At 62.0% G+C, this 55,947-nt stretch carries 59 protein-coding genes and 1 pseudogene (1 of these 60 only partly in view); 42 read left to right on the forward strand and 18 right to left on the reverse strand.

Annotated features, from left to right (window positions below; translation table 11 throughout):
* Window positions 1-90 precede the first annotated feature (90 nt).
* The 18 genes from AC1Q6C_RS21995 to AC1Q6C_RS22080 all read left to right on the forward strand — a co-directional run bounded on the left by AC1Q6C_RS21995 (window position 91) and on the right by AC1Q6C_RS22080 (window position 13,865).
* Window positions 91-429 (forward strand): hypothetical protein, encoded by a 339-nt coding sequence (locus AC1Q6C_RS21995; RefSeq protein ID WP_228232581.1) that lies wholly within the window; start codon window positions 91-93, stop codon window positions 427-429.
* A gap of 10 nt (window positions 430-439) precedes the next feature.
* Window positions 440-832, forward strand: a complete 393-nt coding sequence (locus AC1Q6C_RS22000) for a DUF3307 domain-containing protein (RefSeq protein WP_492666800.1) — start codon at window positions 440-442, stop codon at window positions 830-832.
* A 4-nt stretch (window positions 833-836) separates the two neighbouring features.
* On the forward strand, window positions 837-1,160 hold the full coding sequence (locus tag AC1Q6C_RS22005) for a hypothetical protein (RefSeq protein ID WP_492666801.1): 324 nt from the start codon (window positions 837-839) through the stop codon (window positions 1,158-1,160).
* Entirely contained in the window at window positions 1,157-1,609 is a 453-nt protein-coding gene (locus AC1Q6C_RS22010) for a phage tail terminator protein (protein WP_492666802.1), read from the forward strand. The genes AC1Q6C_RS22005 and AC1Q6C_RS22010 overlap by 4 nt, the downstream gene beginning before the upstream one ends.
* Window positions 1,606-2,352, forward strand: a complete 747-nt coding sequence (locus AC1Q6C_RS22015) for a phage tail tube protein (RefSeq protein ID WP_492666803.1) — start codon at window positions 1,606-1,608, stop codon at window positions 2,350-2,352. The genes AC1Q6C_RS22010 and AC1Q6C_RS22015 overlap by 4 nt, the downstream gene beginning before the upstream one ends.
* Before the next feature lie 30 nt (window positions 2,353-2,382).
* The gene (locus AC1Q6C_RS22020; protein WP_492666804.1) at window positions 2,383-2,811 is read left to right on the forward strand and encodes a DUF7426 family protein; all 429 of its coding nucleotides are present in this window, start codon (window positions 2,383-2,385) and stop codon (window positions 2,809-2,811) included.
* Between the two features lie 110 nt (window positions 2,812-2,921).
* Window positions 2,922-3,059 carry a hypothetical protein gene (locus AC1Q6C_RS22025; RefSeq protein WP_452624025.1) on the forward strand — a complete coding sequence of 46 codons (138 nt, stop codon included), beginning with the start codon at window positions 2,922-2,924 and terminating at the stop codon, window positions 3,057-3,059.
* On the forward strand, window positions 3,059-3,463 hold the full coding sequence (locus AC1Q6C_RS22030; RefSeq protein ID WP_492666805.1) for a DUF7426 family protein: 405 nt from the start codon (window positions 3,059-3,061) through the stop codon (window positions 3,461-3,463). Before AC1Q6C_RS22025 ends, AC1Q6C_RS22030 begins: the two co-directional genes overlap by 1 nt.
* 57 nt (window positions 3,464-3,520) lie before the next feature.
* Window positions 3,521-8,005, forward strand: coding sequence for a phage tail tape measure protein (locus AC1Q6C_RS22035; RefSeq protein WP_492666806.1), 4,485 nt, complete (start codon window positions 3,521-3,523; stop codon window positions 8,003-8,005).
* Window positions 8,006-8,175: 170 nt separating this feature from the next.
* Window positions 8,176-8,820 (forward strand): hypothetical protein, encoded by a 645-nt coding sequence (locus tag AC1Q6C_RS22040; protein WP_492666807.1) that lies wholly within the window; start codon window positions 8,176-8,178, stop codon window positions 8,818-8,820.
* Window positions 8,821-10,401, forward strand: a complete 1,581-nt coding sequence (locus AC1Q6C_RS22045) for a Gp37-like protein (protein WP_492666808.1) — start codon at window positions 8,821-8,823, stop codon at window positions 10,399-10,401.
* A gap of 9 nt (window positions 10,402-10,410) precedes the next feature.
* Window positions 10,411-11,121 carry a M15 family metallopeptidase gene (locus tag AC1Q6C_RS22050; protein ID WP_492666809.1) on the forward strand — a complete coding sequence of 237 codons (711 nt, stop codon included), beginning with the start codon at window positions 10,411-10,413 and terminating at the stop codon, window positions 11,119-11,121.
* Window positions 11,121-11,402: a hypothetical protein gene (locus tag AC1Q6C_RS22055; protein WP_058226363.1), complete on the forward strand. Its 282-nt coding sequence runs from the start codon at window positions 11,121-11,123 to the stop codon at window positions 11,400-11,402. The genes AC1Q6C_RS22050 and AC1Q6C_RS22055 overlap by 1 nt, the downstream gene beginning before the upstream one ends.
* Window positions 11,402-11,689, forward strand: coding sequence for a hypothetical protein (locus AC1Q6C_RS22060; protein WP_161121292.1), 288 nt, complete (start codon window positions 11,402-11,404; stop codon window positions 11,687-11,689). The genes AC1Q6C_RS22055 and AC1Q6C_RS22060 overlap by 1 nt, the downstream gene beginning before the upstream one ends.
* A 193-nt stretch (window positions 11,690-11,882) precedes the next feature.
* Window positions 11,883-12,200 carry a putative phage holin gene (locus tag AC1Q6C_RS22065; RefSeq protein WP_492666819.1) on the forward strand — a complete coding sequence of 106 codons (318 nt, stop codon included), beginning with the start codon at window positions 11,883-11,885 and terminating at the stop codon, window positions 12,198-12,200.
* Window positions 12,200-12,967, forward strand: a complete 768-nt coding sequence (locus AC1Q6C_RS22070) for a hypothetical protein (protein WP_492666810.1) — start codon at window positions 12,200-12,202, stop codon at window positions 12,965-12,967. Before AC1Q6C_RS22065 ends, AC1Q6C_RS22070 begins: the two co-directional genes overlap by 1 nt.
* 12 nt (window positions 12,968-12,979) lie before the next feature.
* Window positions 12,980-13,417 (forward strand): phage upper tail fiber protein, encoded by a 438-nt coding sequence (locus tag AC1Q6C_RS22075; protein ID WP_492666811.1) that lies wholly within the window; start codon window positions 12,980-12,982, stop codon window positions 13,415-13,417.
* Between the two features lie 10 nt (window positions 13,418-13,427).
* A complete protein-coding gene (locus tag AC1Q6C_RS22080; protein ID WP_264614283.1) occupies window positions 13,428-13,865 on the forward strand; it encodes a hypothetical protein in 438 nt (145 codons plus the stop codon).
* A 450-nt stretch (window positions 13,866-14,315) separates the two neighbouring features.
* Here the strand turns inward: AC1Q6C_RS22080 and AC1Q6C_RS22085 are convergent, their stop codons facing one another.
* Window positions 14,316-14,609 (reverse strand): hypothetical protein, encoded by a 294-nt coding sequence (locus AC1Q6C_RS22085; RefSeq protein WP_492666812.1) that lies wholly within the window; start codon window positions 14,607-14,609, stop codon window positions 14,316-14,318.
* Between AC1Q6C_RS22085 and AC1Q6C_RS22090 the strand changes: the two genes are divergently transcribed.
* Window positions 14,608-14,991, forward strand: coding sequence for a hypothetical protein (locus AC1Q6C_RS22090; RefSeq protein ID WP_492666813.1), 384 nt, complete (start codon window positions 14,608-14,610; stop codon window positions 14,989-14,991). The two genes, AC1Q6C_RS22085 and AC1Q6C_RS22090, sit on opposite strands and share 2 nt — an antisense overlap.
* Here AC1Q6C_RS22090 and AC1Q6C_RS22095 read toward each other — a convergent pair.
* The gene (locus AC1Q6C_RS22095; protein WP_492666814.1) at window positions 14,984-15,790 is read right to left on the reverse strand and encodes a glycosyltransferase family 2 protein; all 807 of its coding nucleotides are present in this window, start codon (window positions 15,788-15,790) and stop codon (window positions 14,984-14,986) included. The genes AC1Q6C_RS22090 and AC1Q6C_RS22095 overlap by 8 nt on opposite strands.
* 893 nt (window positions 15,791-16,683) lie before the next feature.
* Here AC1Q6C_RS22095 and AC1Q6C_RS22100 point away from each other — a divergent pair.
* Entirely contained in the window at window positions 16,684-17,799 is a 1,116-nt protein-coding gene (locus AC1Q6C_RS22100) for an NAD(P)/FAD-dependent oxidoreductase (RefSeq protein WP_230359739.1), read from the forward strand.
* A 10-nt stretch (window positions 17,800-17,809) separates the two neighbouring features.
* On the opposite strand, the gene AC1Q6C_RS22105 is transcribed toward AC1Q6C_RS22100, so the two are convergent.
* Window positions 17,810-20,344, reverse strand: coding sequence for an AMP-binding protein (locus AC1Q6C_RS22105; protein ID WP_230359740.1), 2,535 nt, complete (start codon window positions 20,342-20,344; stop codon window positions 17,810-17,812).
* 178 nt (window positions 20,345-20,522) lie between these two features.
* On the opposite strand from AC1Q6C_RS22105, the gene AC1Q6C_RS22110 reads away from it, so the two are divergent.
* The 3 genes from AC1Q6C_RS22110 (at window position 20,523) to bluB (ending at window position 22,885) form a co-directional block, all read left to right on the forward strand.
* Window positions 20,523-21,125: a lipocalin family protein gene (locus tag AC1Q6C_RS22110; protein ID WP_492666815.1), complete on the forward strand. Its 603-nt coding sequence runs from the start codon at window positions 20,523-20,525 to the stop codon at window positions 21,123-21,125.
* Window positions 21,126-21,206: 81 nt separating this feature from the next.
* Complete coding sequence (locus AC1Q6C_RS22115; protein ID WP_007731308.1) at window positions 21,207-22,259, forward strand: CobW family GTP-binding protein; 1,053 nt, start codon at window positions 21,207-21,209, stop codon at window positions 22,257-22,259.
* Window positions 22,256-22,885 carry a 5,6-dimethylbenzimidazole synthase gene (bluB, locus tag AC1Q6C_RS22120; protein WP_007731309.1) on the forward strand — a complete coding sequence of 210 codons (630 nt, stop codon included), beginning with the start codon at window positions 22,256-22,258 and terminating at the stop codon, window positions 22,883-22,885. Before AC1Q6C_RS22115 ends, bluB begins: the two co-directional genes overlap by 4 nt.
* A 14-nt stretch (window positions 22,886-22,899) precedes the next feature.
* Here the strand turns inward: bluB and AC1Q6C_RS22125 are convergent, their stop codons facing one another.
* The 4 genes from AC1Q6C_RS22125 to AC1Q6C_RS22140 all read right to left on the reverse strand — a co-directional run bounded on the left by AC1Q6C_RS22125 (window position 22,900) and on the right by AC1Q6C_RS22140 (window position 27,191).
* Window positions 22,900-24,339: a DEAD/DEAH box helicase gene (locus AC1Q6C_RS22125; RefSeq protein ID WP_230359741.1), complete on the reverse strand. Its 1,440-nt coding sequence runs from the start codon at window positions 24,337-24,339 to the stop codon at window positions 22,900-22,902.
* A 228-nt stretch (window positions 24,340-24,567) separates the two neighbouring features.
* Window positions 24,568-24,981 (reverse strand): molybdenum cofactor biosynthesis protein MoaE, encoded by a 414-nt coding sequence (locus AC1Q6C_RS22130; RefSeq protein WP_007731311.1) that lies wholly within the window; start codon window positions 24,979-24,981, stop codon window positions 24,568-24,570.
* Window positions 24,974-25,960 (reverse strand): bifunctional molybdenum cofactor biosynthesis protein MoaC/MoaB, encoded by a 987-nt coding sequence (moaCB, locus tag AC1Q6C_RS22135; RefSeq protein WP_054187785.1) that lies wholly within the window; start codon window positions 25,958-25,960, stop codon window positions 24,974-24,976. Before moaCB ends, AC1Q6C_RS22130 begins: the two co-directional genes overlap by 8 nt.
* Before the next feature lie 28 nt (window positions 25,961-25,988).
* Window positions 25,989-27,191 (reverse strand): molybdopterin molybdotransferase MoeA, encoded by a 1,203-nt coding sequence (locus AC1Q6C_RS22140; protein ID WP_003944714.1) that lies wholly within the window; start codon window positions 27,189-27,191, stop codon window positions 25,989-25,991.
* A gap of 111 nt (window positions 27,192-27,302) precedes the next feature.
* Here AC1Q6C_RS22140 and moaA point away from each other — a divergent pair, with 111 nt between their 5' ends.
* From moaA to AC1Q6C_RS22155, 3 genes are all read left to right on the forward strand, one after another.
* Complete coding sequence (moaA, locus tag AC1Q6C_RS22145) at window positions 27,303-28,361, forward strand: GTP 3',8-cyclase MoaA (protein WP_230359742.1); 1,059 nt, start codon at window positions 27,303-27,305, stop codon at window positions 28,359-28,361.
* Complete coding sequence (locus AC1Q6C_RS22150) at window positions 28,354-28,611, forward strand: MoaD/ThiS family protein (RefSeq protein ID WP_003944706.1); 258 nt, start codon at window positions 28,354-28,356, stop codon at window positions 28,609-28,611. Before moaA ends, AC1Q6C_RS22150 begins: the two co-directional genes overlap by 8 nt.
* 314 nt (window positions 28,612-28,925) lie before the next feature.
* Complete coding sequence (locus tag AC1Q6C_RS22155; protein WP_063316602.1) at window positions 28,926-29,681, forward strand: hypothetical protein; 756 nt, start codon at window positions 28,926-28,928, stop codon at window positions 29,679-29,681.
* A gap of 25 nt (window positions 29,682-29,706) precedes the next feature.
* Here the strand turns inward: AC1Q6C_RS22155 and nadE are convergent, their stop codons facing one another.
* Window positions 29,707-30,531, reverse strand: a complete 825-nt coding sequence (gene nadE, locus AC1Q6C_RS22160; protein WP_003944695.1) for an NAD(+) synthase — start codon at window positions 30,529-30,531, stop codon at window positions 29,707-29,709.
* 68 nt (window positions 30,532-30,599) lie between these two features.
* On the opposite strand from nadE, the gene AC1Q6C_RS22165 reads away from it, so the two are divergent.
* Complete coding sequence (locus AC1Q6C_RS22165) at window positions 30,600-31,154, forward strand: nucleosidase (protein ID WP_210378320.1); 555 nt, start codon at window positions 30,600-30,602, stop codon at window positions 31,152-31,154.
* A gap of 19 nt (window positions 31,155-31,173) precedes the next feature.
* On the opposite strand, the gene AC1Q6C_RS22170 is transcribed toward AC1Q6C_RS22165, so the two are convergent.
* Window positions 31,174-31,953 (reverse strand): META domain-containing protein, encoded by a 780-nt coding sequence (locus tag AC1Q6C_RS22170; RefSeq protein WP_007736061.1) that lies wholly within the window; start codon window positions 31,951-31,953, stop codon window positions 31,174-31,176.
* 35 nt (window positions 31,954-31,988) lie between these two features.
* A complete protein-coding gene (locus tag AC1Q6C_RS22175; RefSeq protein WP_003944690.1) occupies window positions 31,989-32,588 on the reverse strand; it encodes a TetR/AcrR family transcriptional regulator in 600 nt (199 codons plus the stop codon).
* A gap of 106 nt (window positions 32,589-32,694) precedes the next feature.
* Here AC1Q6C_RS22175 and AC1Q6C_RS22180 point away from each other — a divergent pair, with 106 nt between their 5' ends.
* Entirely contained in the window at window positions 32,695-33,261 is a 567-nt protein-coding gene (locus AC1Q6C_RS22180) for an NAD(P)H-dependent oxidoreductase (protein WP_030534957.1), read from the forward strand.
* A gap of 55 nt (window positions 33,262-33,316) precedes the next feature.
* On the opposite strand, the gene AC1Q6C_RS22185 is transcribed toward AC1Q6C_RS22180, so the two are convergent.
* Window positions 33,317-34,144 (reverse strand): siderophore-interacting protein, encoded by an 828-nt coding sequence (locus AC1Q6C_RS22185; protein ID WP_230359743.1) that lies wholly within the window; start codon window positions 34,142-34,144, stop codon window positions 33,317-33,319.
* Between the two features lie 291 nt (window positions 34,145-34,435).
* On the opposite strand from AC1Q6C_RS22185, the gene nrdH reads away from it, so the two are divergent.
* From nrdH to nrdE, 3 genes are all read left to right on the forward strand, one after another.
* Window positions 34,436-34,666, forward strand: coding sequence for a glutaredoxin-like protein NrdH (gene nrdH, locus AC1Q6C_RS22190; RefSeq protein WP_003944717.1), 231 nt, complete (start codon window positions 34,436-34,438; stop codon window positions 34,664-34,666).
* Between the two features lie 82 nt (window positions 34,667-34,748).
* Window positions 34,749-35,228 (forward strand): class Ib ribonucleoside-diphosphate reductase assembly flavoprotein NrdI, encoded by a 480-nt coding sequence (gene nrdI / locus AC1Q6C_RS22195; RefSeq protein ID WP_003944767.1) that lies wholly within the window; start codon window positions 34,749-34,751, stop codon window positions 35,226-35,228.
* A complete protein-coding gene (gene nrdE, locus AC1Q6C_RS22200; RefSeq protein ID WP_003944756.1) occupies window positions 35,186-37,369 on the forward strand; it encodes a class 1b ribonucleoside-diphosphate reductase subunit alpha in 2,184 nt (727 codons plus the stop codon). Before nrdI ends, nrdE begins: the two co-directional genes overlap by 43 nt.
* A 61-nt stretch (window positions 37,370-37,430) precedes the next feature.
* On the opposite strand, the gene AC1Q6C_RS22205 is transcribed toward nrdE, so the two are convergent.
* A complete protein-coding gene (locus tag AC1Q6C_RS22205; RefSeq protein ID WP_161121278.1) occupies window positions 37,431-37,643 on the reverse strand; it encodes a type II toxin-antitoxin system antitoxin in 213 nt (70 codons plus the stop codon).
* 12 nt (window positions 37,644-37,655) lie between these two features.
* Complete coding sequence (locus AC1Q6C_RS22210) at window positions 37,656-38,573, reverse strand: SPFH domain-containing protein (RefSeq protein WP_202427213.1); 918 nt, start codon at window positions 38,571-38,573, stop codon at window positions 37,656-37,658.
* Between the two features lie 170 nt (window positions 38,574-38,743).
* Between AC1Q6C_RS22210 and nrdF the strand changes: the two genes are divergently transcribed.
* The gene (nrdF, locus tag AC1Q6C_RS22215) at window positions 38,744-39,709 is read left to right on the forward strand and encodes a class 1b ribonucleoside-diphosphate reductase subunit beta (protein ID WP_003944744.1); all 966 of its coding nucleotides are present in this window, start codon (window positions 38,744-38,746) and stop codon (window positions 39,707-39,709) included.
* A gap of 94 nt (window positions 39,710-39,803) precedes the next feature.
* On the opposite strand, the gene AC1Q6C_RS22220 is transcribed toward nrdF, so the two are convergent.
* The 3 genes from AC1Q6C_RS22220 to AC1Q6C_RS22230 all read right to left on the reverse strand — a co-directional run bounded on the left by AC1Q6C_RS22220 (window position 39,804) and on the right by AC1Q6C_RS22230 (window position 42,483).
* Window positions 39,804-40,277, reverse strand: coding sequence for an NUDIX hydrolase (locus tag AC1Q6C_RS22220; RefSeq protein WP_007736052.1), 474 nt, complete (start codon window positions 40,275-40,277; stop codon window positions 39,804-39,806).
* 66 nt (window positions 40,278-40,343) lie between these two features.
* Window positions 40,344-41,438 (reverse strand): iron-siderophore ABC transporter substrate-binding protein, encoded by a 1,095-nt coding sequence (locus AC1Q6C_RS22225; RefSeq protein ID WP_228402160.1) that lies wholly within the window; start codon window positions 41,436-41,438, stop codon window positions 40,344-40,346.
* Between the two features lie 49 nt (window positions 41,439-41,487).
* On the reverse strand, window positions 41,488-42,483 hold the full coding sequence (locus tag AC1Q6C_RS22230) for an ABC transporter substrate-binding protein (protein ID WP_054187778.1): 996 nt from the start codon (window positions 42,481-42,483) through the stop codon (window positions 41,488-41,490).
* 350 nt (window positions 42,484-42,833) lie between these two features.
* Here AC1Q6C_RS22230 and ctaD point away from each other — a divergent pair, with 350 nt between their 5' ends.
* From ctaD to yczE, 4 genes are all read left to right on the forward strand, one after another.
* Window positions 42,834-44,624: an aa3-type cytochrome oxidase subunit I gene (ctaD, locus tag AC1Q6C_RS22235; RefSeq protein WP_020907234.1), complete on the forward strand. Its 1,791-nt coding sequence runs from the start codon at window positions 42,834-42,836 to the stop codon at window positions 44,622-44,624.
* 116 nt (window positions 44,625-44,740) lie between these two features.
* Window positions 44,741-45,961, forward strand: coding sequence for a phosphoserine phosphatase SerB (gene serB / locus AC1Q6C_RS22240; RefSeq protein ID WP_003944761.1), 1,221 nt, complete (start codon window positions 44,741-44,743; stop codon window positions 45,959-45,961).
* On the forward strand, window positions 45,958-46,743 hold the full coding sequence (locus AC1Q6C_RS22245) for a peptidyl-tRNA hydrolase (RefSeq protein ID WP_063836273.1): 786 nt from the start codon (window positions 45,958-45,960) through the stop codon (window positions 46,741-46,743). The genes serB and AC1Q6C_RS22245 overlap by 4 nt, the downstream gene beginning before the upstream one ends.
* A 37-nt stretch (window positions 46,744-46,780) precedes the next feature.
* Complete coding sequence (gene yczE, locus AC1Q6C_RS22250; RefSeq protein WP_251014174.1) at window positions 46,781-47,575, forward strand: membrane protein YczE; 795 nt, start codon at window positions 46,781-46,783, stop codon at window positions 47,573-47,575.
* Here yczE and glgX read toward each other — a convergent pair.
* Window positions 47,488-49,530 (reverse strand): annotated as a pseudogene (gene glgX, locus AC1Q6C_RS22255) (glycogen debranching protein GlgX); the annotation flags it as partial. The gene yczE and the pseudogene glgX sit on opposite strands and share 88 nt — an antisense overlap.
* Before the next feature lie 51 nt (window positions 49,531-49,581).
* Between glgX and AC1Q6C_RS22260 the strand changes: the two are divergent.
* Genes AC1Q6C_RS22260 through AC1Q6C_RS22280 form a run of 5 tightly spaced genes read left to right on the forward strand, consistent with a single transcriptional unit; the run spans window position 49,582 to window position 54,297 of the window.
* Complete coding sequence (locus tag AC1Q6C_RS22260; protein ID WP_003944728.1) at window positions 49,582-50,403, forward strand: ABC transporter ATP-binding protein; 822 nt, start codon at window positions 49,582-49,584, stop codon at window positions 50,401-50,403.
* A 56-nt stretch (window positions 50,404-50,459) separates the two neighbouring features.
* On the forward strand, window positions 50,460-51,278 hold the full coding sequence (locus AC1Q6C_RS22265) for an NUDIX hydrolase (protein WP_065352360.1): 819 nt from the start codon (window positions 50,460-50,462) through the stop codon (window positions 51,276-51,278).
* Between the two features lie 10 nt (window positions 51,279-51,288).
* Complete coding sequence (locus AC1Q6C_RS22270) at window positions 51,289-52,068, forward strand: enoyl-CoA hydratase/isomerase family protein (RefSeq protein WP_003944701.1); 780 nt, start codon at window positions 51,289-51,291, stop codon at window positions 52,066-52,068.
* Between the two features lie 53 nt (window positions 52,069-52,121).
* Window positions 52,122-53,138, forward strand: coding sequence for a class I SAM-dependent methyltransferase (locus tag AC1Q6C_RS22275; protein WP_003944733.1), 1,017 nt, complete (start codon window positions 52,122-52,124; stop codon window positions 53,136-53,138).
* Between the two features lies 1 nt (window position 53,139).
* Window positions 53,140-54,297 (forward strand): THUMP-like domain-containing protein, encoded by a 1,158-nt coding sequence (locus AC1Q6C_RS22280; protein ID WP_058226345.1) that lies wholly within the window; start codon window positions 53,140-53,142, stop codon window positions 54,295-54,297.
* 1 nt (window position 54,298) lies between these two features.
* Here AC1Q6C_RS22280 and AC1Q6C_RS22285 read toward each other — a convergent pair whose 3' ends face one another.
* A complete protein-coding gene (locus AC1Q6C_RS22285) occupies window positions 54,299-55,606 on the reverse strand; it encodes an outer membrane protein assembly factor BamB family protein (protein WP_210378326.1) in 1,308 nt (435 codons plus the stop codon).
* A gap of 137 nt (window positions 55,607-55,743) precedes the next feature.
* Between AC1Q6C_RS22285 and AC1Q6C_RS22290 the strand changes: the two genes are divergently transcribed.
* Window positions 55,744-55,947: the 5' portion of an acyltransferase gene (locus AC1Q6C_RS22290; protein WP_054187773.1), read on the forward strand. The gene runs 561 nt beyond the window's last position; the window shows 204 of its 765 coding nt (coding positions 1-204); the start codon lies at window positions 55,744-55,746; the stop codon falls past the right edge of the window.

Here is a 55,947-nt window from a genome sequence, read left to right on the forward strand (position 1 = left end):
GGTTGAGCTGGATCATGATTTGACTGAGTCTCGCGGGTATCGGCGTGGTCTTGCGTACGCGCATTTCCTGATTCGTGAGGCGGTGGGGTCGTGAATGCGGCTGACGCGATCGCAGCGGCGTGGTTTGTGTGGCCGGTTTCGGTGCAGCGGCATGCGGGCGAAGGTCCGTACGAGCCGGCGTTCGATCCGGCGGTGACTGTGCTCGGGAAGATCACCACGAAACGCAAGTTGGTGCGTGCCGCTGATGGTTCGGAGGTCATCTCCGAGGCGCGGGTGAGTATGCATGTCAACACTGCACTTATTCCTGTCGGCTCGCTGGTGACTTTTCCGCCCGAGTTTGGTGGACGCACGGCTGTGGTGTTGGCGGAGCAACGCCATGACGACGGCAACGGTTTGACCCCCAACTTCTACAGCATCGACCTCACCTAGGAGCGTGCTCGTGATCATCGCCAACGTCATCGCGTTGACTCTCGTCGCTCACCTCGTGGGCGACTACGTCTTCCAATCGCATTGGATGGCAACGGAGAAGACGAAGCATTGGTGGCCCGCGATAGTTCACGCAGTCACTTACGGTCTTCCATTCCTGTTGATCACGCAGTCCCTAGCGGCTCTGGCTGTCATTGTCGGAACTCACGCGGTGATCGACCGATACAGGTTGGCGCGCCACCTCGTATGGCTGAAGAACCAGGTCGGCCCAAAAGCGTTCAGGCCTGGTCACACCGCGACTGGATATCCAGAGGAGACCCCGACATGGTTGGCATTCTGGCTTTTGATCATCTTCGACAACGCATTGCATATGGGCATCAACGTCGCCGCTGTGGTTTGGCTGTGATCGCATGAGTACTGCTCTGAACTTTCCGATCCAGCCGATCCGCTCCGCGATTACCGATGGCTTGCATGACGCGGCCGAAGTGATCAAGCAGGAGTCAATCGAGCGCACCCCGAAAGAAACCGGCGAACTCCGAAACGACTGCACAACAGCCGCAGAAGGATTCGAAGCAGTCGTCTACTACTCGAAGCCGTACGCCGCGAAGCAGCACGAGGAACTCGGATATCACCATCAGGATGGTGAGGCGAAGTTCCTGGAGAACGCGTGCATCGCGAAAGCCCCGATCGTCGGGCAGATCCTCGCTGAGGCGATACGGAGGCAACTCGGATGACACTCGTTCGGGCACCGGACACAGTTGAACTCCTCGAAGCCCTCGCCCAACACCTCACCAACCTCGGACTCGCACGCTACGCACCGAACTACGTCGGTGAAGGCCTCCCCGCGATCTTCTTCGGGCAACTCCCCGACAAACCAGACACGGCGATCCTCCTCAACAGCTACAACGACGACCGGACACGGGACGCAGCGACACCCGACTACTACGTCCAACTCCGATTCAGGGCAGCTGGCCGTGACCCTCGCACCGTCAACAGGTTGGCAGACAGCGTGTTCCGCGCCCTCGACGACAGGCTGCATGAGCGCAGCAACACCGTGTGGGCGGGCGTCAACATCCTGTCCTGCATCCGGCACATCACAGGCCCCATCGCCCCCGATGCGAACAACCGCTACACCCGCCCCGATTCGTACACCATCACCACAAACCCAGGAGCAACCTCATGACCGCACCCACACAGTCACTTTCGTCCACACTCGCACGCGACTGGATCCTCGAAGTAACCGAAGACGGAACCAGCTTCCTCCGAGTCCGCGGACTCTCCTCCGTCGCACCCATCTTCGAAGGCTCCGAACAGGACGACTCCGACATCGACTCGGAAGGGTTCGCGTCGCAGATCGTCACCGGCCTCGCATTCCGCATCGAGGGCGGCGGCAAGCGCAAAGGTGAGAACACTGCCGGCTTCGTCGACGATCCCGGTCAGGCACTGCTTCGCCGCAAGGGCCGCAAGACCGGCGCCGACAACATCGTCACTGCCCGCATCTACCGTCGTGATGCCCTGCCGGACGCCCACGAGGCGGAGACCACCGTCAAGTGGACGGACAGCGCTGCGGGTGACACGAATGCGTTGCAGGAGTTCAGCTTCACCCTGTCGGGTCGCGGCAAGCCCCGCGACATCGTGAAGCCGCTGGTGCCTTCGGGCGCGCAGGTGTTCTCGGTCGGCGTTGGCGCTGCCACCGCAGGCACGTTCACCCTGACGTGGAACGGCAAGACCACGTCGGCTCTCGCCTACAACGCGACCGCCGCTGCGATCAAGACTGCTCTCGTCGCCCTCGACGATGGCTACGTGGCAGCGGACTTCACAACCTCCGGCACTGCACCGACCTGGTCGGTCACTGTCCCCGGCGGCACTGTGACCGGCGACGGCACTGGCCTCACAGGCGGCGCACTCACCATCGCCGCTGCCTAACCAGCACCCCTTCTGAAAGGTTGCACTTGTATGCGTGACCTCGCAGAACTCATGGACCCGGAACTCGTGCTACCTATCGGTGGGCGCGAGTTCCGGGTTTCATGCAGTGCCGAGCAAGGCCTGCACATCATGATGTTGTTGAGTTCAGAAGTTCGGCTGGATGATGAGCAGGAACGCGCCGAAATCATCTACGTTCTCGGCGACACCTATCAGGAAATGGTCGACGCCGGCGTTTCGTGGCCGAAGATCGTTCTCGCTGGGCGCGTTGCGATGGCCTTTGTTTTGAAGCCTGAGCGGGCGCAACAGGTGTGGGAGTCGGCGGGTGGAGTCTTGGCGGGAAATCCCCTGCCCCCACCCCCGAACCAATCGAGAGTGGGGGCGACCCTAGCCCGCAAGATCTTTCAGCCCCGGGAACCTATGGACCGGATGATCCTGGCGGCGGCCCGTACGACGAAGTAACCGGCGTCCGAGACTGGTACAACCAGGCACCCGGCAAAACCCCGTCCGACGAAACAGTCGATCGGCCGTGGACTGATGTCCTCAACCACTGGCACGCAATCGAACTCGACTTGGATGCGAACGGTCACGACATCGAATCCGGGCTACTCGAAGCCCGCACGTGGCGGTGGCTGAAACTGCGCATCGACCACTACGCATCCACCCCCGGCACCAACCTCTGGGACGCCCTACACCCGAAAGCAGTCTGATGGCTTACAAGGATTTGGATACTTTCTTCGACCCGGATCTGAAGTTACCGATCCGCGGGAAGACGTACACCGTGCCCGCGCCCGGTGCGCCCGAGGCTGCACGACTCCGCAAACAGGTCATCGCGGAAGGTGTACCGCCCGTCGAGCAGGTGTTCGAGGCACTGAAAATCCTCGGCGCCGAGATAGACCCGGAAACCGAACTGTGGTCAGGCGGCGTCTACGACGAGATGGTCGCCGACAACCTGCCCTGGCCCATGATCTTCCACGCCGGCCGCACCGCAATCATCCACTACGGCTTCACCGCCGACATGGGCGAAGCGCACTGGGCACTCGCACAACTCGGCAAACTCGTCGACCTCGAACAGGCCACCGAGTTCCTCGCCACGATCAAACCGAAAACCTGAACACTGGAGGGCTGACCCTTGGCGCTTGACGTAGGCGAACTGGTAGCCCGACTAACAATGGACGACTCGCGCTTCATCCAAGGCGCGCAGAACTCCGAACGGGCAATGACACGGCTCGGCGACGCCGCGACCACCTCAGCTGCGACCGTTCAGCAAGCCACCAACAGGCAAGCAGCGTCATACACGCAGTTGGCTCGCGACGTGGAACGCAACGAACAGGCAATGATCACGGCCCGTAATCGCGCTGGCACAGCACGCGAGGCGGCAGCAACAGCGGAACGTCGATACCAGCAGATTCAGCAGGATTCGAGCTCAACAGCTGAGCAGGTTGCGACTGCGGAACGTCAGGCAGAGCAGGCACGTTCCAACGCGATCCGGTCGATCGACCGAGCGCAAGCAGCTATCGACACCTACACAGTGTCGCAGCGGCAGGCGACAACTGCGGCCGAGCGGATGGCGCAGAGCACGCAGCAAGCCGATCAGGAAGTTCGGCAGCTCGGCAACAATAGTGACGAGGCAGCTCGAAGTGTGTCCCGCATCGGTGACGCTGCGGGTTCCGCGGTGTCGGGTATGGCGCGGGTTGGTGGCGCCATTTCGTCGAGTGCAGGGCACAACACTGCTGGATCGTTTCTCGCCGGTTTCTCTGACCGTCTAGGCGATTTGGCTGGTAAGACAGGTCCGATCGCTGGTTCTCTGCTCGGTGTCGCTGTCCTCGGATTGGCAGCCGGCGCCGCCCTAGCTGCCGCCATCCAAGACGGCATGCAGCAGGAGATGGACCAAGACCTCTTCCAGGCGCAGACAGGTGGCACAGAAGGACAGGCCCGGAAGTTCGGTCTCGCAGCAGGTGAGTCCTACGCGGACGCGTTCGGCGAATCCGTCGAAGGGAACCTTGCGACCGCGAAAGCAGCACTCGCAAGCGGACTACTTGATCCGGCCGCAACACAACGTGACGCCGAGAAGATGATCAACAGCCTCGACGGTGTCGCCACGATCATCGGCGACGAGATTCCCGCGGTCGCGAAAGCCGCAGGCCAGGCCATTAAGACGGGGTTCGCTGTCGATGCGCAGGACGCTTTCGACCTCATCGTCAAAGGCTCTCAGATGGGTCTCAATGTCAGTGAGGACTGGCTGGACACAATCAACGAGTACGGCACCCAGTTCCGGAAGCTCGGGTTGTCGGGGGCTGATGGTATCGGCCTGATGTCGCAGGCATTGAAGGCTGGCGCACGTGACACTGACCTCGCAGCGGATGCGTTGAAGGAGTTCAGTATCCGGGCGATCGACGGTTCGAAGTCGAGCGCGGAGGGCTATGCCGCGATCGGCCAGAACGCCGAGGAGATGACTGCGAAGATCGCCAAGGGCGGTGAGGATGCCCGCGAAGGTTTGGGCATCGTCCTCGAAGGTCTCCGAAACATCGAGGATCCGGCTGAGCGCGCTACTGCCGCCGTCGCACTGTTCGGCACCCAGTCCGAGGACTTGGGTGAAGCGCTGTACGCGATGGACCTGTCCACCGCGACCGCTGCCCTGAACGATTATGAGGGTGCGGCGTGGCGTGCGATCAACGTGATGGGCGACAACGCCGGCACATCAGTGCAGGGCGCAATGAACTCCATCAGCGTGGCATCGGATGGGATGAAAGCTGCTCTCGCGCAGGCATTCGGCCCGTACATCAAGGACTTCGCTGACAACATCTCAAACAACCGCGCCGGTGTCATTGAGTTTTTCATCGATGTGGGCAATGGTGCGTTCGAGGGTGCGAAGGCTGTGCTCGGGTTCGTCGCTGACGGTATGCGTGGGCTCGCTGAGTTCGCGGGTGCCGGCGCGGACATGTCGGTCAGCATTCTTCGATCGCTCGCTGACATGGTCGGCGGCCTCGACACCTTGTCGACGGTGATCAGCCTGGTCATTCCTGGTTTCGATGCGGGTGTTGGTGGCCTGTCGGACAAGCTGAATGGGATGGCTGACGCTGCCGAGAAGACCGGTGAGGGCATCAAGAATGGCCTGAATCAAGGCGCCGATTTCGTGGATAACACGTTGGTGCCTGCTGTCGATCAAGCTCAGAACCGTTTCAACGAGTTCGCCGGGGACATGAAACTGTCGGCGGCGTTCAACGATGAGTCGGCGAAGGTCAACAAGGCGATCGCTGATATCGGTGTTGGCGCTGATGGTGCTGCGATCAAGATTGAGAACTGGACTGGTTCGATCGATCGCAACAACGAGGCCCAGGTCAAGATGGACGACGGCCTGAGAGGCATGGCGGAGAAGCTTCAAACCCAGATCAAGACGGGTATGGAAGCAGGCAATACCGTCGAGGCTTTGACTGGGCAGTACAACGAAAACTATGACGCCCTTCTCGGGCAGGTCATGGCGACGGGCATGTCCAATCAGGCGGCGGTCGATTACCTTGCGACGCTTGGTTTGACGCCCGAGTTCGTGGACACCACGATCCGACAGCCTGGCATGCCAGAAGCCAAGTACGAGTTGGACGTGTTGAAGGACAAGGTCATCGGTGTCCCGGACTCGAAGACGGTCCACACGCAAGCGTTGACGCAGGATGCACAGGACAATCTGAAGGCTCTTGGGTTCACGGTCGAGAATCTGCCTGATGGGACTGTGAAGGTCACTGCTCCGACTGATGAGACGGAGGCTGCGCTTCGTGCGTGGATCAATCAGCCTCGCAATCTTGTGGTGTTGGTTGATACGCAGCGGACGGCGCAGGCTCAGCGTGATTTCAATGCGTCGGGTCAGCAGGGGCCGGTTGGTCCTGTGCTTCGGCAGGCTGATGGCAGTGTGCGTACTCGTGCGGACGGGATGATCGACACCGCACACATTCAGCAGGGTTCCGGGCAGGGCATCTACACGCGGTCGCCGCTTGGTCCGGTGCAGTACGCGGAAGGTGAAACGCAGTGGGAAGCCTATATTCCGGGGGCGCCGTCGAAGCGGAAACGTTCGGAGGCGATCTTGCAGGATGTGGCTCGCCGCTTCGGATTCGGCCTTGTTCGACCTGACGCTATCAAGATGGCTGATGGTGGTGTCGTCGAGTCGTTCACCGGCATCGCATCCCAACACGCACCAGGACTCCAACTCACCTCGTCCTACCGGGACACCAACGACTACCACGGGCAAGGGAAGGCAGTCGACTACTCCAACGGCTCAGGCAACACCGATGAGCAGTTGGCGTGGGCGAACTACCTCGCCGACAACTACCAGTCGCAGCTGGCGGAGTTGATCTACTCGGATCCGCGGTTCACTCGGAACATCAAGGACGGGAAGATTGTCGACCCGTCGTTCTATGGTGCGGCGACGATGCAGCAGCACGAGAACCATGTGCATGCGGCGTCGAAGGAACCGTTGGGTGCGCCGTCTGGTGCGGGTAAGGATGCGGCTCCTGCTGCTCCGGATACTCGGACGGAGCGGGAGAAGATCGCTGATCAGGTGATCGCGGAAGGTAAGCGCCGCGGCATCAGCGATAAGGGCATCAAGGCCGCGGTCATGACCGCCCTCGCTGAAACCGATTTGCAGAACCTCGATCACGGCATGGATGGCGATAACGCCGGCATCATGCAGCAGCGCGATAACGGTGGTTGGGGCACGTTGGAGGACCGGAAGGATCCGACCAGGGCTGCGGGCATGTTTTACGACAAGCTCGACGACTTCGACTACAACAGCATGTCGGAGGCTGAGGCGGCGCAGAAGGTGCAGCAGTCGGGAACTGCGGATGGTTCGAATTATGCGGTGAAGGCTGCTGAGGCGGACGAGATTATCGCTGCGTCGAATGCTCGCGGTAACGGCAGTCAGATGACTGTTGGGACGACGGATTCGGGTGCTGCGTTGGCGACTGATGGGCAGCGGGTGTTTGTCACCAACTGGCCCGGATCGTCTTCGTCGTCGTATTCGGCGCCTGAGTCGGCGCCGTCGTCGGCGCCGGCTGGTGGTACCTCGGATGCTGCTGGGAAGGATCCGAACCTGATCTGGTCTGGCGGGTTCAAGGTGTTCGAGAACGGCGGCATGAACCTCCCCGACCAAGCCGGCCTCTACAGCGATGGTGCGGATTTGATTCGGTTCGCGGAGAAGGGAACAGGCGGAGAGTCCTACATTCCGCACGCCCCGTCGAAGCGCACCCGTTCAGTCGCGATCACTCGGGAGACTGCACGCCGGTTCGGGTACGAGTTGGTGCCGATGGCTGACGGTGGACTCACAGGCTTCGGAGGCTATGTGGGGGAGAAGCCGGGGTTGAAGGTGCCGACGACGGCGAATGGTCGCAGGGCTTCTGCGTATAACGCTGCGGCGTTCGGTGTGGGTGCAGCATTCGCGCTCGCGTCGGGGTTCGATGCGGACGGGAAGTTCACCGGACAATTCGACACCGGCAGCAACTCTTCCTCCCAGTTGGAGAAGGGGTTCGAGAACGCGACCAAGGAAATTCAGCCGGTCCTCGAACAGATCCTGTTGGCGATCAAGAACCGTGAACCGATCCGAGCTGAGGTGAACGTCGACCGCGACTCGGGCATGGCGAACATCAACATCCTGAAGGGCGGCATATGAGTAGGCGATATGTCCTCGAATGCGCAGACGGGACAGTGTGGGATTTCAACGATCCTGCCTGTCCCGTCTCGTTTCGTACGGAACCCACAGGTACTGAGGGCGCCGAGTTCACACACGATGACCAGAAGAATGTAGGTCAGGCTGGGGTGTCGTGGGTTGCCCGCAATGACATGCCGAACTTCATCGGGCTGGACTGCAAGGTCGGACCTGTCCCGAAGGCTGACGCGTTGCGGCTCGGGAAGCTGTGGCGGCACTCGCTGGGCCGCGGCAAAGAAATACACACCTTCTGGTCGATCACCGAAACTGGTGGCGAGAAATTCCAGTACGTGAGGTTGTCTACGAAGTTCGGGCCGATGGACATACGCCAACTGAGGGATGCTGGGGTTCAGCTGAACGATCCGGCAACGCTGCGGTCGGATGAGACGTGGTGGCGGAAGCGACCTGCCGTCAAGACCTTCAAGGCCGCGGACTTCGCAACAGCCGCTATCGAATCGGAGTCGGATGAGCCGGTGTGGCCACACATCGTCATCACCGGCCCCATCACGCTGCCGAAGATCGGCTGGGCTGGCGAGCTCGTCCCACTGCCCACCATCGCAGCCGGCGACGTGTGGACCATCAACACCGACCCGAACTGGTTCTCCATCAAAGACGGCGCCGGCAACGATCGGTCGTGGATCGCCCGCGCCTGGTACAAGCAGATCCCCGGAAACCCGGCCTGCCCAATCACCGTTCCCATCACGATCCAAGGCACAGGCACCAACACCAACACCTCGGTGAAAGTGACGTTGCCGCAACTATTCAGGGAGGGCTTCTAAATGACTGTCGCCCTCCCCGGATACCCGCGCCCCAACACCACCGAGGTCAAAGGTTTCCGGATCGAGGTCGGTTCACCGGATGCGATGTCATGGCGCCCGTTGGGTGCGTACATGGCGGGAACCACGTTCGAGTGGGATTGGGCGATTCCCACCACCGCGGAAATCTATATTCGTGGCGATCATCCGATGGCGTCGTACCTGTCGCACCCGCGGCGGAAAGTCATCCACATCCGCACCACCCACAATGGAATCCCGTGGGATGGGCGGGTTATGGAGGCTCAAGTCGCGGGCCCGCCAGGCAGGTTGACGATCAAACTTACCTGCGTCTCGAACCTGTTCAAACTGCTGCGGGCGTTGGCATGGGTGAACAACACCCTGCCGCCTGAGATTCAGTTGAACATCACCGGCAAGCAGGACGTTGACTGGGGACCACCCGATCAGGTGATGAAAAAGTACGTGTCGAAGGTGATGACACGACTCCGATCGCCGGTCGTGACTGCTCTGCCGATCCGCAAAACCACACCCGAGTTGCCGGACCTCGACGACATCGACACCCTCGACGACTTGCTGAACATCGTGCACGAGTCACCAGACGACATGATCGTGTTGGCTGCCCGGTTCACCCAACTCGACGAACTGTTCAAGCAGACCGTCGAGACCTACGAGATCGGCTTGTCCATCAACTTGTGGACGCCGGCCGATGGGTTGCCGTCCCCGCACGTCTTCAACACGCACACCCTCTCGATGCTGCAATCCGTCATGGACTACACGTCCGACAACTTCCTGAACTTCACCAACCCCGGAAACATCCTCGGTCTGACAAATCCGTCCGAGTGGGGGAAGTTGCAAAACCCAGGTTTCGTGTTCAACACGCACGCGAAGCGGGACCGGCGCCAGTTTCAGTGGCGCTCTGATGGTGATCAGATCGCATGGATCGAACGGGTCGAAAAGACTGCGGACGCAACGCGTGTTGTGATCGGCGGCAAGGCCCCCGAGATCCTGAATCAGGTCATCGAGTGGGGCGCAAACTTCGCCCTGCAATTGATCCTGAACGCGATCCTCCCAGGGCTCGGTTTGGGCAACATCATCGGCGACCTGTTCGACAACGTGTTCTTCGCATTCCAGCAGTTCTGGGATCCCGAGCTCGAAGCGGATCTCGGCCCGATGGGTCGCGGTGAAGCGTTCGGCGACAACACGTCCGCGTGGTCGCTGGATGGGTTCGCCGTTGGACAGGCAGCGTTGAAGGCGCATTCCGGTTCCGAGGCGATCCGGTTGACGGTCGTCGAGGGCGGCGCGGATGGGCGCGGCTTCACGTTCGGAGAAGACGTCGAAGTGATTGACGGCGTGGAAGTTCACTTCGAGCGCCGCTACAAGGTCGGCGACATCATGACCGTCTGGGATGACGGCGTGGTGATCGAGAAGCACGTGTCGAACGTGAAGATCACCGAGCAGGAAGACGGACGCATGCGGACTGTCACCACGTTCGGTGATGCCATCACTGTCGGTGATGGCTGGGAGCGCGTGTTGAAGAAGGTCCAGACGATCTTCGGCAGCATCCGCGCTATCGCCAACTCAACCTAGGAGAAACACATGACATTCCGTACCCCGTACGGGAACACCCACTCCGAGAACGGTTGGCGCATGTGCAACCGCGACGAGTGCGACATCCCCCGCATCAAAGACCTATTCCTCGTCGACACGGCGCCGCTCCGCAAAGGCGCGACGCTGACGATCCTCGGCGCATGGCTGTTCTGGTACGACCGCAACGTCGAAGAGATCGGCTCCCCAGTGTGGGGTTGGTCGAACACCAACGACGTGGCTAACTCGAACCATCTGTCCGGGACCGCGGTCGACGTGAATGCCCCGAAGTATCCGTGGGGTCAGCGTGTGATGCCCGCCGCTCGGATCGCGAAGATCCGCGAGGGACTTCGCCTGTTCGAGGGCACCGTCTTCTGGGGTGCCGACTGGTCCCGCGCTGACGAGATGCATTACCAGATGGCGTTCCGTGAGGGCGATGCACGCAATGAGGCGTTCGCTGCGAAGCTCCGCGCCGGCCATCTCGGGATTTACGGAACACCTACTACCCCAACGAAGCCCGAGGAGGGTGACATGGATTTCGCTACTTTCAAGACGTACATGGATGCGGTTGTGTCCGATGTGAAGGACATCCGCGAGCAGCTGTGTGGAATGAAGCAGCGCGATCGCGGGCAGTTCGGTGGCTGGCCCCAGTTGGGCGGCAAGACGATTGTCGACGCGATCGCCGACATCGGGAAGCGTCTCGACAAACTGGAGGGCAAGTGATGACTGCTGATTCTGGTTTGGATGGTTTCGCGAAGTCGTATGTGCAGAACATTCCGTTCGTGAAGCAGAACCGCAAGACGATCGCGAACGTCGTCGGCCTGCTCGCTAACGTGCTGGTCCTCCTCGTCGGGTTGCCGATCTCGGGTACTGCGCAGGTTGTGTTGGCGATCAGCATTCAGGGTGTGTTTGCGGTGTCGGCGTGGCTGGTGCCGAATGCGATCACCGCGCAGCAGGCTTCGGAACTCGACGAGTACGTCGGCCGACACCGCAAGCAAGGGTGATGGGGGAGTTCTTTTCCGCGCTTCCGATTGAGGGTGGTGTCGTCGTCGGGTTCGTCGTCGGTGTCTTCCTGATGATCGCGAGAGGTGTCCTCGTCGTCGGCGCTCAGCATCGTGAGCAGTTGGATGCTGAGCGTCAGGCGAATACGTATCTCCGGTCGGCGTTGGACAAGGCGTTGACGCTGAACGGTGAGGACGCGAAGACCATCGCGAAGCTGTCGGCCACGTCTGATCTGTCGGCGCGGCTGCTGGAGGAGTGGCGGAAAGAGTCAGCTCAGGGGGCGTCGTGAGGTGGCGCCGGCGCGCTCGCGTCGAGAACGAAGCGGTCACCGAGGCACGGTTGCTTGAGCTGGAAGTGGATAAGCGGTTGGCGGCGTCTCGTCGTGCACGCCCGGACCATGAGCGTCGCGGGCAGCGTGTTCAGGATCAGATGGTGCGCAACCACTTCGGTGAGTTGTTCCGGCTGAGTATGGAAGGGCGATGATGCTCAGAGAAGTCGGTAACTGGCTGTTGGTTGCGCTGACGGTGGTGTGGTGCACGTTCACTTTGATTTATGCGTTTAGGTCGAAGTGGTGGACGAACGAGGTTGGTCGGGTGTTGTTGCCCGAGAAGGTGTTGACGTGTCTGGTGTTGATTCAGGTGGCTGCGTCGGCGATGTCGAACTCGTTGTATCCGGGGCGTGATGTGATCCGCATTGTTTTGTATGCGGGGTGCGCGGTTTCGGTGTTGGTTTTGACGGTTGTGTTGGTGCGTGTGCAGAGGCGTGAGCGTCGATGTCGATCTGAGCGGGGTGATTGCTGATGGAGAAGTTGCCTCCCGGTAAGCCTAAGAACCAGGACATTTGGTCGACGTTCAAAAACAACTGGTTCAGCAACATTTTCGCCGGCTTCGCGAACATCGGCCAACTGCTCGGCGACATCGCGAACGCGTTCCTCGGTGGCGGCGGTTTCGGGCCTGGACCGTTGAAGTCGATCAGCGACAAAGCGATGCAAGACGCCGCCTACATCTTTGATCTACAGAACCGGGCGCAGGTGCTTGAGGGCATCATCGGTTACGGCTCGTGGGTTGCTTCCCAAAACTTGTTCATCACGTTCGATCAGGATCAGCCGGGGATGCGGACGATGTCGTTTGATCGGCAGGTCGGCCCGAGTGTCGGTGTGACGTTGGTGTCGGATCCGGCGTTGGCTGGCAAGAAAGTTCAACGCCTGGACTCGAAGGGTTTGTGGCAGGTTCTCGCGCAGACCCGTTCCCGCGGTACTGGTTTCACTGGTTCCGCGAAGGTGTACATGGACATCGTTGTGAAGGCCCCGGATGGTTCGGAGTATTACCGGCGTTCGATGGATCAGTCTGCGATCTCGAACAATGGTGGTGATGGTGAGATCACGTTGTCGAACAACGTGTTTTTCACGACTCCGTCTGCTGGTTACACGGTTCGGGTGGATTTGTTTACGGGTCGTTGGCGCTGGTTTTACGGCGGTTCTCAGTGGTCCGGTTTGAGTGTGTTGAAGCATTCGTCCGAGGTGCAGAACCCGGGCACTGTCGATCCCGGCACTCCGCCGATCGCGTGATGAGGAGAAGCGATGCCTGTTATTTCTGATCGTTTGACTGATGGTGCGAAGTTGGGTGTTGGTGCGGAGATTGTGTTCACGGTCCGCGACATCCGCGACAGTGTGGCGCATGATGCGATCCTCGGTCCCGCACGCACCACGGTCCCTGTGAATGCGACGACTGGATTGTTCACAACCCCGGCGTTGGATCCTGGCCCGTACTGGGTGGGGATCCGATGGTCGAGATCCAATCCAACGCATGACGTTTACCCCATTGAAGTCCCCGCCGAGTCGGGGACTTTCCGTTTGTGGCCGCTCATCGACGCCGGCGCCCCACCGCCCGAACCGGGCGCGTTGGGATTCATCCGTAACGGCGGCAGCATTCAGCGCGCCGAAGACCTCACCATCGCCGAATACGCGGCGATCCCCAACCCTGACCCAGCCACCCTCTACCTGACATTCGAGTCCTAGGAGACCCCTCATGGCCGCAACCGCCAAGCTGTACGGACCAGCAATGAAGTCCGCATTCAACGGTGAAATCAACTGGACCTCGCACACGATCAAGGTGATGTTGTGCACGAGCGCGTACACGCCGGATCAGGATGTGCACCAGTACAAGTCGTCGGTCACTAACGAGGTGACGGGCACCGGTTACACGGCAGGTGGGCTCACGTTGACCACCCCGACCGTGAACTACACCGCGGGCACGAACACCCTGGTGCTCGACGGACCTGACCTCGAATGGTCCACTTCGACGATCACCGCCCGGTATGCAGTCATCTACGACGGGACCCCAGGAACGGATGCGACCCGCCCGCTGATCGCGTACGCCGACCTCGGTGGCGACGTATCGACTACCGCCGGCAAGTTCACCATCACCTGGGACGCCGCGGGAATCATCACTTCCACCACTGCATAGGGCGGCTGCCATGGGCTTGTACAACAGAGGTCGTGCTGTCACGGGGATGTACCTCGATGGGAAGCCTGTGATCCGCGCCTATCTGGGTGACAGGTTGGTGTGGGACGGTTCGAAGTCGGCGTTTGTGTCAGTCCCCCGAATTGGTGTTGTGATGTCGGCGCCGGCACCTGATGTGTCGGCGTCGTCGTCGGTGGCGGTTGGTGTCGCTGCGATGGCGATGTCTGCTGGCGCGCCGAGTGTGACTGCGACGGCGTTGGTAGCGATTCCGGCCGCGGCGATGACGTTGGTTGTTCCTGCGCCGGTTGTTCATGCTGACGCGAATGTGTCTGTGGAGGTTGTGACGATCGCGATGCAGGCGTTGCCTGCGGTTGGTGCGGTCGGCGCGGATGCGACTGTCGCTGTGCCTGCGGCTGCTGTGACGATGTCGGCGCCTGCGCCTACTGTGGCGGCTCACTTCGAAGCGGCGATCCCGGTCGTTGCTGTGACAATGTCGACTCCGGCGCCTGTGGTTACTGCGACAGGTTCAGCAGTAGTTGCTGTGGGTGTTGCTGCGATTACTGTTTCGGCGAAGGCCCCGGTTGTTACCGCGACCTCGTCGGTGAGTCTTCCGGTTGCCACGGTAGGCGTGTCTGCGAAGGTGCCTGTTGTGACCGCGTCGTCGACTGTGGCGGTTCCGTCTGTCGCTGTCACGATGTCGGCGAAGAACCCTGTTGTCCAGGCGATCAACTTCACTCCCTCTGGCATGACGAAGTCTGGAACATTTGCGACATCTTCGTCATCCACTCCGGTGCAGGTCACAGGGTGGGGAAGCGACCCGGGGTATCCAGGCAGCACCGTCACAAACAATGCCCTGGTCGTATCTGGCACAAAGACCGCCACGGTCGAAGCCACTGTCGTATTCACACGCCAATACTTCAACCAGACCTACAAGGTCGAGGTGCGCCGCGGATCCACTGTTCTGGCATCCCAAACCGTAGTTGCGCCTGCAAACACCGGCACTTACACGGTCCCGATTGCTCCAACAGATATTGCAGTGACGAGCGGTGACCAACTCACTGTTTGGGCGAGCGTAACAGGGTTCAACAACACGGTTATTGAAGCTGGAACCTTCATCCGCATCACATGATAGGCAACTCGCGGGCCTTTACGGTCGTGAAAACTCTATATGCGGGCCACAGCAAAGCGTGAACAATCGAGTCGACGGTGATCATCAAACTCAATCTGCGGTTCATGAGTCCGTGACGCTCGATTACTGCGCGAGAGGCACCGTTATACCGCAGGTATTTTCTGGGCGGTGTGACTCCGCGTCTTGCGGATGCCGATGCCTGCATGGAGGGTAGATGACTGATGGTGTGACCTTCTTTGCGAAGGCAAAAGGATAGGTCCAGATCCTCGTGGATGTCCGTGCGGTCGCTCAAATGTGGCCGTACGGACATCCATGAGGAAGTTCGGATGGCCATATTCGCTCCGACCGCCGCGGATACTTGAGGATTCGTTTCGTTCCGCAATCGTTTGATCTGTCGTTTGACGACGAGGCGATGGAGGAACGTGAATGGGGAATCATAGATGTGTGTGACTCCGGCTGCGGCGGAAGAATCGGCGTCGGCAAAATGGGCGTGTATTGCTTGCGCCCATCCGTCATGGACTCGGGTGTCGGCATCGATGCGGCCGATGATGTCCGTTGAAACCGTATCGAATCCAGCGTTCCGGGCATGGACAACGCCCTGCCGGCGCTCGACTAGATAGCGGATCTTCGGCGACTTGAATGCGTGAACGATCGTTGCTGTCTCGTCGGTGGAGTTGTTGTCGACTATCACAATCTCGTCAACTAGATCGCCTTGGTTCAGTATGGCGGTGATGCAGTCTTCGATGTGGTCAGCCTCGTTGTATACAGGCACGACCACGGCCAAGCTTTGCTTGTACATGGGCTAACAACTCCAGTTGACAGAAATGTCGAGAACGTCCGGTTGGATGATAGCAAGGTTAAACATCTGTCCCCTCTGTGTCATCCCAGCTAGTGCATGAAATAGCCCCGACCTCAAAAAGGTCGGGGCTATTTCGCGTCTCCGGATGCGCCGATGCCCACCTGTGCTGCCGAATGAGTCAGGTGGGCATCGAACTATTCAGTTGTGGTGCGGCGATCACTGACGGCTTCCCTTCCGTCTCCTGCCAACAGAGCCGACGCTACCACTCATCGAACAGATGTGCGAAACTTTCGGTGTGCCGTCGACTGAACGATCCCCGAGCAAGTGTCCGAACGGGCACCCGCTCGCGGCGAACACGTGCCTCGTCGGTTGGGAAGTCTGCGGCTGCCCAACCGCACACAACGGTGGTCATCGGACGCACTATTGTCGGCGCTGCGGTGAGACGATCCGCACCCCCGAGTGTTCCGGTGCGGACCCGCAAACCGACCGCTGGCGCAACCGCATCTAATCGAACGCACATGCGACGAAAATCGTGTTGACCGCGTCAACATAGTCGTCCATAACCGCTGGTCGCCCGGTTTCGTCAACAGTCATGAAAGACGCAATAAACATGGCTTGACCTGCGCATACGCCCTGTTTTCGCAGGGGTTCGAGTCCCCTTAGCTCCACCCGAACAAATGCTCTGCACCAATCGGTGCAGAGCATTTGTTGTATTCGAGCCAGTGTTGTGTTGTCGACTCTGTGTTTTTCGAGTCTCTATTGCATGCAGCACAGTTCTGCCTAGATGTGTCGACCGCCATAACGCCAGGGCGTCAATGTTCAATAACGTCCGCGATGAGGCCTGATCATCCCGTGCATTCTCAGCATGGGGACCGTTGGCGGAACGGAGAACCATGAGTGCACACGTGGTGATAATCGGGGCAGGATATGCGGGCGTCATGGCAGCGAAGCGACTGCTGAGAACTCGGTCGGACATCACGGTGACCGTCGTGAATCCGCGCCCACACTTCGTGCAAAGAATCAGGCTCCATCAGATGATCGCGGCTGGCTACGACGCGACGGTCTCGTTCGACAGGGCGCTACCGCGTGCGGCACACCGAGTCTTCGGAGAGGTGACGACGATCGAGGCGGCGCTCGGCAGGCTCACCCTCGACGACGGCAGTGTGCTCGACTACGACTATCTGGTCTACGCAGTCGGAAGTGGGCAGTTACCCAGCACTATCGGCGGGGCGGCGGAGCACGGGTTCAGCGTCTCCGAATTCGAGGACGCGGTTCGCCTCGAATCCAGACTGGCGACACTCGACGGGAAGGCTACGGTCTGCGTTGTCGGCGGCGGTCTCACCGGAATCGAGACTGCCGCAGAATTGGCTGAGCAGCGAAGCAGCCGAATCACTTTGGTGACCGGAGGAATCGTGGCCCCGGATCTGTCAGAGCGTGCGCGATCTGCAATTCTCAGAACATTGACCGATCTTGGGGTCGACATCGTCACCGAATCCCGGGTTACACGCATTGACGGTTCGTCCTGCGAGCTTGCGGGAGGCGCACGGGTGGAGGCAGATTGCACGATTCTCGCGACAGAATTCGGGGTCCCCGAGCTGGCGCGCCGAAGTGGCCTTCCCGTCGACGGTCTCGGTCGTCTGAAGGTCGACGACCGACTCGAATGCTCGTCCCACCCCAACATCGTCGGTGCGGGTGATGCTGTCGCAGTCGGTGATCTTTCACTGAGGATGAGTTGTCAGGCTGCGATTCCCTTGGGAATCCATGCGGCCGAGACGATCCTGCATCGACTCGAAGGTTCCGCGCCGCGCCCGGTGGCTCCGAAGTTCGCAGGCCGGTGCATCAGTCTCGGGAGGCGGCGAGGTGTGTTCCAGCGGACCACTCGTGTCGACGACGCAGCGGGCATGTTCATCGCAGGCAGGGCGGGTGCGTTCGTCAAGGAACGAGTGTGTTCGTCGACGACCGAGTGGGCACTCACTCCCCGCCGCTCTTTCTTCTACAGCTGGACATGAGCAGCGCTGGTCACGCTCGATCACAGACTCGATCGATGATCGCCGCAGTCTTGCGGACGTACGGTTGGCGGACGACGTCTTCGTGGCACGCGTCGACGTCGTCGAAATCCAGTGAGCCCGTGGCAATGAGTGACCAGATCTCGCGTCCACGGTTGTTGGTGGCTCCACGGATCACGGTGACGGGCGCGGCGCATGCTCGTATCCGATGCTTCCGGAGCGCCTGGCCTCCTATGTAGAGGAACACGGTCCACTGGGTGGCCGGCGGGTACTGCAGAATGCCGGCGAACAGCGTGCGGATCCACATGGCCGCGACGGTGCGTCTGGTCGGCTTCCAGCGGGCATTGGTGGATGGTTGTGGTGCAAGGTCGACGATCGACGGAGCCAAAGTGATGCCCGCTCGACCAGCCAGTCGTGCGGCAGCCTCGGTGGAGATTCTGGTGTCGAGAACGGTGACGTGTTCGACAGTGTCACCTGACTCGGACAGCTGTGTCGCCATTTCCAGCGCCACGTAGCCGCCGTACGAGTATCCGGCGAGGAGGTATGGCCCGGTGGGCTGAATCTTCTTGATTTCGAAAATGAAACGGCGGGCGCTTGCTTTCACCGACCGGTCGGGTAGTCCGCGAGATTCGAAGCCATGTGGCTGAAGTGCGTAAACCGGCCGATCGGTGTGAAGCGCTTTCGACAAGGTGGACAGCGTCGTCGATGGGCACCCCGCTCCGTTCATGATGAACAGCGGTCGCCCGGACCCTTCGAGCTTCAGCGGAACCAACGTGTTGTGACAGACGCGATCATCGGGATCGATTCTGCGCCGATCCACCAGCGCTGCAAGGTCTTTGACGGTACTGGCGGCCGCGAACTCCGCCGCCGTGATCCGGATCCGGAACATGTCGTGAATCTTTGCCACCACTTCGGTTGAAGCAAGCGAGTCGCCGCCGAGTTCGAAGAAGTCGTCCTCACGGTCGATGGAGTCGACGCCGAGAATCGACTCCCAGATCGAAGACAACCACAATTCGGCGGGCCCGGCGAGAGTCGGTGGAGTGGACCGCACCTCGACGGAGGGCAGCGCTGTTCGATCGACCTTTCCTCTTTCGTTGCGGGGCAACGCCGGCATCAGAAGAAAATGTCGGGGGAGCATCCAGGCCGGCAGATATGTCGCCAGTTCGCGCCGCATCTCGGCGCCCGACCGTGCCATCACGGTGTTGGTCAGGACCACGTAGGCGACGATCTCCGGTCGATCGTTCTCGAGGACGACGACCACGAAAACATCGGCGACGCCGGGAATTCGACGAATATGCGCCTCGACTTCCATCGGTTCCACCAGGTAGCCCCGAATCTTGACGGCGTCGTCGACGCGTCCCCGCAGTTGCAGTTCTCCGCGTTCGTCGATGCGGCCCCGGTCACCGGTCCGGTAGATGCTCACTCCGTCGCCCAGGCGCGTGAATCGTGTTGCAGTTCGATCCGGGTCGCCGTGGTATCCGTCGGCAAGATCACTGGAGACAACCTGAATCTCTCCGATCTCTCCGTCGGGGAGAGGCACGCCGTTCACATCGACGATCTGTACGTCCTTGCCGTCGCGAGCACGTCCGGCCGGTACCACTCCGACGGGTAGTTCGGAATGTGGTGGGAACGCGTTGTACGCGACGACACCGGTCTCGGTGGTGGCCAGCCAGTTGACGTACGTGACGCGAGCGAAGCCGTGACTGCGATGGCGCGCGTAGTCCTCGCCGTGAACTGCTTCCCCGTACGTTACGACGACGCGTAGGGAACCGATCGAATCATCATTTGCTGCATCGCAATCGAGATCCGACCACGCCCGCAGAAAGGACGGCGCACAGTGCGTGGTCGTGATCGAATTCTCGATCAGCCAGTCGTCGATTCCCGAGACGCCGTCGATACGTGGATCCCAGCAGTAGACCGTGACTCCGTTCATAAGCCCCATGATCAGGGCCGTGATTCCGGCTCCGAAACTGACGGGCAACAGGTTCCCGATGTGATCGTCGGGTCGCAGGTCGATTGCTGCGGCGAGTTCGTCGGCCTTGTTCAGGCACATGGAGTGGCTCAACACGACTCCCTTGGGCGCCCCGCTGGTGCCTGACGTGAACGCGATCATTGCAGGGTCGGAACTCGATGGTTCCAACGCGCTGTCGAATCTGAAGCCCGTCGCAGCAGACTCGTCGAGTATCGACTGCAGCGGGACTGCACCCGAGGTGCTCATGATGTGCGCTCGGCGGGCCTCGGGGAGTTGTGGGTCGATCATGACCAAGGGCCGACCGGAAATCAGAGTGGCGAGGATGGCGGGCACCGACTCGGCCGTTGGTTCGAGATCGACCGCAACCGGGCGTGCCCCGTGTGACCCACGTAGGCGAAGTTCGCGGACCAATGCGTCGGTCCGGAGTTCGAGTTCGGCGAAAGTGATCCGGTCGCGCGGGGTCACGACGGCAACGGCGTCGTGCTGCATAGAGGTGACTCGGCGCCACCTCGACTCGATCGTCTCGTCGATGACTGCATAGCGAGTGCGTTCTAGACCTAAGTCGACAACCTTCATCACAGTAGCTCCGTCCGACTTTCAGCTATCTTTTAGCAAAGACTACATAAGGTTTGTGAAGTAGGTCCATAACAAACCAAAAGTAGTTTTACATACGGCCCCATCCTCCAGTCCGTCAGCTCCGAATGCCTTGAGGAACCAATGCCGATCGAGCGTTGTACAGACGAGGAGCAGTGACATGAAGTGGTCGGGGCGAAGTGCGATTGCGATTGCGGGAGTGTGCGCCGCAGTGACGATGTTTTCGGGAACTGCGCACGCGAGCCCACTCTGGGAACCCTTGCAGCCGGTGGCGAACCTGGACGTCGCGCGCTACGTAGGGGAATGGAACCAGGTGGCGGCGATTCCTCAGCCCTTCAACCTCGCGTGCGCGAAGGACACCCGGGCGAGTTACGGGATTGTCGATTCCACGAACGTGAGCGTGAAGAACACGTGTACGACGTGGACCGGTCAAGCCAACGAGATCGTCGGGAATGCCCGAGTTACCGATCCAGCAACGGGTGCCCAGTTGCATGTGAGCTTCCCCGGGGTGCCCTCACAGGAAAGCTTGGACGGCCCACCCAACTACATCGTCACCTACATTGCCGACGACTATTCGTGGGCACTGGTGGGCGATCCGCTCAGGCTTTCCGGGTTCGTGCTCTCACGGTCGGCGGTCATCGACGCGGCAGGCTGGAGTGAGATCCGCCGGGTCGCCGAATCCCGTGGATACAACGCATGCACGATCCTGACGTCACCGACCACCGAGGGCACGTCGGACATCCGTCCGCTCTGCACGGTGTGAGTCTGCTGTCAGCGTGAACCTTCCGGAGCCACACTCCACTACGATCACTGATCGGTACGTGTGGTTTCGGAAGGTTGTGTGGTGGCGAAGAAGCAGATTCCCGTAATAGTCGTCGCAGGTTTTCTCGGTTCGGGCAAGACGACGCTGCTCAACCATCTTCTGCGTAACAACGACGGTGTACGCATCGGCGTGATCGTCAACGACTTCGGATCCGTCAACATCGACTCGATGATGGTCGCCGGTCAGGTCGATTCGATGGTCTCTCTCAGCAACGGCTGTTTGTGCTGCGCTGTCGACGTCTCGGACATGGACGAGATGCTGAACAAGTTGGCGCACCGGCAGTCCGGGATCGACGTGATCGTCATCGAGGCCAGCGGGCTTGCCGAGCCGCGGAACATGATTCGACTCGTCCTCGGAAGTGAGAACCCGTCTGTCGTCTACGGCGGCCTGGTAGTCCTGGTCGACGGAGCCAATTTCTCCACCGTTCGCCGCGAACATCCCGAGCTCGATCAACATGTCCGCCTGGCAGACCTGGTGGTAGTCAACAAGATCGACAGCGTTCCGGTCGCCGAACGCGAGCGATTCACGGCCGAAATTCGTGAGTTGAATCCGCGAGCGCCGATGGTGGAAACCTCGCACTCGCGGATAGACCCCGCTCTGTTGTTCGATACCGGCGAGGTGACCCCTCCGGCTCCGGGCGATCAACTGAGCCTCGACGAGCTCCTGCGCGACGGGCACGACGACGATCACGAGGACGGCTCGTGTCATCACGATCACCTGCACCATCGCTACGAATCGGTTGATTTCGCATCGGAGACGCCTCTCGATGCCAGGGCTCTGACGCACTTTCTCGAGAATCAGCCGTCGGGTGTTTACCGCATCAAGGGCTTCGTGAACTTCGAGATTCCGGGCTACACAGGAAAATTCGAGATCCAATCGGTGGGTGATCATGTCCGGATCACGCCGCTGCGATGGAAGTCGGGCGAACCTCGAACCACGCAACTGGTCGTGATCGGCACCGGGATGGATTCGGGGGCGGTCGGCAGCGCGCTCCGCGCCTGCATGCGCGAAGAAACGGTCGAACCGCACCCCGACGCCATGCTGGGATTGCACCGCTATACCGTCGGGGCGTGAGTGAATCAGCTGTATCCGTGTACGAAGCGATTCGGCGACGCCGAGACGTTCGCGCCGAGTTCTCGGGAGAGATCGTCCCCGACGAAACTCTGATGCGCATTCTCGACGCCGCCCATCGCGCGCCGAGCGTGGGAAACACGCAACCGTGGGATTTTGTCGTCGTTCGTAATCCGGAGACGCTCGACACCTTCGCGGCACACGTCGCCGATGCCCGGGTGAAATTCGCGCAGTCTTTGCCCGAGGATCGCCGCTCGACGTTCGACCCCATCAAGATCGAGGGAATCGCCGAGAGCGGTACCGGCATCGTCGTCACTTACGACCCGTCGCGCGGTGGTCCGAACATCCTCGGCCGTCATACCGTCGACGACACCGGACTGTTCTCGGCGGTACTGGCAATTCAGAATTTGTGGCTCGCCGCGGTAGCCGAGGAGATCGGCATCGGCTGGGTTTCGTTCTACGACGAGAAGTACCTCACCGAACTCATGGGCATTCCGTCACCCGTTCGCCCCATTGCGTGGCTGTGCGTCGGGAAGGTGACCGAGTTTCAACAGGTTCCGGATCTCGAACGCTTCGGATGGCGACAGCGCCGGCCATTGGCCGACGCTGTCCACTACGAAACCTATTGAGTTGTACCGGGGGCCTAGCGTGCGGGACGGCCACCGGTGGAGCCTGCGGTGCGAGCGCCGCCGCCGGTGCGGGGACGGCGAGCGCCACCACCGGCATGTTCCTGACGGGCAGCTCCGCCGGTGCGAACACCGCGTGACTGACCGCCCTGTCCGGAGCGAGCCTGACCCGAACGTGCTGCGCCGCCGCGTCCACCCTGGCCGGCGGGACGCTGTCCGCGTCCGCCGTTGGGCTGGGCAGGAGCCTTCGGAGCCGGCGTGACGTGCGGTGCGATGTCGCCGACCAACTTGACGACGTGCTCGGAGTTGGCAGTCGAACGGACCGGGGTCACCTTGATGGCTGCCTTGCGCATGAGGATCGCAAGATCCTTACGCTGCTCGGGCAGAACCACGGTGACCACGTCGCCGGCGCTGCCTGCGCGAGCGGTGCGACCACTGCGGTGCAGGTAAGCCTTGTGCTCGGCCGGCGGATCGACGTGGACGACCAACTCGACGTCGTCGACGTGGACGCCACGCGCTGCGACGTCGGTGGCGACGAGGACGCGCGCTTCACCGGCGGAGAATGCCGCCAGGTTACGGTCGCGAGCAGCCTGCGAGAGGTTGCCGTGAAGGTCAACGGACGGGATGCCCGACTCGGTGAGCTGGCGAGCCAACTTGCGAGCCTGGTGCTTGGTGCGCATGAACAGGATGCGACGACCGGTACCGGAAGCGAGCTTCTCGACCAGAGCCTTCTTGGCTTCGACGCCGTCGACGTCGAACACGTGGTGCGTCATTGCGGCGACGGGGGAGTTGGCCTCGTCGACCGAATGCATGACCTCGTTCTTGAGGAAACGCTTGACGAGCTTGTCGACGCCGTTGTCCAGCGTTGCCGAGAACAGTAGACGCTGCCCGTCCTGCGGGGTGGACGAGAGGATGCGGGTGACGACGGGCAGGAAGCCGAGGTCGGCCATGTGGTCGGCCTCGTCGAGCACGGTGATCTCGACGGCGTCGAGACTGACGAACTTCTGCTTCATGAGGTCTTCGAGGCGACCGGGGCATGCGACGACGATGTCGACTCCGGCCTTGAGAGCCTGAACCTGGCGGTGCTGCGAGACACCGCCGAAGATCGTGGTCACGCGCAAGTCGTATGCGGCGGCCAACGGTTCGAGGGTTGCGGTGATCTGGGTGGCGAGCTCACGCGTGGGTGCGAGCACCAGGCCGAGCGGTCGACCCGGACGACGCTTTCCTCCGGACAGTTCGCCGGCGAGGCGGGAGACCATGGGGATGGAGAACGCGAGGGTCTTGCCGCTTCCGGTCTTTCCGCGGCCCAGTACGTCGCGCCCCGAGAGAGTGTCGGGGAGGGTGTCGATCTGGATCGGGAACGGAGAAGTGATTCCGCCGTCTTCGAGAGCTTTCACCAGCGGTGCGCGCACACCGAGGGCTGCGAAGGTGGTAGCGGGCGTAGAGATGTCAGACAAGTGTGTTCAGAGCCTTTCGGGCACGTGTTCGTGCCCGGATGCCGACACGGGAATTAACCGGTCGAACAATCAAGCACAGTGGTGGCGGCGCTGCCGGTCGGCAGGCTTCTTCGCCGTAAGAAGAGCGGGTGCATTGAGCACTCAGCAAGAAAATTTGCGTTCTACGACGCTGGATGCCCGATTTCAGGCACCTAGTGATCGCAACTCTACCTTCCCGGAGCGTTCGACCTACAACCCGACCCATTCGGAGACGCCGTTCGCGAAGTGTTGCCGCTTCCAGATCGGTACCTCGTGCTTGATGCGCTCCACCAGTTCGGCGCACGCGGCAAACGCCTCCGCTCGATGCGGCGCGGCGACGGCGGCGACCAGTGCGAGATCACCGATCTCGAGGTGACCGACGCGATGGATCGCAGCAACCGGCAGGCCGGTCGAGGCCGCAACCTCTTGGCAGCACGTCTGGAGGAAGCGTTCGGCATCCGGATGCGCTTGGTACTCCAACGCCGAAACCGCTTGACCTCCATCGTGATTGCGCACCGTTCCCGTGAACACCACAACAGCGCCGTTCTTCGGACCGGCAACGGCGGCGTCGACGGTGTCTGCGTGAATCGGTTGCTCGGAGATCCGAGCCAATAGCTCACTCATCGTGCGCTCCTCCGCCTGCGACCTGCGCGAGCAGGTGATCGATGATGGGTCCGAGGACGGCGAGACCGTCCTTCACTCCACCGGGAGAACCCGGAAGATTGACGATGACCGTCGTACCTGTGAGACCTGCCACACCACGGCTCAGCGACGCGTGCGGTGTCTTCTCGAGGCCCTTGGTCCGGATCGCTTCTGCGACGCCGGGCAACTCACGGGTCAAGACTGCCCGGGTAGCTTCCGGGGTGGCATCCGTGGGGGAAGCCCCGGTGCCGCCGGTACTGATGACGAGTGACGGGGAGCCCTCCTTGGCGTCAGCGATGCCCGCCGCGATGTCTGCGTCGGCGTACACAAGCGGTCCACGTACCTCGAAGTCCCGTTCACGTAGCCAGGTCGCGATCGTGGGTCCGGTGGTGTCGGGTCTGGTGCCGTTCGCACCGCCGGTGGAAGCCACGAGGACGGTCGCGGACCGTGCCGAGGTGAAGGTGTGCGCCGGAGCTGTCTGTGCGTTCTGAGTGTCGCGGGTCCAATGTCCGCGTTTACCACCGTCTTTGGTGAGCAGACGAACACCGTTCATGGTAGCTCCGGGGTCCACCGCTTTGACCATGTCGTGCAAGGTCAGGCCGGCTACCGCGACGGCGGTGAGTGCTTCCATCTCGACGCCGGTCTGTCCGCGAGTCTTCGCCGTCGCCTCGACGGTGATCGATGTTTCGGTGAACCCGAATTCCACCTTGACCGACGAGAGCGCGAGTTGATGACACAGCGGGATCAGTTCGGAGGTCTTCTTCGCACCGGCGATTCCGGCGATGCGCGCGGTGGTGAGGACATCAGCCTTGGGCATGCCGTCGGCGCGGACGAGGCGAACTACCTCGGCGGTCGTGACGAGTTCGCCGGCAGCGACGGCGATACGTGTCGTCTCGGCCTTGGCGCTGACGTCGACCATGCGCGCTCGGCCCTCGCTGTCGACGTGTGTCAATTCGGTCATCAGTGTCCTTTGAATCAGATCGAGTGAATCAAATTGAGGAAGTCGAGAGCGGGACGACGTCGACGAGATCGCCCGCGCCGAGCTCGGTCACGGCGGCGGGGATGTCGATCAGGACGTCGGCCCACGCCATGGCTGCAACAAGGTGCGATCCGGGTCCGGCAACGAGTTCGATTCCGTCCGCAGTTCTGCGTGCCCGCAGGAACTGCCGCTTGCCGTCCACCGAACGCAGCGGTGCAGTCAACGGGAGTCGCTCGCGCGGGATCTCGGGCAGGCCCGCGGCCCGGCGCAGTTCGCCCCGTGCGAAGACCTCGAAGGAGACCATCGTGCTCACCGGGTTGCCCGGGAAGCTCAGTACCGGCACTTCGTTCACCACTGCAGTGCCTTGCGGACCGCCCGGCTGCATTGCGACGTGGCCGAAGTGTGCTCCCAGAGGCGTGAGAGTTTCCTTCACCACCTCGAAGTCGCCCATGGACACTCCGCCGGAGGTGAACACCAGATCAGCGACCGAGGTTGCGTACGAGAGCAATTCGCGGAACTCGGCGGGGTCGTCGCTGCTTCGGGCGACGGATACGACATCGGCGCCGTTGGCTTCGGCCAATGTTGCCAAAGCTGGACCGTTGGAATCGTAGATCTCACCGGGTTCGAGAGTTGTTCCGGCACTTTTCAGTTCGGCGCCCGTCGTAATTATCGCGACCCGTGGCTTCGTGTAGGTGTCGAGCGAGGCCAAGCCCACAGCACTCAGCGCGGCGATATGGCGAGGTTCCAAGTGCGTTCCGGCCGTGACCAGTAGCATTCCGGCGGTGATGTCGCTGCCACGTTCGCGTACGAATTCGCCTACCGACCTGCCCCGTTCGATCGTGACGACGTGCTCGGTGACACCCGTTGTGTCCTCGACCGGAACAACGGCGTCGGCACCCTCGGGGAGCGGAGCACCGGTCATGATGCGAAATGCCGATCCTGGAAGGTGTTTCGGTGGTTTTCCGCTTCCAGCGGCGATCACGCCTCGAACCGTCAGTGTGGTCGGAACCGAGGCCACAGAAGCAGCATCGACGGCATACCCGTCCATCTGCGAGTTGCGGAAGAGTGGCAGGTCTACCGGCGATGCGATATCCGAGCAAGTTATGCGCCCCAACGCTTCTGCCGTCGGAACTGCCGTCGGAGAGAGGGTGTGCAGGCCGGTGAGCAATCCGGAGATGTGCGACGCGTGTTCCTCGACCGAACGCGCGCTCATGACAGTAACCTCGACAACCTCGACATGTTTTGATCCTAGGCGGTGTGGTCCGTCCGACACACGGAGTACGGCTTTCGGTCATACTGGAGCAATACGGAAGTTGGTGAAGTGATGACAGTGGTCTCGATGGGAATTCCCACCGTGCGGTTCGACGCTGCCTCCCTCGCCGGTCGTCCCGAGACGGATCTCCTGGTCGACAGGTTCGGGCGTGTTGCCAGAGATCTGCGAGTCTCGATCACCGAGAAGTGTTCACTTCGTTGCACGTATTGCATGCCGGAGGAAGGCTTGCCGGCCATCGCTGCGGAAGATCTTCTGAGTGCCGACGAGATCATTCGAGTAGTCGGAATCGGCGTCGAACGAGTCGGTATTCGCGAGGTGAGATTCACCGGCGGCGAACCGCTGATGCGTAGTGACCTCGAAAAGATCATCGGGGGGTGCGCCGCGCGCGTGCCAGGAATTCCACTTTCCATGACTACCAACGCCGTTGGGCTCGAACATCGTGCGGCGAAGTTGGCTGCAGCTGGTTTGACTCGCATCAATGTTTCCCTGGATTCGGTTGATCGCGCCCATTTCGCTGAATTGACGCGTCGAGACAGGTTGCCGTCCGTTCTCGCGGGAATTCGAGCGGCAGCTGCGGCCGGGCTCGCGCCACTGAAGATCAATGCGGTGCTGATGCGTGAAACGCTCCACGGCGCGGCGGATCTTTTGCAGTGGTGCCTCGAAGCCGGCGTCGAATTGCGCTTTATCGAGCAAATGCCTCTGGACGCAGACCATGCATGGGCACGCGAGAACATGGTGACCGCGGCTGAATTGTTGTCCGTTTTGGGAAGCCGTTTCGAATTGGAAGCAATCGGCCGTGAAGATCCGTCGGCTCCTGCCGAAGAATGGCGTGTCGACGGGACCACGATGACGGTAGGGATCATCGCTTCCGTGACCCGCTCGTTCTGCAGTGAATGCGATCGGACGCGAATGACCGCAGAGGGAACAATTCGGTCATGTCTGTTCAGTGACCGTGAAGTTGATCTGCGTGCCGCGCTCAGGGCCGGAGCAAGTGACGACGAACTAGCGGATTTGTGGCGCGGTGCGATGTGGAACAAGTGGGCTGGGCACGGCATCGACGCCGCGGACTTCGTTCCGCCGGAAAAAAGTATGGGAGCGATCGGTGGCTGATCCGCATTCGATCTCGGTTCGTTACTTTGCTGCTGCAGCGGATGTATCCGGTTGCCGTAGCGAGGTAGTCGCCATCTCGCCTGACAACACACTTGCCGAGTTGGTGGCGGTGCTGGTCGGGCGATACGGACCGGAGATGGAGCGAGTGCTGTCGGTCTCGGCTTTCCTCGTCGGTGACGAGTTGACCCGCGACGTCTCTCGAGCCTCCGGTAGCGCTGTCGATATTCTTCCGCCTTTCGCTGGAGGCTAGTCCGAGAATTGCCGGCGTAGCTATTTGTGGGCTGCCGACGTATTGTCCTTTTTCGGTTTTCCGGTCCAAATATTTATATCTTGATCACTCCAGCTCAAGTGGCATCTATCTCCGTTTTTTCCATTGTTGGTCAATTGTCCAGCATTGGTCGTTTTGTTTAGTTTCTCCTACTTTTGGGGGAGCGAATGCACTTCGAATTGCCAAGGTGAATTGTCATCTGTTTGGATGACAAAAGAAATACCTTCGCTGTTGGTAATTGTCGACATGTGTTAATTTTGGCGCAATTCCACTCGGGATATGTGAAAGGTATTTCAATGTCGATTAATTCCACGCGCCGTGTCGGAGTCGTCGTAGCGCTCCTCGGGGCAGCTGCACTCACCGCTCCGGCAATTGCTACTGCGCTTCCGTCCACCGGTTCTCTCGGCTCGTCTGCGCCGGAAGCCTCGTGCTCGACCCTGTCCACCGAAGCGACGCCGAACGGGTGGGGCATCCCGTTCACCGACGAGAAGGATCAGACCGCGTCGTACTCGGCCGACAACGTTCTCGACAAGGACGGTTCACTGAAGCTGGCCGTCGACGGTACCGGCGATCGTTCGGTTTCCTACCATTCGGCCGGCGGTATCAAGTTGTCCGACGCAGTCGACAAGGCGATCGGCTTTGCCGAGCGCGCCGCCACGCCGACTGCGGCATTCCAGCTCCGCCTCACCGGAACGACCGGCGGAAAGTTCGAGAACGGATTCACCACCCTGGTGTGGGTCCCGGGACCCGACGCGACGCCGACGGCTGACGGCGGCGTTCACGCGGATATCCAGAAGGGCGTGTGGTGGAGCACTCAGAACATCGACGGCGCCAAGGACCGCGTGTCAGTGCCTTTGGCTGACATCGTCGCCGCGAACCCGAACGCGGTAGTCGACCACTACGGCGTCAGTGTGGGCACCGGTTCCGCCGCCACGTCGACGCTGGTCGATGCAGTGCAGTTCAACGGATGCACCACCAACTTCGCGAAGAAGGATCCGGCTTCGGGAACGGGTTCGCTGGGCGACGTCTTCGGCAGCCTGTTCGGTAGCTAGTCGCTGGTAAGAGCTCTGGTAGGAGTTACTTCCACCAGTCATCGAGGGGTGTGACCGGCACCGTGCGCTTGTGACGAGTGTTGGTGAACATCTTCTCGAGCTTCTCGGCTACCTCGGAGGAAACGTCCTTTCCTTCGAGGTAGTCGTCTATCTGTGAGTACGTGACGCCGAGGGCAACTTCGTCGGGTAGCGCGGGTCGGTCGTCCTCGAGGTCGGCGGTCGGCACCTTGCGCCACGTGCTCTCGGGTGCGCCCAATTCCTGCAGCAATGCAGCGCCCTGGCGTTTGCTCAAGCCGGTGAGCGGCGTGATGTCGACACCGCCGTCACCGAATTTCGTGAAGAAGCCGGTAATCGCTTCTGCGGCGTGGTCGGTACCGATCACGAGGTAGCCGAGCTGACCGGCAATCGCATACTGGATGACCATTCGTTCGCGCGCCTTGATGTTGCCGCGGACGAAGTCGCGTAGTTCGCCGTTCCCCAACGCCTCGGAGGCCTCACGGGCCGTCGCGTCGGCGCCAGGCTTGACGTTGACCGTGAGAGAGCGGTCCGGCTTGATGAAGCCGAGCGCGATCTGAGCGTCGGATTCGTCAGCCTGAGCGCCATAGGGGAGTCGAACGGCGACGAACTCGGCCTCGTGGCCTTCTTCACGAAGTTCCGTGACCGCGCGTTGGGCGAGGGCTCCGGCGAGCGTGCTGTCCTGACCGCCGCTGATTCCCAGAACGAACCCTTTGGCGGGGGTCGAGCGCACGTAGTCCTTCAGGAACTGGACTCGCGCGCGAACCTCCGCTGCGGCGTCGATTGTCGGCTTTGTGCCGAGTTCTTCGATGATGCTTTCACGCAGTGTGGCCATGAATGGACTCTAGCGATGTGAGCAGGCGCGTGCAGTGCCACCGTATCCGGGGCGGTACGGTCGCGCACATGAGTGCGAACAACGTTCTGGTGGTCAGTGCGACGAAGTCGGAAGCGGCATACGTGCCGCAAGGATACGAACTGCTGATCACGGGGATTGGAAAGGTCAGTGCTGCAACAGCAGTCGCCTCTGCTCTCGCGCGGTGCGAGCGGGATGATCTGCCGCTGGTCGTCAACATCGGGACAGCCGGTGCGCTGCACGCGCACCACGGCGGCCTCTATGTTCCCGGCGTCGTCATCAATCACGACATCAGCAGCACCGCGATCCGAGCGCTGGGGCACGACGTCGCGGACCGTTTGGTGCTCGCCGGCGGTGACGACTCGGTGTTGGCGACCGGCGACGCATTCATCGCCGACGCTGCAACCCGGGACGCCCTTGCGCAGCGAGCCGATCTGGTCGACATGGAGGGATTTGCCATCGCATTCGCCGCGCAGGCTGCGGGTGCTACCTGCCGACTCGTCAAACACGTCAGCGATCACGCGGACGACTCGGCCTTGGACTGGCCCGCGATGATCGATGCCAGCGCCCGCGAGTTGGGGCGCTGGCTGCTCGACAACGTCTGATCGAGCCTGCAGCGTCTGGTCAAGCCTGCGCAGTCAGTATCAATCCGGTGTCGTCGGGCTTGCGCAGGGTCAGCGTGTCGGCGTCGACGGTGTAGCTCACTTCGCCGTCGAGCACCGCCAGGATCTGGCGCTCGATGTCCATGTTCTCCTCGGGGCAAGCCATACGCGTGGTTGCCATCGGCGTGAACGTGACTGTGGTGTCGGACGTCTGGGCGCTTCCGGTCATGCGATTGCATCCGGTGCTCCCGCTGACCGAACCGTCTGCGGCAATCGTCAGTTCGGGAGCTGACGTCTCCAGAGCCAGGCTCGTACTGATCGCATCGGGACTGATGAGGGACGTGACAGTCCACGTCGTGCCCTGCAGCGGTCGATCCGGCGTGACGATTTTCTTGTCCTGCAGGGTGACTGTGGCGTCCTTCGATGTCAGGACGAGGGTGTCGCCGTCGAGGCTCCACGCCGGCGCAGCGGTCAGCAATGTTGTTGTCCAGGAGTCGGACTCGGCGATGCCGGGAGGGCAGCCCATCATGGTCGACGCCATGGTGCCGGTGGTCAGCGTGCCGTCGTTGAACTCGACCGAACCGTTTGCCGTGTTGCATCCGGCGCTCGCGGACACTCGACCAGCCTGGCTGAAGTCGAGAGTCAGCGGGCCGCCGCCGGGAATTTGTGTTCCATCCACGGAGGTCGAGATGAACACACGACCGGAGGGATCCGTCTTGTCTTCGGGGGAGTCGGACGAAGCGGAGCAACCACTTACCGCGGCGATGGTCAGGAGGCCGATGACGGCTGCAGCGATGCGCATGGGCTCACATTAAGTGGTGGGACGGATCTGGGGAGTCAACATCGAGTAACGCGCCGGGCAAGGTCTTCCCAGCCGGCCGCCAGGCGCTCGGTGGTCATCCCGAGATCGCGCACCTGATGAAGGACGAGCGACGCTTCGAGCGGTGCCAACAGTGCTGAAGCGAGCAGATCGAGGTCGCCCTCGACGCCGGCTCCTCGAAGAAGCCCGATGACGTGAGCGATGCCGAGAGCCCGGGCCGGACCGCCGAAGCGGTATTCAGGAGCGTTTTCCGCCGCTCGGAGGACTTCGCCCTGTACTTCCACCATGGCAATCCGGGCTCGTCCGAACGCGATGAGGCGCTCGATCGGCGGCGCGCCCGGACCCAACGGTGGGGGGCCGAACATGAATGCCTGCTGCAGTTCTCGCTCGGTGTGATCGAGCAGTGCCTGCATCAGTCCCGATCGATTGCCGAAGCGCCGAAAAACTGTGCCCTTGCCCACACCGGCCCGGCACGCGACAGCATCCATCGTCACCGCGTCGACACCTCGCTCGGCAACGAGGAGGGCTGCGGCGTCGAGCAGAAGTACGCGGTTACGTGCTGCGTCACCGCGCTCGACCGGCGCGGCGCCGATCTGGGGGAGGGGGATTGCGCTCACGGAATCAGGTTACAGGGCCGGGGAATGTAAGTGGACCGCGGTCCGTTTAGTTGATATAACTTTCAACCGGAGCCACCAACCGCACCACTCTCGAAGGAAACTCGCTATGTCACAGACCAATGTTCTCGTTCTCGTCGGCAGCCTGCGCGCCGGATCCGTCAACCGCCAGCTTGCCGAGACGGCTGTGTCCGCCGCACCCGAGGGCGCCACGCTGACGGTCTTCGAAGGCCTCGCCGACGTCCCCTTCTACAACGAAGACATCGACGTCGAGGGTGCTTCCATCCCCGCTGTCGACGCACTGCGCTCTGCTGCGAGCGACGCGGACGCGTTCCTGCTCGTCACCCCCGAGTACAACGGCACCATTCCCGCAGTTCTGAAGAACGCCATCGACTGGATCTCGCGTCCGTACGGTGTCGGTGCAGTCAAGGACAAGGCTGTCGCAGTCATCAGCGCTTCGCCCAGCGGCAACGGCGCCAAGTGGGCACACGAAGACACCACCAAGGCAGTCCGTATCGCCGGCGGCAAGGTCGTCGAGGACACTGCACTGAGCATCGGTGGAACCGGCGCACTGTTCGGTGAGCTGCACCCGCGTGAGAACGCAGAGGTGCTCGCTCAGGTCTCCAAGGTCGTCTCCGACCTCGTCGACGCCGGCAAGCAGCTCGTCAACGCGTAATCCGTTTCACGAATGAGGGCCATGCCGGAAGGTGTGGTCCTCACTCGTATGCGCGCTAGAGCCCTTCGCGTTCCATCGCGTCGTCGACCGCGTCGCGAACCGACTCGAAATCCTTGCCGGCCATCATCGCTTCGCCCATCGCAGCATCGATACGGTCGGCGACGGCGGCGTACCGACGCTCCCAGTTCTCCTTGTCCTCCCGCCAGTAACCCATCACGTGCATGCGGTTTGCCGGGATTTCCCATGTTCGACGCAGATGGGCGCGGATGCGTCTGGCGGTCGCGGCCTCGACTGCACACCAGATGTAGCCCTCGCCGGGAGGCAGGGCAGCGCCGGCCAATTCGGCGAGCAGCGAGTCCGATTCCTCGATCCATCGGTAGTGAGCGTCGGCGCGCGTCGTGAACGTCTGCTGTTCACTCGGCGCGGGTACCTGCGCGATGACGTGGATCGGTAGACCGTCGGGTGCTTCTTCGAGAATTCGCCCGATCGCGGGCAGAGCGGCGTGATCGGCGACCATCAGCAGCCAGTCGCAACCTGCCGGCGGCGTGAACCACCCGCTCGCCGTCGAGAGGTGAACGGTCTCGCCCGGTTGCGCAGTCGCGGCCCAGAGTGCCGCGCCGCCGTGGCCGTGGAGAACGAAGTCGATCTCCAGTTCGTTCTTCGACGGCTGCCAGCGCCGGACCGTGTAACTACGGGCGTGAGGGGGATCGAGGGGGAATCTGACGAGCACCCGTTCGTCGGGGCTCCCGCTCGTCTCGAAGTCGCTCAGGCCCTCCCCACCGAAGGTGATTCTGCGCATCAACGGTGTCACCTGCTGTGTTCTCGTCACGGTTGCCTGGTGGCGTGGAGCCTCGTCCTTCGGGGGTGTTTCCACGACGCTCATGGTAGGTCCGTGGCGCGGCTCCCAGAGGCTGGCGAGCACAAAAAGAAACTGTGACGCGCGACACGCCGACGCGCCGGGAAATGAAGGCGCTGAACTGGGGCGACCTGGGAATTCCAACGATGTGACTCACAACATCTCGCGTTATGTGTTTCTGTCGGCCACTAGGTGTAGTGTCTTGAGCACTGAGAGACCACAACGCGGAACGCTTCGAGCGAGACTCCGGCAATCGGTCGTATCGGTGCTGAACATCACTACATCGGCCTTTGTTGGCTAAGCGAAAGAGGGACTCTCATGAGCATCACCGTCTACACCAAGCCCGCTTGCGTTCAGTGCAATGCCACCTACCGCGCCCTGGACAAGGCCGGTCTCGAATACAACGTCATCGACATCACCGAGGATGCCGAAGCCCGCGACTACGTCATGGCTCTCGGGTACCTCCAGGCACCCATCGTGGTTGCCGGTGAAGATCACTGGTCGGGCTTCCGTCCCGATCGCATCAAGACCCTGACCGTCGCTGCTTGAAGCGCCGCAGTGTCGGCGGTGGACACCTCTGCCGACACATCTGAGTAGTTCCGGGCACCGTACAAGAAAATGGTGACAACCGATGACTTCGCTGGTCTATTTTTCCAGCGTGTCGGAGAACACCCACCGATTCGTTCAACGTCTCGGCCTGCCTGCGACACGTATACCTATCCATGACCGTGACGGCTCATTTCGTGTAGACGAGCCCTATGTGCTGATTCTGCCCACCTATGGTGGCGGGGTCACCGTGACAGGGCGCGACACCAGTTATGTACCGAAGCCGGTCATTCGTTTTTTGAACAATCCACACAACAGGTCGTTGATCAGAGCAGTGATCGCGGCGGGAAACACCAATTTCGGTGAGTCCTTTTGCTATGCAGGAAACATCATTTCCCAGAAATGCCACGTTCCTTTTCTGTACCGGTTCGAACTCATGGGCACTGCCGAGGACGTCGACCGGGTACGAGAAGGCTTGGGGGAGTTCTGGAATCATCTCGAAACAGAGAAGGAGCACGGGCAGTGGCGCCAACCATCACTGACACGATCGCGGCAGGAAGCGTAGAGCGTGATGCGCGCGGCGGCGATTCCACCAACGGTCTCGACTACCACGCACTCAACGCCATGCTCAACCTGTACGGCGCCAACGGTGAGATCCAGTTCGAGATGGATGTCGCTGCAGCCCGTCAGTACTTCTTGCAGCACGTCAACCAGAACACCGTGTTCTTCCACAACCTCGACGAGAAGCTGGACTACCTCGTCGAGGAAAACTATTACGAGCCCGAGGTTCTCGATCAGTACTCACGTACTTTCGTGAAGTTCCTGATCGATCACGCGTACGCCAAGAAGTTCCGCTTCCCGACGTTCCTGGGTGCATTCAAGTACTACACCTCCTACACGCTCAAGACCTTCGACGGTAAGCGCTACCTCGAGCGTTTCGAAGATCGTGTCTGCATGGTTGCGCTCACCCTGGCCGCAGGCAACGAAGACCTGGCCGTCGAACTCGTCGACGAGATCATCGCCGGACGCTTCCAGCCCGCCACCCCGACGTTCCTGAACTCGGGTAAGAAGCAGCGCGGTGAGCCCGTGTCCTGCTTCCTGCTTCGTATCGAAGACAACATGGAGTCCATCGGTCGCTCCATCAACTCGGCACTGCAGCTGTCCAAGCGCGGTGGCGGAGTTGCCTTGCTGCTCACCAACGTTCGTGAGCACGGCGCACCGATCAAGAAGATCGAGAACCAGAGTTCGGGTGTCATCCCGATCATGAAGCTTCTCGAGGACTCGTTCTCCTACGCCAACCAGTTGGGTGCGCGTCAGGGCGCCGGTGCTGTGTACCTGCATGCGCACCACCCCGACATCTACCGGTTCCTCGACACCAAGCGTGAGAACGCCGACGAGAAGATCCGTATCAAGACGCTCTCACTCGGCGTCGTGATCCCGGACATCACGTTCGAACTGGCGAAGAAGAACGAGGACATGTACCTGTTCTCGCCGTACGACGTCGAGCGCATCTACGGAGTTCCGTTCTCCGACATCAACGTCTCCGAGAAGTACTACGAGATGGTCGACGACAAGCGAATTCGCAAGTCCAAGATCAAAGCTCGCGAGTTCTTCCAGACCGTCGCCGAATTGCAGTTCGAATCGGGCTACCCCTACATCATGTTCGAGGACACGGTGAACCGGGCAAACCCGATCGAAGGCAAGATCACGCACTCGAACCTGTGCTCGGAGATCCTGCAGGTTTCGACGCCTTCACTGTTCAACGACGACCTGTCCTACTCGAAGGTCGGCAAGGACATCTCCTGCAACCTGGGTTCGCTGAACATCGCGAAGACCATGGACTCGCCCGACTTCGCCAAGACCATCGAAGTGTCGATCCGCGGATTGACGGCAGTGTCCGACCAGACGCACATCTACTCGGTGCCGTCGATCGAGCAGGGCAACAACGACTCTCACGCCATCGGCCTCGGTCAGATGAACCTGCACGGATACCTCGCTCGTGAGCGGATCTTCTACGGCAGCGAAGAAGGCATCGACTTCACGAACATCTACTTCTACACCGTGCTGTTCCACGCACTGCGTGCGTCGAACAAGATCGCCATCGAGCGCGGCTCGTACTTCAAGGGTTTCCCGGAGTCGAAGTACGCCTCGGGTGAATTCTTCGACAAGTACACCGACCAGGCTTGGGAGCCGGCAACCGACAAGGTTCGCGGACTCTTCGCCGATGCGAAGCTGCACATCCCCACTCAGGACGACTGGCGTGAGCTGAAGGCTTCGGTTCAGAAGCACGGTATCTACAACCAGAACCTTCAGGCCGTCCCGCCGACCGGCTCGATCTCGTACATCAACTACTCCACCAGCTCCATCCACCCGGTGGCGTCGAAGATCGAGATCCGCAAGGAAGGCAAGATCGGCCGCGTCTACTACCCGGCGCCCTACCTGACCAACGACAACCTGGAGTACTACCAGGATGCCTACGAAATCGGGTACGAGAAGATCGTCGACACCTATGCTGCCGCAACGCAACACGTCGACCAGGGCCTGTCGCTGACGCTGTTCTTCAAGGACACCGCAACCACTCGCGACATCAACAAGGCGCAGATCTACGCGTGGCGTAAGGGCATCAAGACGCTGTACTACATCCGTCTGCGTCAGATGGCACTCGAAGGCACCGAGGTCGAGGGCTGCGTTTCCTGCATGCTGTAGAGGGCTCCGCCCCCGTGCGCCTTTTCGGTAGTGGTTACTACCAAAAAGGCGCACAGGGGTATCAGGCCGGCGGGCGGCCGGGACCGTGCATCTTGCCGGCGTTCTTCGGCATTCGACCGTGCTCGGTGAGTGCGCGCCGAAGGAGAAACTCGATCTGGGCGTTGGTACTTCGGAGATCGTCGGCGGCCCAGCGGGCGAGGGCGTCGTGTACCGCTGGGTCCAACCGAAGAAGGACCTTCTTACGCTCGGATCGCGGAGCTGGATCCGTGGCCATGTGGCCTTTCCTTTACTGGTAGAGCGAACCGGTGTTGAGCACCGGTTGTGCGTCGCGGTCGCCGCACAGCACGACCAGAAGGTTACTGATCATCGTCGCCTTCCGTTCCTCGTCGAGTTCGACGACGTGCTTTTCCTCGAGCTGCTTGAGTGCCATGTCGACCATGGACACCGCACCTTCGACGATTTGCTTGCGGGCGGCGATCACTGCACCCGCTTGCTGGCGCCGAAGCATCGCGCTGGCGATTTCGGGTGCATACGAGAGCCGGTTGATGCGTGTCTCGATAACTTCGACACCCGCAGCACGTACGCGGGCGTGAACCTCCTCCGACAAGGTGGTGGTGATGATATAGGCGTTCTCGCGCAACGAGACTCGGCCTTCGGCGTCGTACGGGTAGCTACCGGCGATATGGCGGACGGCCGCCTCGGTCTGTACGGAGACGAACTCCTCGTAATCGTCCACCTGGAACGAGGCGAGCGCTGTGTCGGCCACCTGCCAGACGACCACCGCCGAGATCTCGATGGGATTGCCGTCGGCGTCGTTCACTTTCGCCTGACCGGTCTCATGGTTTCGGATGCGCGTCGAGATCGATCGACGGACCGTCAGCGGGTTTGTCCATCGCAGTCCCGGCGTGCGCAAGGTGCCGCTGTACGAGCTTCCGAGAAGTTGCAGAACTCGGGCTTGATTAGGTTGCACCAAGGTCAGGCCCATCAGGAGGGGGAGTGACGCGATGAACAGCACCACTCCGACCGGAATCAGGGCGAAGAGTCCCAGAACTCCGCCAACGACGGACAGCGCGATTCCGGCCAGGAAGAGAAGGACGCCGCCGAGGAGCATCCAGCTGCCGGACAGGTCCCAGCCTGGGCGTTCGGCGATCGTTGTGGTGGCGACACCGGTCGGTTTCTCGGCCACGGTGGGTGTGCTGGTCATGCGAGACTCGCTTTCCATCGGTAAGTGATATTTAATTGATATCACATTTTTTGTACTCGTGGAGGGGCGCGTGCGACACATGTTGTTGTGTTGGCATCGCGAACCCGACACAACGGGTAGTGTTCAGGCAAGCCAACATTCGGCAGTATCTCTCTCGCTAGGTAGGAATTATGGTCAAGCTGGTCAGTCGCGTTTCCGCCATCAACTGGAATCGCGTCCAGGACGAGAAGGACGCCGAGGTATGGGATCGCCTCGTCAGCAACTTCTGGCTGCCCGAAAAGGTGCCGGTCTCCAACGACATCCCGTCCTGGGGAACGCTGACCGCGCAGGAGCAGCAGCTCACCATGCGCGTCTTCACGGGCCTGACGCTGCTCGACACCATCCAGGGAACGGTCGGCGCCGTCAGCCTCATCCCGGACGCGATCACTCCCCACGAAGAAGCGGTGTACACCAACATCGCCTTCATGGAATCGGTGCACGCGAAGAGTTACAGCTCGATCTTCTCGACGCTGTGCTCCACCCCCGACATCGACGACGCGTTCCGCTGGTCGGAGGAGAACCCCAACCTGCAGCGCAAGGCGCAGATCGTTCTCGACTACTACAACGGCGAGTCGCCGCTCAAGCGCAAGGTCGCATCGACGCTCCTCGAGAGCTTCCTCTTCTACTCCGGCTTCTACCTGCCGATGTACTGGTCCTCGCGAGCCAAGCTCACCAACACCGCAGACCTCATCCGCCTCATCATCCGCGACGAGGCCGTGCACGGGTACTACATCGGCTACAAGTACCAGAAGGGCCTCGAACAGCTCACCGAGGCCGAGCGTGAAGAGCTCAAGAACTACACGTTCGAGTTGCTCTTCGAGCTCTACGAGAACGAGGTCGACTACACCCAGGACCTCTACGACGGCGTCGGTCTGACCGAGGATGTCAAGAAGTTCCTGCGCTACAACGCCAACAAGGCGCTCAACAATCTCGGCTACGAAGGCCTCTTCCCGAAGGACGAGACGGACGTCAATCCGGCTATCCTGTCGGCACTTTCACCGAATGCGGACGAGAATCACGACTTCTTCTCCGGCTCGGGTAGCTCCTACGTCATCGGCAAAGCCGTCAACACCGAAGACGACGACTGGGATTTCTAGAGCGACCCGCTCGGGATTTCCAGAGCGACCTACACACCGAAGCCCGACTCCTGCACACGCGGGAATCGGGCTTCGGCCGTGTATTGGGAGCGGACTAGCGCTGAAACCACGCTTCCGGCTTGTCCAGCAACGCTTTTGCGAGGCGCAGACGCGAGGTTTCCGTCATGTCCGAAGGCAGTGCGCTCGGCGCGAACCACGCGACCTCGAGGTTTTCGTCGTCCGCCACGTGTGCATCTCCGCCGGTCCACCTGGCCAGGAAACACACGTCGAGGTACTGAGTCACGTCGCCGTTGGGGTACGTAATGGGCTCTGTGACATCGACACTCGTGATCCGAACCAATTCGGCGTCGACGCCGGTTTCTTCCTTCGCCTCGCGCACCGCCGCCGCCGACGGTTCCTCCCCAGGCTCGAGAACGCCGGACACGACGGCCCACTGACCGTTGTCGGCGCGGCGGGTGAGCAGGACCCGACCGTCGTCGTCGCGGATCACGACGCTCACTCCGGACAGCCAGAGCGGCGCATGACCGACCTTCTCGCGCAAAGCGACAATGAATTCCGGGATCGGCATGATCAGAACCCGACCGTCACAGTTGTGGCGAGCCGCCTCGAATGTGGGAGTTGTGGTTCGTTCCGGTCAGCTCGCATATCCGTTCAAGGTTCCCTTCAAGTCCGCCAATACGGCACGGGCAGCAGTCATCCCGTTTCCGTTCCAGATGTCGTCTTCCGCTACGAACACACGTCGGTCTGTGGCAGCGGCGAGGTCCTGCCACTGGTCGCTCTTCATGATCTCGGTGCCGTAGGTACGGCCGTTCGGCCCGTCGAAGAGGACGTAGATCAAGTCCCCTTCGGCGGCGCTGAGATCGTCGGCCGGAATCGGTGCCGTGGTCGCATCGGTCAATCGCTGCGCCGGTGGGCGCCGGACGCCGACGTCGCTGAGGATCTGTCCGGCGAAGGATGCAGGGCCCTCGATCTGCAGGTCCTTCGAACCGAACCGAACCACTGATGCCTGCGTCTGCGATGCATTCAATGCGTCGCCGAGCTGCACGACGTCCTGCTGGTAGCGGTCGAGCTCCGTCGCAGCCGCGGACGAACGGCCCAGTGCCTGGCCGGCGAGGGCGAACTGCGCTTTCCAGTACACGGGATCCGAGCCCGCGAACACGGTGGGGGCGATGGCGTTGAGTTGCCCGTACAAGCCGTCGGACGCCGGACTGGACCCGAGGATCAAGTCCGGCGCGGCGGCCTTCACGGCGTTGACGTCAGGTGCGCTCACGGGGCCGACACTCGGAATCTCCGAGATGCCGAAACCCAGGTACGACGGTTGAGGTGAGTCGACACCGGTCGCGGCGCCCACTACCCGCTCCCACAGGCCGAGGGCGCACACGGCGTCCATCGAGACGCTGTCGAGGACCACGATCCGTTGGGGATCGGAAGGAACCTCGGTTTCACCCGCAGTGTGTACGACTCGACGCTTCACCCCGGGGCCCGCTCCCGGGTCGGCTTGCGTCGGCGTCGGGCACGCGGTGGCGGTGTCGCGTTCGATGCCCATCACGCCGGCACCGGCGATCGACGTAGTGGTCCGGACGATGGTGCTCGCGGGATCGTCCGACGAGTCGGACGAGCAACCACCGAGGACGAGCATCGTGGCGGCGATCCCCAGGATCGAGACACGACGAACGGACGTGCGGGCGGTCGTGCGTGAGAGAACAGACGTGCGTGAGAGAACAGACAAGTCGACGGCTTCCTGTGTGAGCGGGCGCCGTTCAGGTTAGCTGTTCGACTCAGCTGTTCTGCTTGTCCACCTCGAACGTGTCCGAGAGGTCGTCGAGGATCATGTGCGCGCCCTGGATGCTGACCGGCGACATCCACCGTGAATCGTCCACGTCCACCTTGCGCCCCCTAAGGGTCTGCCACAGCGGGCTCTCGAGGAATGGCTTCGCAGCTTCGGCGCTCTTGCCCTCGGCGTCCTGCCAGGTGCTGATGAAGATGACGTCCGCGTCGGCTTCGTTGATCAGCTCGGGGCTGATCTTCATCATGATGTTGCCGGCATCGGCGGGGTCAGGTCCCTGGTTGTCCGGGCGCTTCAGCCCGGCATCCTGAAGAACGATGCCGCTGAACGAGGTAGTGCGGTAGAGGCGTGCGGTCGGTTCACCGGCGAACCGGACTACCGAGATGACCGGGTTGTTCGCCTTCTCGTTGATTTCCTTGCCGACGGCAGCCGCGCGAGTTTCGTATTCGGAGATTTTCGCCTCGGCCAGCGATTCCTTGCCCAGCGCTTGACCGACTACACGGATGTTGTCCTTCCACGTCGGACCGGTTGTCTGGGTGAAGACGGTGGGCGCGATTGCGGAGAGCTGCTCGTAGTTCTTCCCGTCGCGGACCTCGGCGGAGATGATGAGGTCCGGCTGCAGTGCGGCGATCTTCTCGAGGCTTGCACTGCTGACCGTCCCGACCGAGACTGCGTCCGGGGCGAATTCCTCTCGGGAGGATCCGAGGTAGTCGGGCAGACCGGGCTCGCGGTAGTCGACGTAGCCGACGAGCGGGGATTCGAGGAGAAGGACGGCGTCGGTGAAGCTGTTGTCGAGCGCGACGATCCGCTGGGGTGCGGCCGGGATTTCGGTGCTTCCGCGGAAGTGCTCGACGGTACGGGGAAATGCGCCCGACTCGGTCGAGTTGGTGTTTGCAGCGGGCTCGTCGTTACTCGAGCACGCTGGAACGACCAAGGCGATCGAAGCTGCGACCGCTACCAGCGCGGCCCGGCGGGGAAAGAATTTCACTGATTGGCTCCTGAGATGAGTTAGGCGAGGGTGACCTTATCAGTGGAGGGGTTGGCCGAAAACGGACACCGACCGAATTCTTCGACGCGCACGACACGCCGATTCGGAAGTGGGTTCGGACTCCCGGGGGAACATAAACCGCAGGTCGTTCGTTCGGTGCCGTGAAAAACGGATGCTCGAGTACGACGCAGAGTAGGACCGGGTCGCGGTGCCTCGGAGTCACGGTCTACGATTCGATGAGCGCAAGCCAGAAGCCGTTGTCCGCAGCCCGGGCGACGGACCCTGCGGGCGCAACCAAGGGCTCTTTGACGGAGTCTGCGGAGCGACCAAAGGCACATTCAGGAGGATCAGTGACTGCCGTAGCGCCCCAGCCAGTCCCCACGATAGCGCCGGCCAGGCCTTACCCGCCGCGGCAGGGACCCAAGGGCTCATTCATTTTCAAGATGATCACGACCACCGATCCCAAGGTGCTCGGAATCATGTACTTGGCGACTTCCATCGCCTTCTTCCTCATCGGTGGCCTCATGGCACTGATGATGCGTGCCGAACTTGCTGTACCCGGCATGCAGTTCCTTTCCAACGAACAGTTCAACCAGCTGTTCACCATGCACGGCACGATCATGCTGCTGCTGTACGCGACCCCGATCGTCTTCGGCTTCGCGAACTACATTCTTCCGCTCCAGATCGGTGCACCTGACGTCGCGTTCCCGCGTCTGAACGCGTTCAGCTACTGGCTGTACCTGTTCGGCGCGATCATCACGACGGCCGGATTCGTCACGCCCGGTGGCGCAGCAGACTTCGGTTGGACGGCATACACGCCGCTGACCAGCGCGCTGCACAGCCCCGGCGTCGGCGCCGACCTGTGGGTCTTGGGTCTGGCTGTCGCCGGCCTCGGCACCATCCTCGGTGGCGTCAACATGGTCACCACCGTGATTTGCCTGCGCGCACCCGGTATGACCATGTTCCGCATGCCGATCTTCACCTGGAACATCTTCATCACCAGCATCCTGATCCTGCTGGCGTTCCCGCTGCTGACCGCTGCATTCATGGGCCTGTTCGTCGACCGCCATCTCGGTGGGCACATCTTCGACCCGGCAACGGGCGGTGTGCTCCTGTGGCAGCACCTGTTCTGGTTCTTCGGTCACCCCGAGGTGTACATCATCGCGCTGCCGTTCTTCGGCATCGTCTCGGAGATCTTCCCGGTCTTCAGCCGTAAGCCGATCTTCGGCTACAGCGGCCTGGTGTACGCAACATTGGCCATCGCCGCTCTGTCGATCGCAGTGTGGGCCCACCACATGTACGCAACCGGCGCTGTTCTCCTGCCGTACTTCTCGTTCATGACGTTCCTGATCGCCGTGCCGACAGGTGTGAAGATCTTCAACTGGATCGGCACGATGTGGAAGGGGCAGTTGACCTTCGAATCGCCGATGCTGTTCTCGATCGGCTTCCTGATCACCTTCCTCTTCGGTGGTCTGTCGGGTGTCATCCTCGCGAGCCCGCCGCTCGACTTCCACGTCACGGACAGCTACTTCGTCGTCGCCCACTTCCACTACGTGGTCTTCGGTACGGTCGTGTTCGCCACGTACGCCGGTATCTACTTCTGGTTCCCGAAGATGACCGGTCGCATGATGGACGAGCGCCTCGGCAAGTGGCACTTCTGGACCACGTTCGTCGGTTTCCACGGCACGTTCCTCGTTCAGCACTGGCTCGGTGCCGAAGGTATGCCGCGTCGTTACGCCGACTACCTGCCCTCGGACGGGTTCACGGTTCTGAACTCGGTGTCCACGATCTTTGCCTTCGTACTCGGTGCCTCGACGCTTCCGTTCATCTGGAACGTCTTCAAGAGCTACCGCTACGGCGAGGTTGTCACCGTCGACGATCCGTGGGGTTACGGAAACTCGCTGGAGTGGGCAACCACCTGCCCGCCGCCGCGTCACAACTTCACCGAGTTGCCGCGCATCCGTAGCGAGCGTCCGGCGTTCGAGCTGCACTACCCGCACATGGTGGAGCGGATGCGCGCGGAAGCGCACGTCGGCCCCGGCCACGGCGGGAAGAACGCCAGCACCGTGCTCGAAGATGCTCGTCACGAGCCGCTCACGGTCGGGGACGAAGGCGACCCCGGAACCGACAGCCGCTCCTGAGCGAAGTAACACACTGAAGTAATCAGCGAAGGCCCCGCCCGAGTAACGGGTGGGGCCTTTCGCTTGGCACAATAGTGACGATCAAGACGCGAACGAAGAAACGATCGGAGTTTTCGGTGGGTGCCTCTGACACCACTGTTCTGGTGACTGTGACCGGGCCGGACCGCCCTGGCGTCACCTCGGTACTGTTCGCGGCGCTGTCGCGGCACGATGTGCGTCTACTCGACGTGGAGCAGGTGGTGATTCGAGGTCGACTGACACTCGGTGTCATGGTTGCCTGCCCGAACGATCCCGAAGCGCTTCAGGAAGAACTCGAACAGGCGATGGCGACGGTCGGAATGAACGTCGACATCGAAATCGGTGCCGATCCCGGACGGCCCGCGGTGTCCACCCACGCGGTCGTTGTTCTCGGTAGCCCGGTCAATGCTCGCGCAATGCGATCGGTTGCACGCGAACTCGCGAAGCAGGGCGCAAACATCGATTCCATCCGTGGTGTCGCCGACTATCCGGTCACCGGCCTCGAACTCAGCGTCAGCGCGGCCGATACGGCGGACGGCGACGCGAAGCTGCGCACCGGACTCGCCGAGGTCGCCGCTCTCGAAAACGTCGACATCGCGGTCGAGCGCGCAGGACTGGCTCGCCGGGCCAAGCGTCTGATCGTGTTCGACGTGGACTCGACGCTCGTCCAGGGCGAGGTCATCGAGATGCTCGCCGCGAAGGCCGGCGTCGAGGACGAGGTCCGCGCCGTCACCGAAGCTGCGATGCGCGGCGAGATCGACTTCACCGAATCACTGCACCAGCGTGTGGCGACACTCGCCGGTCTCGACGCCTCCGTCATCGACGAGGTGGCAGAGAGCATCGAACTGACGCCGGGTGCGCGAACCACGATTCGCACCCTGCGCCGTCTCGGATTCCACTGCGGCGTGGTGTCGGGTGGCTTCCGGCAGGTCATCGAAGGCCTCGCACACGAACTCGAACTGGACTTCGTGCACGCCAACACCCTCGAAATCGTCGACGGCAAGCTGACCGGACGTGTGATCGGTGAAATCGTCGACCGCGCCGCGAAGGCCGTTGCGCTGCGCAAGTTCGCCGATCAGGTCGGTGTGCCGATGGAACAGACCGTCGCCGTCGGTGACGGTGCCAACGACATCGACATGCTCAACGCCGCGGGCCTGGGCGTGGCGTTCAACGCCAAGCCTGCGTTGCGGGAGGTCGCAGATGCTGCGTTGTCGCATCCCTTCCTCGACGCTGTGCTGTTCATTCTCGGTGTGACCCGCGACGAGGTCGAGGCTGCGGACGCCGTCGACGGTGGCGTGCGACGCGTACCGATTCCATGAGTTCCGATCCAGCATTCAGTTCCGATCCAGCTGTGATGTCCGGCCCCGATTCGCGCTGGCGCGAGCGCCACGCGGTGCTGGCCGCTGGGTACGGAGGGCGAGACGATCCCGCGGATCCGGCGCTGGTGTTGGCGATGCCGATCGTTCTGCACATTCCGAAGGCAGACCCGCCCAAGCGCACCGCACTGCTCGAGGCTGCGGCAACGGCGGCTGTGGCGCTGTGTCTGGACGAACGCGTCGGGTTCACCGAAGACGGGGAACCCGGCCCCTGGCACGAGGACTATTCGGCGTGGGTGGGTGCCCGGATTCGGAAGGTGTCTCGTCGAGCGCGAGGAGCGCAGTGGCTCGCCGCGCAGGAGGTACCGGGAATCACCGTCGATGTGGATGGCGCGCAGGCGCGGGCTCTGGTTCCCGGGCCGGTCGGAGAACTGGACCCGCGAATCAAGAAGTTGCAGATCGGTGGGACCGATCTCGAGCACGACGAGCCTGGCCCGCCGGAGCCTGGTCTTCCTGTGCTGTGGATCGACTCGGCGCTCGAGATGACGGTAGGCAAGGCGTCGGCACAGGTCGGGCATGCCTCGATGTTGTTGGCGGCGGCCATGTCCGAGAAACAGTGCTGGGCCTGGGCGCAGAACGACTTTCGCTGCTCGGTGCGCGACGCGAGCCCGGAACAGTGGGCCGAAGCAGTAGTTCGGCTGAAGAAGTCGGAGGCCGTCGCGGTTCGTGACGCTGGTTTCACGGAAGTGGCACCAGGCTCCATGACAGTCATCGCGGTTCCGTAGAGACGCAACCGACCAGTCCAGTATCGGCAACTTGGCTATGGATGAACAGTCCAGTGGCCATCAAGATGGTCGGGTGTTGATACGGAGATTCGCCTCGCTGTTCGTTGGTCTGTGGTTGTACGGCTTCTCGATGGCCATGATGATCACAGCCGGTCTTGGTCTGGATCCCTGGGATGTGTTCCATCAGGGCGTGGCCGAGCATGTTTCGCTCAGTTTCGGCGTGATCACTGCGATTACCGGTGCGGTGGTACTGCTGCTCTGGATTCCGATCCGTCAGCGGCCGGGATTCGGAACGGTCGCCAATGTCGTTGTAATTGCCATCTCGGTGGATACCTCACTGGCCTTCTTGCCGGTCTTTGATTCCATGCCAGTTCGAGCCATGATCATGGTCGCGGGAATCCTCCTCAACGGACTGGCCAGCGTTCTCTACATCGGCGCGGGCATGGGGCCGGGCCCCCGCGACGGATTGATGACCGGACTGGTCGCTCGCACAGGTCTGTCGGTCAGGCTCGTGCGTACCAGCATCGAGATCGCGGTCCTCACGACCGGATGGCTCCTCGGTGGAACCGTCGGCGTCGGAACAGTGTTGTACGCCTTCGGGATCGGACCGACCATTCAATTCCTCATCAAGGTGCTGCCGGATTCCATGACAGCAGCGGTGACCGGAGGACGTGTCACGGAACGTAAGGCCAAGACCGTGGGGCCGGTCAGCGAAATCTCGGTGCCGACGGGAACTTCGGCCGTGGAGGCAGGTTCTCCGGTGGGTGACGCCGAATCGAACGATGCAGTCAAGGTGCCGTCGAACCATTCCGGAGTGCCGACGGTGACCTGAACCGGTCCACCGGAATGCAGGATCAGGAGCCAACTGTCGTCACCGAGTGGGCGCCCGGTTCGAGTGTGAGACCGAACGTCGGCTCCGTCGATCCAGGCCTGCAGCGTTCGGTGACTCTCGTCGTACCATGCGGTGTCGTCGAACTCGACGCCGGCAGCGTCGAACCAGACGAGGTCCGGGTGCTCCAGTCTTCTTCTGCCTTCGAAGAATTCGGGCTGACGCAACGCCGGTGCCGTTCGGCGTAATCCGAACGCTCGGGAGACGAACTGCACCAACGACTGATCGGCCGCCGTCCAGTCCAGGGCCCACGAATCGGCTGGGGAGGCAAGTGTGGGAACACAATACGCGTTGTTGTTTCCGCCGAGACTGTGGCCGAACTCGTCTCCGGCGGTGAGCATCGGTGTGCCTGTCGACAGCACGAGCGTGGCCAGTAGCGCCCGTACATGACGTGCCCTGGCGTCCTGAATCTCGGGATCGGTGCTCGGGCCTTCGATTCCGTGGTTGAACGAATCGTTGTGATCGGCGCCGTCACGATTGTCTTCACCGTTGGCTTCGTTGTGCTTGTGGTTGTACGCGACCAGATCGGCGGCGGTGAACCCGTCGTGCGCTGTGACGAAGTTGATCGACGCCCAGGGGCGACGGCCGCTGCCGGCAAAGATGTCCTCGGAACCGGCGAGGCGCGACGCGACCTTCCGGACGCTGGATCCGCCGTTCCAGAACTGGCGAATGGTGCTGCGGTACTTGTCGTTCCATTCGGACCACTGGAGTCCGAAGTTTCCGACCTGGTAACCGTCGGCCGTCGCATCCCACGGTTCGGCGATGAGCTTGCACCGAGTCAGTACCGGATCGGAGGAGATGGCGGACAGGATGGACGCCCGCTGGTCGAAGCCTCCGCCGCGCGGCCTACCCAACGCGCTCGCAAGATCGAATCGGAAGCCGTCGACACCCATTTCGGTGGCCCAGTAACGGAGGCTGTCGGTGATCATGCGGACGGCGATGGGGGAGCAGGCGTCGACCGTGTTGCCGCACCCGGTCAGGTCGATGTCGCGGCCGTCGCCGTCGAGAAGGTAATAGCCGGGGCCGTCCAAACCTCGCCAGCTGACACTGATTCCGTCGACACTCTGCTCGCAGGTGTGGTTGTAGACGACGTCGAGGACGACCTCGATGCCTGCCGCGTGTAGTGCGTCGACCATGATCCGGAACTCGGTGACTTCGCCGCCCGGAGTTGCCGCGTATCCGGGATGCGGGGCGAAGTACGACGCCGTCGAGTATCCCCAGTGGTTGCGCATCCCTCGCTCGCGGACGCTCTGTTCGGTCAGAAACGCCTGTACGGGAAGCAGTTCCACGGCAGTGACGCCGAGTGAGACGAGGTGATCGATCACGGCCGGTGCCGTCAGGCCGAGGTACGTTCCGCGGTGGGCGGCGGGTACTCCTGGATGACTGGCGGTGTACGCGCCCACATGCAGTTCGTAGATGACGCTTTCCTCCCACGGCGTCTCGAGGCGGGCTCCGGCGGGCGCGAGGCCGGGAGTCACCACGGACAGCGGCACGTGGCCGAGCGAGTCGACCGTCGACGGGTCGCCGAAGGGATCGTCGGCGTACGACAGGAGGGCACGGTGATCACCGAGATCCCCCTCGATGCGGCGCGCCCACGGATCGACGAGCAGCTTGTGTGGATTAAGTCTCAGCCCGGCGCGCGGATTCCACGGGCCGGACGCCCGAATTCCGTAACGCTGCCCCGCACCGATCCCGGAGATGATTCCGTGCCAGATTCCGTACGTGTGTTGCCGAAGTTCGACGCGATCTTCGTTTCCGTCCTGGTCGATCAGGCAGATCTGGACGCTCGACGCAGCTGGGGCGTGGACCGCGAACTGGGTTCCGGAGTCCACGATGTGGGCGCCGAGTGGGAACGGAGACCCGGGCGTCGGGGTGTGAGTTTCGATGAGAGGCGACACGCAAGATGATCCTGCCGTGAACGGCCGGAGAATGTGCGGGAAGATGTTCGGGTGCCGCTACCTGATCCAGATCTGCTCATCGATTTCGACAACGTACTCATCCGTCGGGGAGGGTCCACTCTCGTGGGGCCCGTCACCTGGAAAGTGGAGCTGGACGAGCGATGGGTGGTGCTCGGACCCAACGGTGCCGGCAAGACCTCGCTGCTGCGTATCGCGGCCGGTGAGACTTTCCCGACCAGTGGTTCTGCCCACCTCCTTGGCGAAGTTCTCGGCAAGGTCGACGTCAACGAGTTGCGCCCGCGAATCGGTTTGTCCTCGTCGTCGTTGGCGAACCGCGTGCCCGGCGACGAGAAGGTCAGCGACCTCGTCGTGTCGGCGGGCTATGCCGTTCTCGGTCGGTGGCGCGAGGAGTACGAATCCATGGACACCTCGCGCGCTGTGGAGATGCTCGAAAGCCTCGGCGCCGAGCACCTGGCGGATCGGACGTACGGGACGCTTTCCGAAGGCGAGCGCAAGCGCGTCCTCATCGCGCGAGCCTTGATGACCGATCCCGAACTTCTTCTCCTGGACGAGCCCGCCGCCGGGCTCGATCTCGGTGGACGTGAGGAACTTGTGGCTAGACTCGCCGAACTGGCTGCCGATCCGGACGCCCCGGCTACCGTTCTGATCACCCATCACGTCGAGGAAATCCCGCCGGGATTCACCCACGCACTCCTTCTCAAGGAAGGGGAGGTCGTCTCCCAGGGGCTTCTGGACGACGTCATCACCGCCGAAAATCTGAGCGCGGCATTCAGCCAGTCCATCAGCCTCGACAAGGCGGACGGCCGATACTTCGCGCGCCGCGCGAGACCGTCCGGAGCTCATCGCGCGTGAGCTTCAGTGGGACCTGAAATGCGGCCCAGATCACAGATCGCGTAGGTTCGCGAAGCATGGCTAACGAGAATGCAAACGCTGTCCCCGAGCCCAAGGATGCGTCGACCGTCATCTTGGTGCGCGATGCCGAATCCGGTATCGAGATCTTCCTGCTTCAACGAGTACAGGGGATGGCGTTTGCCGGGGGCATGACGGTCTTCCCCGGAGGCGGCGTCGACAAGTCCGATGCGACGGCCGAGGTCGAGTGGGCCGGGCCGTCGGTCGAGTGGTGGGCCGAGCGGTTCAGCACGGATGTTGCTCGGGCGAAGGCTCTCGTCTTGGCTGCGGTGCGGGAAACTTTCGAGGAGTGCGGTGTCCTGCTGGCCGGCCCCACGGCTGACACGGTCGTCGCGGACACGGCCGGCTATGCACAGGACCGAGTAGCTCTCGAAAAGCACGAGCTGTCGTTCAGCGATTTCCTGAAGAAGGAGAACCTGGTCCTGCGAACGGATCTGCTGCGGCCGTGGGCGAACTGGATCACGCCGGTGGGCGAGACCCGCCGCTACGACACGCGCTTCTTCGTCGCAGCGTCACCGACCGGACAGATCGCGGACGGCGTCACCTCCGAGGCCGCCGAGGTTCGTTGGCAGAGCCCGCAGGACGCGCTGGCGCACTGGCGGGAGGGTGGCAGCATCCTGTTGCCGCCGACGTGGAGTCAGCTGACCGAATTGGCCAAGTTCAGTTCGGTGGCGGAGATACTCGCAGCCGAGCCGGTGATTCCCGTCATCCTGCCTACGTTGATCACCGACGAGGAAACGCTGCGCGTCGAGTTCCCGAACCAGGACGGTTACTACGTCGCCGGGCCGCATCCGTGGTCGGTCAAGGCGGCAAAGTAACCTCTCGACCATGGCTGAATTTGTGACTCTCGAGGTTTCCGAAGGCATCGGCACCATCCGTCTGGCGCGTCCGCCCATGAACGCTCTGAACCGTCAGGTTCAGGACGAGTTGGCTGCTGCCGCACACGCTGCGACCGTCGACAAGGCAGTCAAGGCCGTCATCGTCTACGGCGGCGAGAAAGTCTTCGCAGCCGGTGCCGACGTCAAGGAAATGGCCGAGATGGATTACGGCCAGATCCGTGACGCGATCGGTGGCATGCAGGCCGGGCTCGGCGCCGTGGCGTCCATCCCGAAGCCGACCGTTGCCGCGATCACCGGATACGCACTCGGTGGTGGACTCGAAGTTGCACTCTCGGCCGATCGCCGGATCGTCGGAGACAACGCCAAGCTCGGAGTTCCGGAGATTCTGCTCGGAATCATTCCCGGTGGCGGCGGAACGCAGCGTCTGGCTCGTCTGATCGGTCCGGCCAAGGCCAAGGATCTGGTCTTCACCGGCCGTTTCGTCGGGGCTGACGAGGCGTTGGCCATCGGTTTGGTCGACGAGGTCGTCGCTCCCGACGACGTGTACACCGCGGCCCGGACATGGGCCTCGCAGTTCGTCGGGGGAGCGTCACGTGCGTTGGCTGCTGCCAAGGCAGCCATCGACGAGGGTCTGAACACCGACCTGGAATCCGGGCTCAAGATCGAGCAGCATCTGTTCGCCGGATTGTTCGCGACCAAGGATCAGGCGATCGGCATGGAGTCGTTCATCGCGAACGGTCCGGGCAAGGCCGAGTTCACGGGCGAGTAGGCTCCCCTAAACTAGAACTTGTTCATCTCTTACCAGCGAGTAGGATAGCCGCCATGACAGCCAGCCCGAATGACGACGCAACCGTCACGCCGCCCGCCGCTACCGACACCTCGGTAGTCGACCCCGCGCCGCGGCCGCACGCCACGGCCGAAGAGGTCGAGGCCGCTCGTAAGGACACCAAGCTCGCCCAGGTGCTCTACCACGACTGGGAAGCCGAAACCTACGACGACAAGTGGTCCATCTCGTACGACGAGCGCTGCATCGACTACGCACGTGGTCGTTTCGACGCCGTCGCGGGCGATCAGCCGCTCCCGTACGAGCGCGCGCTCGAACTCGGTTGCGGCACCGGATTCTTCCTCCTGAACCTGATGCAGGGTGGAGTCGCCAAGACCGGTTCGGTCACCGACCTCTCGCCCGGTATGGTCAAGGTCGCACTGCGCAATGCCGAAAGCCTCGGCCTTCCGGTCGACGGCCGTGTTGCCGATGCCGAGACCATTCCGTACGAGGACAACACCTTCGACCTGGTGGTCGGCCACGCCGTGCTGCACCACATTCCGGACGTCGAGAAGTCGCTCCGTGAGGTCCTTCGTGTCCTCAAGCCCGGCGGACGTTTCGTCTTCGCCGGTGAGCCCACCACTGTCGGCAACTTCTACGCCCGCTGGCTCGGCCGCGCGACGTGGGAAGCAACCACACGCGTGACCAAGCTGCCGTTCCTCGCAGACTGGCGTCGTCCGCAAGAGGAACTCGACGAGTCTTCTCGTGCAGCAGCTCTCGAAGCTGTCGTCGACATCCACACGTTCGACCCCACCGACCTCGAGAACATGGCGAAGTCTGCGGGCGCCGATCAGGTCCACGCTGCCACCGAGGAATTCGCCGCGGCGCTTCTCGGCTGGCCTGTCCGTACCTTCGAAGCGGCTGTTCCGCCGGAGAAGCTCGGTTGGGGCTGGGGGCGTTTCGCTTTCGGTGGTTGGAAGACACTCAGCTGGGTCGACGAGAAGGTGCTCCGCCACGTCGTTCCTCGCGGATTCTTCTACAACGTCATGATCACCGGCGTGAAGCCCGGCAACTGAATTGGGTTATGACTTCACCCTCGGCGACGTCGACTATCTCGGAAGTGATTCCGGCGTAGCTGCCTTGGCCGAGGTGGATCAGCTCGAACTGTCCACGCGTACGCGTCTGGCCGACATCGGCCGGGCGCGTACGCGTTTCGGTGATCACATGCCTGCGCTCGTGGACACCGTCCTGCTTCGACGTAAAGCCGCCGCCAAACTGCCGGGCAGTGAGCAATGGTTGTTCACGGACGACGCGATGCAACAAGCCACTCCCGGCGTTGTCGCGGCCCACCGCGCGCAGCGTCTGATCGGGCGCGACGTCCACGACGTGACGTGCTCCATCGGCGCCGAACTGCATGCCTTGACCGGAGTTGCGCATCGCGTGATCGGCAGCGACATCGATTCCGTTCGCCTGGCGATGGCACAGCGCAATGTGCCGAGCGCAGCGTTGCTGCGGGCCGACGCGCTCCGCCCGACGACACGCGACACCGTCGTACTGGCAGACCCCGCACGGCGATCGGGCGGTCGCCGCACTCACGATCCGGCAGCGTTGATGCCACCTCTACCGGACCTCATAGAGGCGTACTCCGGCCGTGATCTCGCGGTGAAGTGTGCTCCCGGACTCGATTTCGACAATCTGGGCTGGGACGGGGAAGTCGAGGTCGTCTCGCTCGACGGCGGCGTCAAGGAAGCCTGCCTGTGGTCGACGGGGCTGGCCGAGTCCGGCGTCACGCGTCGAGCTTCGGTGCTTCGCTCCGACGGGAGCGGGTGGGCGATCACCGACGCCGAGGACGACGTGATTCCGGAGCAAGCGCCGGGGGAGTGGATCATCGACCCGGACGGAGCGGTAGTGCGCGCGGGCCTCGTGCGCCACTACGCGGCCAGACATGGCCTCTGGCAGCTCGATCCACGCATCGCTTATCTGACCGGTGACAGCGTCCCTGAGGGAGTTCGCGGATTCCGGATCCTCGAGCAGATCAAGTACTCCGAGAAACTGCTCAAACAGACACTGTCCAAGCGGGACTGCGGTGTGGCCGAAATCCTGGTGCGAGGAGTCGACGTGGACCCGGCAGTGCTGCGTCCACGGCTCAAGCTCAAGGGCTCGCTTGCGCTGAGCGTCGTGATCGTACGGATCGGGCGATCGGCGTCGGCCTTCATCTGTGAGGCATCCCGCTAGCTCACTTGAAGACGAACAGCTCACCGATTGCGCTGGGCGTCAACACTTCGCCCTTGGGGCCGATCGAGGTGCCGACGGTGAAGCCGACTGCTCCCGGCAACGTGTCCTGATCCACCGTCTCACCGGTTTCGGTGTCGAAGGTGATCAGGCTCAGTCCGTTCTCACCCTCGCGTACGACGGTGTATCCGGTGTTGCCGGCGGTCTGCGCCGGAACGCCCAGTTGCAGAAGGTCTTTACGTTCCCAGGCCAGTTCGGCGTGATCTCCCTCGTCGCGCACGGCAAGGAGGTGGCCCTTGTCGCCGCCGGCGGGAATGATCAAACCGTCGTCGGACGTCGAGGCACTACCGGCCGAGTTGAAGCCGATGTCGTAACTCCACCTGGTGTCACCGGTTTCAGCGTTCACTGCCCAGAGAGATCCGTTGTTGTCGGTGGCGTAGACGGTCTTGCCGTCCTTCGACAGGTCCGGGCTCGACGCCGTTCCACCGGGAAGCGCGTCGGTGGACCACTCGCGGGTGATGGACGGATTGTCGCCGCCCGTGTACTTCATGGCGACCAGATCGGCTGCCTGAGAACTGGGTCCGTAGAAGGTGAAGTAGAACTTGCCGGTGCCCAGGTCCACTGCCGGGGTATTGGCCACCGGGCAGCCGGACGTGCCGAGGAAGCACTCGTTCAAACCCTTGTTGTCGGGAATGAGTTCTGCATTCGCGCCCTGGTCGATCGACGGCGGCGGGATCAGGTCGAACGACGGAACCACTTTTGCGCCGGTCTGCGGGTTGAGCACGTTGATCTGACCCAATTGGGTGATGAACAACAGGTTTCCGTCGCCGGTGAACTGTGACGAGAGAGGAGTGCCCACAACGAGCGTGCGCCAACGCAATTGACCAGTCTCGGTGAAGGACATCATCGCGCCGCTCTCGCCGACGTAGACATTGGTGGCAGTGTCGACGATGGGCGTCGAGGCGACTACTCCGTCGTTGAGTCGAGCGCACCACTTCTTGCGACCCGAATCCATCTGGAACGAGAAGAGATTGCAGCCGTTCTCGGTGCGGGCGGTGACGAAGCTCTGGCCGTTCGCGGCCACCGAGGCGTACGCGGCAACCGGACCGCCGAGAGGGCGTGACCATGCGAACTCGACATTGCGTGATCCGGTGACCGGGCTCGTGTCGCTGTTGCGGGCGTCGGCATGCATGGCCGGCCAACCCGCCGACGCGTACCGGTCCACCCGTCCGTCGTCGCTGCCGCAACCGGCGATCAGGGCCGCAGCGATCGCCGTCGACACCATCACGGACGACCGTAGGACCCGCCGCATCACAATCTCCCTGCCTTCACTTGATCAAGAGCCCTCGGTAACTGCACAAGCCCGGACCAGAGACTATCCCGACCGGGGCAACGTGACGGGGCACACCCCGAGGGTCGGTGAGTCGGCCCCACGTAGGCTGAACACTCATGACGAGCATGTGGGGCGCACCGTTGCGCACTCGATGGCGGGGATCACGCCGAGGCGACACCGATCAGGCCAAGTTCTTGACGGTCGATTCCCTCAAATGGGTTCTGGCGAACAAGGCGTACACACCCTGGTATCTGGTGCGGTACTACCGTCTCGCCAAGTTCAAGATGGCCAACCCGCACGTGATCCTGCGCGGCATGGTG

This window comes from Rhodococcus sp. MT28 (genome assembly GCF_058792695.1).

Coding starts and splice junctions, on each gene's coding strand:
- AC1Q6C_RS22005 (WP_492666801.1), top strand. CDS start 837: ATGAGTACTGCTCTGAACTTTCCGATCCAGCCGATCCGCTCCGCGATT.
- AC1Q6C_RS22010 (WP_492666802.1), top strand. CDS start 1,157: ATGACACTCGTTCGGGCACCGGACACAGTTGAACTCCTCGAAGCCCTC.
- AC1Q6C_RS22015 (WP_492666803.1), top strand. CDS start 1,606: ATGACCGCACCCACACAGTCACTTTCGTCCACACTCGCACGCGACTGG.
- AC1Q6C_RS22020 (WP_492666804.1), top strand. CDS start 2,383: ATGCGTGACCTCGCAGAACTCATGGACCCGGAACTCGTGCTACCTATC.
- AC1Q6C_RS22030 (WP_492666805.1), top strand. CDS start 3,059: ATGGCTTACAAGGATTTGGATACTTTCTTCGACCCGGATCTGAAGTTA.
- AC1Q6C_RS22035 (WP_492666806.1), top strand. CDS start 3,521: ATGGACGACTCGCGCTTCATCCAAGGCGCGCAGAACTCCGAACGGGCA.
- AC1Q6C_RS22040 (WP_492666807.1), top strand. CDS start 8,176: ATGCCGAACTTCATCGGGCTGGACTGCAAGGTCGGACCTGTCCCGAAG.
- AC1Q6C_RS22045 (WP_492666808.1), top strand. CDS start 8,821: ATGACTGTCGCCCTCCCCGGATACCCGCGCCCCAACACCACCGAGGTC.
- AC1Q6C_RS22050 (WP_492666809.1), top strand. CDS start 10,411: ATGACATTCCGTACCCCGTACGGGAACACCCACTCCGAGAACGGTTGG.
- AC1Q6C_RS22055 (WP_058226363.1), top strand. CDS start 11,121: ATGACTGCTGATTCTGGTTTGGATGGTTTCGCGAAGTCGTATGTGCAG.
- AC1Q6C_RS22060 (WP_161121292.1), top strand. CDS start 11,402: ATGGGGGAGTTCTTTTCCGCGCTTCCGATTGAGGGTGGTGTCGTCGTC.
- AC1Q6C_RS22065 (WP_492666819.1), top strand. CDS start 11,883: ATGCTCAGAGAAGTCGGTAACTGGCTGTTGGTTGCGCTGACGGTGGTG.
- AC1Q6C_RS22070 (WP_492666810.1), top strand. CDS start 12,200: ATGGAGAAGTTGCCTCCCGGTAAGCCTAAGAACCAGGACATTTGGTCG.
- AC1Q6C_RS22075 (WP_492666811.1), top strand. CDS start 12,980: ATGCCTGTTATTTCTGATCGTTTGACTGATGGTGCGAAGTTGGGTGTT.
- AC1Q6C_RS22080 (WP_264614283.1), top strand. CDS start 13,428: ATGGCCGCAACCGCCAAGCTGTACGGACCAGCAATGAAGTCCGCATTC.
- AC1Q6C_RS22090 (WP_492666813.1), top strand. CDS start 14,608: ATGACGAAGTCTGGAACATTTGCGACATCTTCGTCATCCACTCCGGTG.
- AC1Q6C_RS22085 (WP_492666812.1), bottom strand. CDS start 14,609: ATGCCAGAGGGAGTGAAGTTGATCGCCTGGACAACAGGGTTCTTCGCC.
- AC1Q6C_RS22095 (WP_492666814.1), bottom strand. CDS start 15,790: ATGTACAAGCAAAGCTTGGCCGTGGTCGTGCCTGTATACAACGAGGCT.
- AC1Q6C_RS22100 (WP_230359739.1), top strand. CDS start 16,684: ATGAGTGCACACGTGGTGATAATCGGGGCAGGATATGCGGGCGTCATG.
- AC1Q6C_RS22105 (WP_230359740.1), bottom strand. CDS start 20,344: ATGAAGGTTGTCGACTTAGGTCTAGAACGCACTCGCTATGCAGTCATC.
- AC1Q6C_RS22110 (WP_492666815.1), top strand. CDS start 20,523: ATGAAGTGGTCGGGGCGAAGTGCGATTGCGATTGCGGGAGTGTGCGCC.
- AC1Q6C_RS22130 (WP_007731311.1), bottom strand. CDS start 24,981: ATGAGTGAGCTATTGGCTCGGATCTCCGAGCAACCGATTCACGCAGAC.
- moaCB (WP_054187785.1), bottom strand. CDS start 25,960: ATGACCGAATTGACACACGTCGACAGCGAGGGCCGAGCGCGCATGGTC.
- AC1Q6C_RS22140 (WP_003944714.1), bottom strand. CDS start 27,191: ATGAGCGCGCGTTCGGTCGAGGAACACGCGTCGCACATCTCCGGATTG.
- moaA (WP_230359742.1), top strand. CDS start 27,303: ATGACAGTGGTCTCGATGGGAATTCCCACCGTGCGGTTCGACGCTGCC.
- AC1Q6C_RS22155 (WP_063316602.1), top strand. CDS start 28,926: ATGTCGATTAATTCCACGCGCCGTGTCGGAGTCGTCGTAGCGCTCCTC.
- nadE (WP_003944695.1), bottom strand. CDS start 30,531: ATGGCCACACTGCGTGAAAGCATCATCGAAGAACTCGGCACAAAGCCG.
- AC1Q6C_RS22165 (WP_210378320.1), top strand. CDS start 30,600: ATGAGTGCGAACAACGTTCTGGTGGTCAGTGCGACGAAGTCGGAAGCG.
- AC1Q6C_RS22170 (WP_007736061.1), bottom strand. CDS start 31,953: ATGCGCATCGCTGCAGCCGTCATCGGCCTCCTGACCATCGCCGCGGTA.
- AC1Q6C_RS22180 (WP_030534957.1), top strand. CDS start 32,695: ATGTCACAGACCAATGTTCTCGTTCTCGTCGGCAGCCTGCGCGCCGGA.
- AC1Q6C_RS22185 (WP_230359743.1), bottom strand. CDS start 34,144: ATGAGCGTCGTGGAAACACCCCCGAAGGACGAGGCTCCACGCCACCAG.
- nrdH (WP_003944717.1), top strand. CDS start 34,436: ATGAGCATCACCGTCTACACCAAGCCCGCTTGCGTTCAGTGCAATGCC.
- nrdI (WP_003944767.1), top strand. CDS start 34,749: ATGACTTCGCTGGTCTATTTTTCCAGCGTGTCGGAGAACACCCACCGA.
- AC1Q6C_RS22205 (WP_161121278.1), bottom strand. CDS start 37,643: ATGGCCACGGATCCAGCTCCGCGATCCGAGCGTAAGAAGGTCCTTCTT.
- AC1Q6C_RS22210 (WP_202427213.1), bottom strand. CDS start 38,573: ATGACCAGCACACCCACCGTGGCCGAGAAACCGACCGGTGTCGCCACC.
- nrdF (WP_003944744.1), top strand. CDS start 38,744: ATGGTCAAGCTGGTCAGTCGCGTTTCCGCCATCAACTGGAATCGCGTC.
- AC1Q6C_RS22220 (WP_007736052.1), bottom strand. CDS start 40,277: ATGCCGATCCCGGAATTCATTGTCGCTTTGCGCGAGAAGGTCGGTCAT.
- AC1Q6C_RS22245 (WP_063836273.1), top strand. CDS start 45,958: ATGAGTTCCGATCCAGCATTCAGTTCCGATCCAGCTGTGATGTCCGGC.
- yczE (WP_251014174.1), top strand. CDS start 46,781: ATGGATGAACAGTCCAGTGGCCATCAAGATGGTCGGGTGTTGATACGG.
- AC1Q6C_RS22265 (WP_065352360.1), top strand. CDS start 50,460: ATGGCTAACGAGAATGCAAACGCTGTCCCCGAGCCCAAGGATGCGTCG.
- AC1Q6C_RS22270 (WP_003944701.1), top strand. CDS start 51,289: ATGGCTGAATTTGTGACTCTCGAGGTTTCCGAAGGCATCGGCACCATC.
- AC1Q6C_RS22275 (WP_003944733.1), top strand. CDS start 52,122: ATGACAGCCAGCCCGAATGACGACGCAACCGTCACGCCGCCCGCCGCT.
- AC1Q6C_RS22285 (WP_210378326.1), bottom strand. CDS start 55,606: ATGCGGCGGGTCCTACGGTCGTCCGTGATGGTGTCGACGGCGATCGCT.